The organism is Pyrococcus woesei (assembly GCF_050496105.1).
GTDB lineage: Archaea > Methanobacteriota_B > Thermococci > Thermococcales > Thermococcaceae > Pyrococcus > Pyrococcus furiosus.
In genome coordinates this window covers 222,326-274,339 of record NZ_CP179867.1, presented here as the reverse complement: position 1 = coordinate 274,339, position 52,014 = coordinate 222,326, and the positions used below count along the sequence as shown (strand labels likewise).

Annotated in this window: 69 protein-coding genes, 1 tRNA gene and 1 other RNA gene (2 of these 71 only partly in view); 38 read left to right on the top strand and 33 right to left on the bottom strand. The window is 40.6% G+C overall.

What is annotated here, in order from left to right; translation table 11 throughout:
• The 17 genes from ACMFNG_RS01665 to ACMFNG_RS01585 all read left to right on the top strand — a co-directional run.
• Window positions 1-67, top strand: partial view of a 30S ribosomal protein S17 gene (locus ACMFNG_RS01665; protein ID WP_011012956.1) — the final stretch only. It extends 275 nt beyond the left edge of the window; the window shows 67 of its 342 coding nt (coding positions 276-342); its start codon lies off the left edge, out of view; it ends in the stop codon at window positions 65-67.
• A gap of 5 nt (window positions 68-72) precedes the next feature.
• The gene (locus tag ACMFNG_RS01660) at window positions 73-498 is read left to right on the top strand and encodes a 50S ribosomal protein L14 (RefSeq protein ID WP_011012955.1); all 426 of its coding nucleotides are present in this window, start codon (window positions 73-75) and stop codon (window positions 496-498) included.
• A gap of 10 nt (window positions 499-508) precedes the next feature.
• Entirely contained in the window at window positions 509-874 is a 366-nt protein-coding gene (gene rplX / locus ACMFNG_RS01655; protein ID WP_014835567.1) for a 50S ribosomal protein L24, read from the top strand.
• Window positions 874-1,605 carry a 30S ribosomal protein S4e gene (locus ACMFNG_RS01650; protein ID WP_011012953.1) on the top strand — a complete coding sequence of 244 codons (732 nt, stop codon included), beginning with the start codon at window positions 874-876 and terminating at the stop codon, window positions 1,603-1,605. Before rplX ends, ACMFNG_RS01650 begins: the two co-directional genes overlap by 1 nt.
• Before the next feature lie 10 nt (window positions 1,606-1,615).
• Entirely contained in the window at window positions 1,616-2,176 is a 561-nt protein-coding gene (locus tag ACMFNG_RS01645) for a 50S ribosomal protein L5 (protein WP_011012952.1), read from the top strand.
• A gap of 4 nt (window positions 2,177-2,180) precedes the next feature.
• Window positions 2,181-2,351, top strand: a complete 171-nt coding sequence (locus tag ACMFNG_RS01640) for a 30S ribosomal protein S14 (RefSeq protein ID WP_011012951.1) — start codon at window positions 2,181-2,183, stop codon at window positions 2,349-2,351.
• 15 nt (window positions 2,352-2,366) lie between these two features.
• Window positions 2,367-2,759, top strand: coding sequence for a 30S ribosomal protein S8 (locus tag ACMFNG_RS01635; RefSeq protein WP_011012950.1), 393 nt, complete (start codon window positions 2,367-2,369; stop codon window positions 2,757-2,759).
• A gap of 19 nt (window positions 2,760-2,778) precedes the next feature.
• Window positions 2,779-3,333 (top strand): 50S ribosomal protein L6, encoded by a 555-nt coding sequence (locus ACMFNG_RS01630; RefSeq protein WP_011012949.1) that lies wholly within the window; start codon window positions 2,779-2,781, stop codon window positions 3,331-3,333.
• 10 nt (window positions 3,334-3,343) lie between these two features.
• Complete coding sequence (locus ACMFNG_RS01625) at window positions 3,344-3,736, top strand: 50S ribosomal protein L32e (RefSeq protein WP_011012948.1); 393 nt, start codon at window positions 3,344-3,346, stop codon at window positions 3,734-3,736.
• A gap of 11 nt (window positions 3,737-3,747) precedes the next feature.
• Window positions 3,748-4,200 (top strand): 50S ribosomal protein L19e, encoded by a 453-nt coding sequence (locus ACMFNG_RS01620; RefSeq protein WP_011012947.1) that lies wholly within the window; start codon window positions 3,748-3,750, stop codon window positions 4,198-4,200.
• Between the two features lie 11 nt (window positions 4,201-4,211).
• Window positions 4,212-4,823 (top strand): 50S ribosomal protein L18, encoded by a 612-nt coding sequence (locus ACMFNG_RS01615; RefSeq protein WP_011012946.1) that lies wholly within the window; start codon window positions 4,212-4,214, stop codon window positions 4,821-4,823.
• Window positions 4,820-5,530, top strand: a complete 711-nt coding sequence (rpsE, locus tag ACMFNG_RS01610; protein ID WP_011012945.1) for a 30S ribosomal protein S5 — start codon at window positions 4,820-4,822, stop codon at window positions 5,528-5,530. Before ACMFNG_RS01615 ends, rpsE begins: the two co-directional genes overlap by 4 nt.
• A gap of 11 nt (window positions 5,531-5,541) precedes the next feature.
• Window positions 5,542-6,009 carry a 50S ribosomal protein L30 gene (locus ACMFNG_RS01605; protein WP_011012944.1) on the top strand — a complete coding sequence of 156 codons (468 nt, stop codon included), beginning with the start codon at window positions 5,542-5,544 and terminating at the stop codon, window positions 6,007-6,009.
• A 10-nt stretch (window positions 6,010-6,019) separates the two neighbouring features.
• Window positions 6,020-6,463 (top strand): uL15m family ribosomal protein, encoded by a 444-nt coding sequence (locus ACMFNG_RS01600; protein WP_011012943.1) that lies wholly within the window; start codon window positions 6,020-6,022, stop codon window positions 6,461-6,463.
• Between the two features lie 51 nt (window positions 6,464-6,514).
• The gene (gene secY / locus ACMFNG_RS01595; RefSeq protein WP_011012942.1) at window positions 6,515-7,921 is read left to right on the top strand and encodes a preprotein translocase subunit SecY; all 1,407 of its coding nucleotides are present in this window, start codon (window positions 6,515-6,517) and stop codon (window positions 7,919-7,921) included.
• A 74-nt stretch (window positions 7,922-7,995) separates the two neighbouring features.
• Window positions 7,996-8,586, top strand: a complete 591-nt coding sequence (locus ACMFNG_RS01590) for an adenylate kinase (RefSeq protein WP_011012941.1) — start codon at window positions 7,996-7,998, stop codon at window positions 8,584-8,586.
• Window positions 8,579-9,106: an EMC3/TMCO1 family protein gene (locus ACMFNG_RS01585; protein ID WP_011012940.1), complete on the top strand. Its 528-nt coding sequence runs from the start codon at window positions 8,579-8,581 to the stop codon at window positions 9,104-9,106. The genes ACMFNG_RS01590 and ACMFNG_RS01585 overlap by 8 nt, the downstream gene beginning before the upstream one ends.
• Here ACMFNG_RS01585 and ACMFNG_RS01580 read toward each other — a convergent pair.
• The 5 genes from ACMFNG_RS01580 to ACMFNG_RS01560 form a co-directional block, all read right to left on the bottom strand.
• Complete coding sequence (locus ACMFNG_RS01580; protein ID WP_011012939.1) at window positions 9,103-10,239, bottom strand: NAD(P)/FAD-dependent oxidoreductase; 1,137 nt, start codon at window positions 10,237-10,239, stop codon at window positions 9,103-9,105. The genes ACMFNG_RS01585 and ACMFNG_RS01580 overlap by 4 nt on opposite strands.
• Window positions 10,236-10,496: a (2Fe-2S)-binding protein gene (locus ACMFNG_RS01575; RefSeq protein WP_011012938.1), complete on the bottom strand. Its 261-nt coding sequence runs from the start codon at window positions 10,494-10,496 to the stop codon at window positions 10,236-10,238. Before ACMFNG_RS01575 ends, ACMFNG_RS01580 begins: the two co-directional genes overlap by 4 nt.
• Entirely contained in the window at window positions 10,493-10,999 is a 507-nt protein-coding gene (locus tag ACMFNG_RS01570; RefSeq protein ID WP_048059065.1) for a 4Fe-4S binding protein, read from the bottom strand. Before ACMFNG_RS01570 ends, ACMFNG_RS01575 begins: the two co-directional genes overlap by 4 nt.
• Window positions 10,996-12,420 carry an FAD-dependent oxidoreductase gene (locus tag ACMFNG_RS01565; RefSeq protein WP_011012936.1) on the bottom strand — a complete coding sequence of 475 codons (1,425 nt, stop codon included), beginning with the start codon at window positions 12,418-12,420 and terminating at the stop codon, window positions 10,996-10,998. The genes ACMFNG_RS01570 and ACMFNG_RS01565 overlap by 4 nt, the downstream gene beginning before the upstream one ends.
• A 66-nt stretch (window positions 12,421-12,486) precedes the next feature.
• The gene (locus tag ACMFNG_RS01560) at window positions 12,487-13,050 is read right to left on the bottom strand and encodes a CBS domain-containing protein (RefSeq protein WP_011012935.1); all 564 of its coding nucleotides are present in this window, start codon (window positions 13,048-13,050) and stop codon (window positions 12,487-12,489) included.
• Between the two features lie 256 nt (window positions 13,051-13,306).
• Here ACMFNG_RS01560 and ACMFNG_RS01555 point away from each other — a divergent pair.
• Together ACMFNG_RS01555 and cas4 are read left to right on the top strand one after the other, a co-directional pair.
• Window positions 13,307-13,362: C/D box small nucleolar RNA (locus ACMFNG_RS01555), an RNA gene on the top strand.
• Between the two features lie 18 nt (window positions 13,363-13,380).
• Window positions 13,381-14,010, top strand: coding sequence for a CRISPR-associated protein Cas4 (gene cas4 / locus ACMFNG_RS01550; RefSeq protein ID WP_011012934.1), 630 nt, complete (start codon window positions 13,381-13,383; stop codon window positions 14,008-14,010).
• Here cas4 and ACMFNG_RS01545 read toward each other — a convergent pair.
• From ACMFNG_RS01545 to ACMFNG_RS01530, 4 genes are all read right to left on the bottom strand, one after another.
• Complete coding sequence (locus ACMFNG_RS01545) at window positions 13,989-14,483, bottom strand: metallophosphoesterase (RefSeq protein WP_011012933.1); 495 nt, start codon at window positions 14,481-14,483, stop codon at window positions 13,989-13,991. The genes cas4 and ACMFNG_RS01545 overlap by 22 nt on opposite strands.
• Window positions 14,484-14,501: 18 nt before the next feature.
• Complete coding sequence (locus tag ACMFNG_RS01540; RefSeq protein WP_014835568.1) at window positions 14,502-14,795, bottom strand: Gar1/Naf1 family protein; 294 nt, start codon at window positions 14,793-14,795, stop codon at window positions 14,502-14,504.
• A 34-nt stretch (window positions 14,796-14,829) separates the two neighbouring features.
• Window positions 14,830-15,438: an ArsR/SmtB family transcription factor gene (locus ACMFNG_RS01535; RefSeq protein WP_011012931.1), complete on the bottom strand. Its 609-nt coding sequence runs from the start codon at window positions 15,436-15,438 to the stop codon at window positions 14,830-14,832.
• Window positions 15,439-15,521: 83 nt separating this feature from the next.
• Window positions 15,522-16,178: an HAD family hydrolase gene (locus ACMFNG_RS01530; protein WP_011012930.1), complete on the bottom strand. Its 657-nt coding sequence runs from the start codon at window positions 16,176-16,178 to the stop codon at window positions 15,522-15,524.
• 56 nt (window positions 16,179-16,234) lie between these two features.
• Here ACMFNG_RS01530 and ACMFNG_RS01525 point away from each other — a divergent pair, with 56 nt between their 5' ends.
• The 3 genes from ACMFNG_RS01525 to ACMFNG_RS01515 all read left to right on the top strand — a co-directional run bounded on the left by ACMFNG_RS01525 (window position 16,235) and on the right by ACMFNG_RS01515 (window position 18,340).
• On the top strand, window positions 16,235-17,158 hold the full coding sequence (locus ACMFNG_RS01525; protein ID WP_011012929.1) for an SDR family oxidoreductase: 924 nt from the start codon (window positions 16,235-16,237) through the stop codon (window positions 17,156-17,158).
• Between the two features lie 46 nt (window positions 17,159-17,204).
• Complete coding sequence (gene acdBI, locus ACMFNG_RS01520; protein ID WP_011012928.1) at window positions 17,205-17,903, top strand: acetate--CoA ligase II subunit beta; 699 nt, start codon at window positions 17,205-17,207, stop codon at window positions 17,901-17,903.
• Window positions 17,904-18,007: 104 nt separating this feature from the next.
• Entirely contained in the window at window positions 18,008-18,340 is a 333-nt protein-coding gene (locus ACMFNG_RS01515) for a hypothetical protein (protein ID WP_011012927.1), read from the top strand.
• Window positions 18,341-18,342: 2 nt separating this feature from the next.
• On the opposite strand, the gene ACMFNG_RS01510 is transcribed toward ACMFNG_RS01515, so the two are convergent.
• Window positions 18,343-19,365: an RNA-guided pseudouridylation complex pseudouridine synthase subunit Cbf5 gene (locus ACMFNG_RS01510; protein WP_011012926.1), complete on the bottom strand. Its 1,023-nt coding sequence runs from the start codon at window positions 19,363-19,365 to the stop codon at window positions 18,343-18,345.
• Window positions 19,366-19,477: 112 nt separating this feature from the next.
• Here ACMFNG_RS01510 and pfkC point away from each other — a divergent pair, with 112 nt between their 5' ends.
• From pfkC to ACMFNG_RS01495, 3 genes are read left to right on the top strand one after another with little or no spacing between them, the layout of a single operon-like run.
• Window positions 19,478-20,842 carry an ADP-specific phosphofructokinase gene (gene pfkC / locus ACMFNG_RS01505; RefSeq protein WP_011012925.1) on the top strand — a complete coding sequence of 455 codons (1,365 nt, stop codon included), beginning with the start codon at window positions 19,478-19,480 and terminating at the stop codon, window positions 20,840-20,842.
• A gap of 40 nt (window positions 20,843-20,882) precedes the next feature.
• Window positions 20,883-22,070 carry a molybdopterin molybdotransferase MoeA gene (locus tag ACMFNG_RS01500; RefSeq protein ID WP_011012924.1) on the top strand — a complete coding sequence of 396 codons (1,188 nt, stop codon included), beginning with the start codon at window positions 20,883-20,885 and terminating at the stop codon, window positions 22,068-22,070.
• Window positions 22,052-23,593: a hypothetical protein gene (locus ACMFNG_RS01495; protein WP_011012923.1), complete on the top strand. Its 1,542-nt coding sequence runs from the start codon at window positions 22,052-22,054 to the stop codon at window positions 23,591-23,593. The genes ACMFNG_RS01500 and ACMFNG_RS01495 overlap by 19 nt, the downstream gene beginning before the upstream one ends.
• Here the strand turns inward: ACMFNG_RS01495 and rnhB are convergent.
• From rnhB to ACMFNG_RS01480, 3 genes are read right to left on the bottom strand one after another with little or no spacing between them, the layout of a single operon-like run.
• Window positions 23,561-24,235: a ribonuclease HII gene (gene rnhB, locus ACMFNG_RS01490; RefSeq protein WP_011012922.1), complete on the bottom strand. Its 675-nt coding sequence runs from the start codon at window positions 24,233-24,235 to the stop codon at window positions 23,561-23,563. The two genes, ACMFNG_RS01495 and rnhB, sit on opposite strands and share 33 nt — an antisense overlap.
• Window positions 24,235-25,062, bottom strand: a complete 828-nt coding sequence (locus tag ACMFNG_RS01485; protein WP_011012921.1) for a metal ABC transporter permease — start codon at window positions 25,060-25,062, stop codon at window positions 24,235-24,237. Before ACMFNG_RS01485 ends, rnhB begins: the two co-directional genes overlap by 1 nt.
• A complete protein-coding gene (locus ACMFNG_RS01480) occupies window positions 25,059-25,847 on the bottom strand; it encodes a metal ABC transporter ATP-binding protein (RefSeq protein ID WP_011012920.1) in 789 nt (262 codons plus the stop codon). The genes ACMFNG_RS01485 and ACMFNG_RS01480 overlap by 4 nt, the downstream gene beginning before the upstream one ends.
• Window positions 25,848-26,018: 171 nt before the next feature.
• On the opposite strand from ACMFNG_RS01480, the gene glyA reads away from it, so the two are divergent.
• Genes glyA through ACMFNG_RS01460 form a run of 4 tightly spaced genes read left to right on the top strand, consistent with a single transcriptional unit; the run spans window position 26,019 to window position 29,072 of the window.
• Entirely contained in the window at window positions 26,019-27,302 is a 1,284-nt protein-coding gene (glyA, locus tag ACMFNG_RS01475) for a serine hydroxymethyltransferase (RefSeq protein ID WP_011012919.1), read from the top strand.
• 42 nt (window positions 27,303-27,344) lie between these two features.
• Window positions 27,345-28,067 (top strand): TIGR02253 family HAD-type hydrolase, encoded by a 723-nt coding sequence (locus ACMFNG_RS01470; protein WP_288073401.1) that lies wholly within the window; start codon window positions 27,345-27,347, stop codon window positions 28,065-28,067.
• Complete coding sequence (locus ACMFNG_RS01465) at window positions 28,027-28,602, top strand: ASCH domain-containing protein (protein ID WP_011012917.1); 576 nt, start codon at window positions 28,027-28,029, stop codon at window positions 28,600-28,602. The genes ACMFNG_RS01470 and ACMFNG_RS01465 overlap by 41 nt, the downstream gene beginning before the upstream one ends.
• Before the next feature lie 14 nt (window positions 28,603-28,616).
• Window positions 28,617-29,072: a COG2426 family protein gene (locus tag ACMFNG_RS01460; RefSeq protein WP_011012916.1), complete on the top strand. Its 456-nt coding sequence runs from the start codon at window positions 28,617-28,619 to the stop codon at window positions 29,070-29,072.
• Between the two features lie 15 nt (window positions 29,073-29,087).
• On the opposite strand, the gene ACMFNG_RS01455 is transcribed toward ACMFNG_RS01460, so the two are convergent.
• From ACMFNG_RS01455 to ACMFNG_RS01420, 8 genes are all read right to left on the bottom strand, one after another.
• Complete coding sequence (locus ACMFNG_RS01455) at window positions 29,088-30,128, bottom strand: ABC transporter substrate-binding protein (RefSeq protein WP_014835570.1); 1,041 nt, start codon at window positions 30,126-30,128, stop codon at window positions 29,088-29,090.
• 79 nt (window positions 30,129-30,207) lie between these two features.
• Window positions 30,208-30,750, bottom strand: coding sequence for a 2-oxoacid:ferredoxin oxidoreductase subunit gamma (locus ACMFNG_RS01450; protein ID WP_011012914.1), 543 nt, complete (start codon window positions 30,748-30,750; stop codon window positions 30,208-30,210).
• Window positions 30,747-31,592 (bottom strand): 2-oxoacid:ferredoxin oxidoreductase subunit beta, encoded by an 846-nt coding sequence (locus tag ACMFNG_RS01445; protein WP_011012913.1) that lies wholly within the window; start codon window positions 31,590-31,592, stop codon window positions 30,747-30,749. Before ACMFNG_RS01445 ends, ACMFNG_RS01450 begins: the two co-directional genes overlap by 4 nt.
• A complete protein-coding gene (locus tag ACMFNG_RS01440; RefSeq protein WP_011012912.1) occupies window positions 31,589-32,752 on the bottom strand; it encodes a 2-oxoacid:acceptor oxidoreductase subunit alpha in 1,164 nt (387 codons plus the stop codon). Before ACMFNG_RS01440 ends, ACMFNG_RS01445 begins: the two co-directional genes overlap by 4 nt.
• On the bottom strand, window positions 32,745-33,260 hold the full coding sequence (locus ACMFNG_RS01435; RefSeq protein ID WP_011012911.1) for a 2-oxoacid:ferredoxin oxidoreductase subunit gamma: 516 nt from the start codon (window positions 33,258-33,260) through the stop codon (window positions 32,745-32,747). The genes ACMFNG_RS01440 and ACMFNG_RS01435 overlap by 8 nt, the downstream gene beginning before the upstream one ends.
• A 3-nt stretch (window positions 33,261-33,263) precedes the next feature.
• Window positions 33,264-34,112 (bottom strand): 2-oxoacid:ferredoxin oxidoreductase subunit beta, encoded by an 849-nt coding sequence (locus tag ACMFNG_RS01430; protein WP_011012910.1) that lies wholly within the window; start codon window positions 34,110-34,112, stop codon window positions 33,264-33,266.
• Window positions 34,112-35,302 carry a 2-oxoacid:acceptor oxidoreductase subunit alpha gene (locus ACMFNG_RS01425; RefSeq protein ID WP_011012909.1) on the bottom strand — a complete coding sequence of 397 codons (1,191 nt, stop codon included), beginning with the start codon at window positions 35,300-35,302 and terminating at the stop codon, window positions 34,112-34,114. Before ACMFNG_RS01425 ends, ACMFNG_RS01430 begins: the two co-directional genes overlap by 1 nt.
• 2 nt (window positions 35,303-35,304) lie before the next feature.
• Window positions 35,305-35,565, bottom strand: coding sequence for a 2-oxoglutarate ferredoxin oxidoreductase subunit delta (locus ACMFNG_RS01420; RefSeq protein WP_011012908.1), 261 nt, complete (start codon window positions 35,563-35,565; stop codon window positions 35,305-35,307).
• Window positions 35,566-35,733: 168 nt separating this feature from the next.
• Here ACMFNG_RS01420 and ftsY point away from each other — a divergent pair, with 168 nt between their 5' ends.
• On the top strand, window positions 35,734-36,702 hold the full coding sequence (ftsY, locus tag ACMFNG_RS01415) for a signal recognition particle-docking protein FtsY (protein WP_011012907.1): 969 nt from the start codon (window positions 35,734-35,736) through the stop codon (window positions 36,700-36,702).
• The gene (locus tag ACMFNG_RS01410; RefSeq protein WP_011012906.1) at window positions 36,695-36,973 is read left to right on the top strand and encodes a DUF167 domain-containing protein; all 279 of its coding nucleotides are present in this window, start codon (window positions 36,695-36,697) and stop codon (window positions 36,971-36,973) included. The genes ftsY and ACMFNG_RS01410 overlap by 8 nt, the downstream gene beginning before the upstream one ends.
• Here the strand turns inward: ACMFNG_RS01410 and ACMFNG_RS01405 are convergent.
• Window positions 36,962-37,639 carry a metal-dependent hydrolase gene (locus ACMFNG_RS01405; protein ID WP_011012905.1) on the bottom strand — a complete coding sequence of 226 codons (678 nt, stop codon included), beginning with the start codon at window positions 37,637-37,639 and terminating at the stop codon, window positions 36,962-36,964. The two genes, ACMFNG_RS01410 and ACMFNG_RS01405, sit on opposite strands and share 12 nt — an antisense overlap.
• Window positions 37,640-37,747: 108 nt before the next feature.
• Between ACMFNG_RS01405 and ACMFNG_RS01400 the strand changes: the two genes are divergently transcribed.
• Window positions 37,748-38,911, top strand: coding sequence for an OBG GTPase family GTP-binding protein (locus tag ACMFNG_RS01400; protein ID WP_011012904.1), 1,164 nt, complete (start codon window positions 37,748-37,750; stop codon window positions 38,909-38,911).
• Here the strand turns inward: ACMFNG_RS01400 and ACMFNG_RS01395 are convergent, their stop codons facing one another.
• From ACMFNG_RS01395 to ACMFNG_RS01380, 4 genes are all read right to left on the bottom strand, one after another.
• A complete protein-coding gene (locus tag ACMFNG_RS01395) occupies window positions 38,912-39,985 on the bottom strand; it encodes a cell wall-binding repeat-containing protein (RefSeq protein ID WP_011012903.1) in 1,074 nt (357 codons plus the stop codon).
• Window positions 39,982-41,142, bottom strand: coding sequence for a cell wall-binding repeat-containing protein (locus tag ACMFNG_RS01390; protein ID WP_149586331.1), 1,161 nt, complete (start codon window positions 41,140-41,142; stop codon window positions 39,982-39,984). Before ACMFNG_RS01390 ends, ACMFNG_RS01395 begins: the two co-directional genes overlap by 4 nt.
• A 103-nt stretch (window positions 41,143-41,245) precedes the next feature.
• The gene (locus ACMFNG_RS01385; RefSeq protein WP_011012901.1) at window positions 41,246-42,373 is read right to left on the bottom strand and encodes an ATP-NAD kinase family protein; all 1,128 of its coding nucleotides are present in this window, start codon (window positions 42,371-42,373) and stop codon (window positions 41,246-41,248) included.
• Between the two features lie 5 nt (window positions 42,374-42,378).
• Window positions 42,379-43,824: a potassium channel family protein gene (locus ACMFNG_RS01380; RefSeq protein ID WP_011012900.1), complete on the bottom strand. Its 1,446-nt coding sequence runs from the start codon at window positions 43,822-43,824 to the stop codon at window positions 42,379-42,381.
• Between the two features lie 183 nt (window positions 43,825-44,007).
• On the opposite strand from ACMFNG_RS01380, the gene ACMFNG_RS01375 reads away from it, so the two are divergent.
• Window positions 44,008-44,967, top strand: coding sequence for a TIGR00269 family protein (locus ACMFNG_RS01375; RefSeq protein WP_011012899.1), 960 nt, complete (start codon window positions 44,008-44,010; stop codon window positions 44,965-44,967).
• On the opposite strand, the gene ACMFNG_RS01370 is transcribed toward ACMFNG_RS01375, so the two are convergent.
• Window positions 44,957-45,667 carry a YhfC family glutamic-type intramembrane protease gene (locus ACMFNG_RS01370; protein WP_011012898.1) on the bottom strand — a complete coding sequence of 237 codons (711 nt, stop codon included), beginning with the start codon at window positions 45,665-45,667 and terminating at the stop codon, window positions 44,957-44,959. The genes ACMFNG_RS01375 and ACMFNG_RS01370 overlap by 11 nt on opposite strands.
• Window positions 45,667-46,011 (bottom strand): YbjQ family protein, encoded by a 345-nt coding sequence (locus ACMFNG_RS01365; protein WP_011012897.1) that lies wholly within the window; start codon window positions 46,009-46,011, stop codon window positions 45,667-45,669. The genes ACMFNG_RS01370 and ACMFNG_RS01365 overlap by 1 nt, the downstream gene beginning before the upstream one ends.
• A gap of 48 nt (window positions 46,012-46,059) precedes the next feature.
• Here ACMFNG_RS01365 and ACMFNG_RS01360 point away from each other — a divergent pair, with 48 nt between their 5' ends.
• Genes ACMFNG_RS01360 through ACMFNG_RS01350 form a run of 3 tightly spaced genes read left to right on the top strand, consistent with a single transcriptional unit; the run spans window position 46,060 to window position 47,568 of the window.
• On the top strand, window positions 46,060-46,245 hold the full coding sequence (locus ACMFNG_RS01360) for a TIGR04140 family protein (RefSeq protein WP_011012896.1): 186 nt from the start codon (window positions 46,060-46,062) through the stop codon (window positions 46,243-46,245).
• 4 nt (window positions 46,246-46,249) lie between these two features.
• Window positions 46,250-47,077, top strand: coding sequence for a fumarate hydratase (locus ACMFNG_RS01355; protein ID WP_014835572.1), 828 nt, complete (start codon window positions 46,250-46,252; stop codon window positions 47,075-47,077).
• Window positions 47,068-47,568, top strand: coding sequence for a FumA C-terminus/TtdB family hydratase beta subunit (locus tag ACMFNG_RS01350; protein WP_011012894.1), 501 nt, complete (start codon window positions 47,068-47,070; stop codon window positions 47,566-47,568). The genes ACMFNG_RS01355 and ACMFNG_RS01350 overlap by 10 nt, the downstream gene beginning before the upstream one ends.
• Window positions 47,569-47,579: 11 nt before the next feature.
• Here ACMFNG_RS01350 and ACMFNG_RS01345 read toward each other — a convergent pair whose 3' ends face one another.
• Window positions 47,580-49,298, bottom strand: a complete 1,719-nt coding sequence (locus ACMFNG_RS01345) for a glutamate--tRNA ligase (protein WP_014835573.1) — start codon at window positions 49,296-49,298, stop codon at window positions 47,580-47,582.
• Between the two features lie 164 nt (window positions 49,299-49,462).
• Between ACMFNG_RS01345 and ACMFNG_RS01340 the strand changes: the two genes are divergently transcribed.
• Window positions 49,463-49,867 (top strand): hypothetical protein, encoded by a 405-nt coding sequence (locus ACMFNG_RS01340; RefSeq protein WP_014835576.1) that lies wholly within the window; start codon window positions 49,463-49,465, stop codon window positions 49,865-49,867.
• Between the two features lie 64 nt (window positions 49,868-49,931).
• On the opposite strand, the gene ACMFNG_RS01335 is transcribed toward ACMFNG_RS01340, so the two are convergent.
• Window positions 49,932-50,009, bottom strand: a tRNA-Val gene (locus tag ACMFNG_RS01335).
• Between the two features lie 124 nt (window positions 50,010-50,133).
• Here ACMFNG_RS01335 and ACMFNG_RS01330 point away from each other — a divergent pair.
• Entirely contained in the window at window positions 50,134-50,847 is a 714-nt protein-coding gene (locus ACMFNG_RS01330; protein ID WP_011012881.1) for a phosphoribosyltransferase family protein, read from the top strand.
• On the opposite strand, the gene ACMFNG_RS01325 is transcribed toward ACMFNG_RS01330, so the two are convergent.
• The 3 genes in view from ACMFNG_RS01325 to ACMFNG_RS01315 are tightly spaced (at most 9 nt apart) and all read right to left on the bottom strand, a layout consistent with a single transcriptional unit that may run on beyond the window.
• Complete coding sequence (locus ACMFNG_RS01325; RefSeq protein WP_011012880.1) at window positions 50,844-51,290, bottom strand: Lrp/AsnC family transcriptional regulator; 447 nt, start codon at window positions 51,288-51,290, stop codon at window positions 50,844-50,846. The two genes, ACMFNG_RS01330 and ACMFNG_RS01325, sit on opposite strands and share 4 nt — an antisense overlap.
• Complete coding sequence (locus tag ACMFNG_RS01320) at window positions 51,223-51,774, bottom strand: YkgJ family cysteine cluster protein (protein WP_430515189.1); 552 nt, start codon at window positions 51,772-51,774, stop codon at window positions 51,223-51,225. The genes ACMFNG_RS01325 and ACMFNG_RS01320 overlap by 68 nt, the downstream gene beginning before the upstream one ends.
• A 9-nt stretch (window positions 51,775-51,783) precedes the next feature.
• A protein-coding gene (locus tag ACMFNG_RS01315; protein WP_011012878.1) for an Lrp/AsnC family transcriptional regulator crosses the window boundary here: on the bottom strand, window positions 51,784-52,014 show its 3' portion. Its footprint extends 3 nt past the window's final position; 231 of the gene's 234 nt are visible here — the last part of the coding sequence; its start codon lies off the right edge, out of view — the gene reads right to left on this strand; it ends in the stop codon at window positions 51,784-51,786.

Genomic DNA, 52,014 nt, shown 5'->3' with positions numbered 1-52,014 from the left:
GCCCTTGAGCAAGACCAAGCACTTCGTTGTAGTTGCAGTCCTTGAAAGAGCTGAAGAGAGGAGGTGAAGGAAATGGCAAAGAAAGGTGCAGGTGCAACTAGGGGTGTATCTGCCGTAAGACCAACTAGGGCATTACCTGTAGGTGCTTATCTTACTGTAGCAGATAACAGTGGAGCAAAGGTTATCCAAATAATTGGAGTTGTTGAATACCACGGAACAAGGAGGAGACTTGCCTCAGCTGGCGTTGGAGATATGGTAGTTGCTACAGTCAAGAAGGGAAGACCTGACATGAGGCATCAAGTGGTTAGGGCTGTAATAATAAGGCAGAGAAAAGAATATAGAAGGCTTGATGGGATGAGAGTAAAGTTCGAGGACAACGCAGCTGTCATTGTAACGCCCGAAGGAGTTCCAAGGGGAACTGAAATTAGAGGTCCTGTGGCTAGAGAGGCTGCAGAAAGATGGGTTAGAATAGGAAGTATAGCTAGCATAATTGTGTGAGGTGGTAATAATGAAGATAAGCTCAAAGCAACCCAGGAAGCAGAGAAAGTTCCTATATAATGCTCCCCTTCACGTGAGGCAAAAGTTGATGTCTGCTCCTTTAAGTAGGGAGTTAAGGGAGAAGTACAAGGTAAGAAACCTTCCAGTGAGGGTTGGTGATAAGGTTAGGATAATGAGGGGAGACTACAAGGGTCATGAAGGGAAAGTAGTCGAAGTTGACCTAAAGAGATATAGGATATATGTTGAAGGAGCTACTCTAAGAAAGACAAACGGGACAGAGGTCTTCTATCCAATTCACCCTTCAAACGTGATGATTATTGAGCTAAATTTAGAGGATGAGAAGAGAAAGAAAATAATTGAGAGGAGGGCTGGATAATGGCGAGAAAGGGTCCTAAGAGGCACCTTAAGAGACTTGCTGCTCCAACTTCATGGTATATTGAGAGGAAGGCCTACAAATGGGCTGTTAGGCCCAGACCTGGACCTCACAACATGAGAACATCAATACCTCTCCTATACATAGTAAGAGACTACTTGGGGTACGCAAAGACTGCTAGAGAAGCAAGAAAAATACTAAACGAGGGCAAGTTCCTAGTTGATGGAAGGGTTAGAAAGGACTACAAGTTCCCTGTCGGTATAATGGATGTTGTCTCAATTCCAGAAACAGGAGAGCACTACAGAGTCTTGCCAAATAGAATAGGCAAGCTAATCCTTCACCCAATATCTGAAGATGAGGCATTCATAAAGCCTCTGAGAATTAGAAACAAGAGAATGATAAAGGGAGCTAGGGTTCAGCTTAACTTCCACGATGGGACTAACCACATAGTCTCAATAGCCGAAAAGGACAACTACTTCACCTCATACACAGTGTTGATGAAGGTTCCCGAGAGGGAAATCCTTGAAGTGCTACCATTCGAGAAGGGTGCTTACGTCTTCGTAACCCAAGGTAAGAACGTTGCTAGGAAAGGTAGAATAGTGGAAATAAAGAGATTCCCAATGGGTTGGCCAGATGTAGTCACAATTGAAGATGAAGAAGGAGAGCTCTTCGACACGTTAAAAGAGTATGCATTTGTAGTTGGCACAGATAAGCCAAAGATTTCTCTTCCGTGAGGTGGGCTAGATGGCAGTAGAGATACCAAACAAGGAGCAAATTTTAGCTGATTGGGAAGCTCATCCAATGAGAAGGCCTAGAATAGAGAAGGTTACCATAAACATAGGTGTTGGAGAGAGCGGTGAGAGACTAACTAAGGCGGAGATAATGCTTCAACAATTGACAGGTCAGAAGCCAATTAGGAGGAAGGCAAAGAAGACAAACAGAGACTTTGGTATCAGAAGGGGAGAGCCAATTGCTGTAAAGGTGACTCTAAGAGGGCCAAAGGCTTACGAGCTACTGAAGAGATTACTTGCTGCAGTGGACAACAGACTAAAGGCTTCAAGCTTTGACGAGCACGGAAATGTATGTTTCGGAATTGAAGAGCACATAAACATACCGGGAGTGGAGTATGACCCCGAGATTGGAATATTTGGTATGGACGTTTGTGTCACCCTCGAGAGACCTGGGTTTAGAGTGGCTAGAAGAAAGAGGAAGAGGGCTAAGATCCCCACAAGGCACAAGCTTACGAAGGAAGAGGGAATGGTTTACATGATGGAGGAGTTTGGGGTTGAAATAGTGGAGGGATGAGGGAATGGCGAAGGCTGATTATAACAAGAGGAAGCCTAGAAAGTTTGGGAAGGGAGCGAGAAGATGTATAAGATGTGGACAATATGGGCCAATAATAAGGATACAGGGCTTAATGCTTTGTAGGCACTGCTTTAGAGAAGTCGCTCCAAAGCTTGGATTTAGAAAATATGAGTGAGCGAGGTGAAATGAAATGACTCTATTGGATCCATTGGCAAATGCTCTCTCTCACATAACAAATAGCGAGAGGGTTGGAAAGAGAGAGGTTTACATTAAGCCAGCCTCAAAGTTAATTGGAGAAGTTTTGAGGGTTATGCAGAAGTATGGATACATTGGAGAGTTCGAGTTCATCGACGACGGAAGAGCAGGAGTTTACAGAGTTCAGTTGTTGGGTAGAATAAACAAGGCAGGAGCAATAAAGCCTAGGTTCCCAGTGAAAGTTTCAGAGTTCGAAAAGTGGGAGAAGAGATTCCTTCCAGCATTCGAGTTTGGAATATTGATCGTCTCAACGTCCCAGGGAGTCATGAGTCACAAAGAGGCCATCGAGAAGGGAATTGGAGGAAGGTTAATAGCGTATGTATATTGATTGATTGGAGGGAGAAAGAATGCCAGTAGATGCCTGGATTCGTGAGGAAGTTGAAATTCCAGAAGGTGTTGAAGTTACAGTTGAAGGGTACAAGGTTAAAGTTAAGGGTCCAAAGGGCGAGCTAGAGAGAGAATTCTTCTGGCCAGGAATTCAGATATTCACTGAAGATGGAAATGTAGTGATATACAAGGACTTTCCAAGAAGAAAAGATGTTGCAATAGCTCGTACATTTGCAGCTCACATAAGGAACATGATAAAGGGCGTTACTGAGGGCTTTACTTACAAGTTGAAGGTCGTGTACAGCCACTTCCCAATTTCAGTGAAAGTTCAGGGAGATGAGGTAATTATTGAGAACTTCCTTGGTGAAAAAGCGCCAAGAAAAGCAAAGATACTCCCAGGAGTTACTGTAAAAGTTAGAGGACAGGAAATTATTGTAGAAGGAATAGATAAGGAGGCTGTTGGTCAAACTGCGGCCAATATAGAACAAGCTACAAGGATAACTAAGTGGGATAGAAGAATATTCCAGGATGGAATATACATTGTTGAGAAGGCTGGAAAGCCCATAACATTCTGAGGTGAGATAAATGGATGAGAAGGAGTTTAAGAGGCTCCTCCGTGTTAGAGCGAGACTCAAGAGAAAGAAGCCAAGGTTCCTAAGACAAGAATGGTGGAGGTATCCAAAGTTCAAGAATGATCCCAAATGGAGAAGACCAAAGGGTATTGATAGCAAGATGAGGCTCAAGTTAAAAGGAAAGCCAAGATCACCAAGCATCGGTTGGAGCTCTCCAAAGCTCGTTAGAGGTTTACACCCAAGTGGATACGAGGAAGTGCTCGTTCACAATGTAAAGGAACTTGAGGCTCTTGATCCAAAGAGGCAGGCCGCGAGAATTGCACACACCGTAGGAAAGAAGAAGAGAATCGAGATTATAAAGAGAGCTGAGGAACTTGGAATTAAAGTCTTGAACCCCAGGGTGTGAGGTGAAAAAGTATGAACACTCTCAAGATGCAAAGAAGAATAGCTGCTGAAATCCTCAAATGTGGTGAGAATAGAATATGGATTGACCCTGAGAGAATTGATGATGTTGCTTCTGCTATAACAAGGGAAGATATCAAGAGGCTCATAAAAGAGGGGGTCATCAAAAAGAAACCCATTAAGGGGCAGAGCAGATATAGGGCTAAAATTAGGCACGAACAAAAGAAGAAGGGAAGACACAGAGGCCCAGGAAGTAGAAAGGGTAAAAAGACAGCAAGAATGGGTAAGAAGGAGCTCTGGATTAAGACAATTAGAGCCCTAAGAAAGGAACTTAGGAAGCTTAAGGCCCAGAAGAAGATTGATAGGAAGACTTACAGAATGCTCTACATTAGGGCTAAGGGTGGACAATTCAAGAACAAGCACCAGCTATACCTCTTCCTTGAAGAGCATGGTTTGTTGAAGAAGTGAGGTGAAAGAAAATGGCTCACGGTCCTAGGTATAGAGTTCCATTCAGAAGAAGGAGAGAAGGAAAGACAAACTATAGAAAGAGACTCAAGCTCCTCAAGTCAGGCAAGCCAAGGTTAGTTGTTAGAAAGTCCCTTAACCACCACATTGCTCAGATAATAGTCTATGATCCAAAAGGTGATAGAACTCTAGTTTCAGCTCACACAAGAGAGCTCATTAGAGACTTCGGATGGAAGGGCCACTGTGGAAATACTCCTTCAGCATATCTCCTGGGACTCCTCATTGGGTATAAGGCAAAGCAAGCTGGAATTGAAGAGGCTATACTCGATATAGGCCTTCACCCTCCAGTTAGGGGTAGCTCAGTATTTGCCGTGCTAAAAGGTGCCGTTGATGCTGGACTTAACGTTCCGCACAGTCCAGAGATATTCCCAGATGAGTACAGAATTAGAGGAGAGCACATAGCTGAATATGCAAAGATGCTTAAGGAGCAAGATGAGGAGAAGTTTAGAAGGCAGTTTGGTGGTTATCTTGTCAAAGGGTTAGACCCTGAAAAGCTTCCCGAGCACTTTGAAGAAGTCAAAGCGAGAATAATTGAAAAGTTTGAAGGTGAGGGGGCGAGAGAATGAGCCAGGAGTGGAAGGAATACGCTAAAAGGGTTTTAGATGAGTGGGAACCAAAGACTAAGCTCGGAATGATGGTTAAGGAAGGGCAGATAACTGACATTCATGAAATATTCAGAAGAGGTTATCAGATCAAGGAGCCTGAAATAATAGATGTCCTCTTGCCAGAAGTTAATGCAAGAGAGAACCAGGAAGTTCTCGATATAGCTTTGACGGTTAGAATGACTGACAGTGGAAGAAGAGTTAGGTTCAGGGTTTTAGCTGCTGTTGGTAATAGAGATGGTTACGTTGGACTTGGAATTGGGCATGGAAAAGAAGTTGGTATTGCAATAAGAAAAGCAATAAACTATGCAAAGCTGAACATCATCGAGATAAAGAGGGGCTGTGGATCCTGGGAGTGCAGGTGTAGGAGACCTCACTCAGTTCCATTTGCAGTTGAGGGGAAGGAAGGAAGCGTGAGAGTTAGACTAATCCCAGGACCAAGAGGACTTGGACTCGTTATAGGTGACGTAGGAAAGAAGATTCTAAGGCTTGCTGGAGTGCAGGATGTGTGGTCTCAGACATTTGGTGAAACTAGAACAACTGTGAACTTCGCAAAGGCAGTGTTCAATGCCCTATACAACACCAACAGGGTAGCTATTAGCCCTGAGATGATTGAGAGATACGGTATCGTTGTTGGAAGAGCTATGCCAACAACGTTCACATTAGAATGAGGTGACTGAGAATGGCAAAATTAGCTGTAATTAGGATCAGGGGTAGAGTGAATGTTAAGAGGCCCGTGAGAGATACACTTGCAATGTTAAGACTTCATAGGGTAAATCACTGTGTTATAGTTGATGACACTCCCAGCTACCTGGGAATGCTCCAAAAGGCAAAGGATTACATAACTTGGGGAGAGATTAATGCAGAAACCCTAGCAAAGCTAATTAGAAAGAGAGGCAGGCTCATAGGGAACAAGCCAGTAACTGATGAGTATGTGAAAGAAAAGCTAGGAATGACAATCGAAGAATTTGCCCAAAAGGTCGTCAATGGCGAGATGAGCTTGAAGGATCTTCCAAACCTTAAGCCAGTCTTCAGACTTCACCCACCAAGAGGTGGATTCAGGGGAAGCAAGAAGCGTTCCTTCAAAGAAGGAGGGGCCCTGGGTTATCGTGGCGAGAAAATTAATGAACTAATTGAGAGAATGCTGTGAGGTGAAAGCGATGATAAGGAGAAGGAAGAAGGTCAGAAAGTTGAGAGGCAGTCACACTCACGGATGGGGATGTAAGAAGAAGCACAGGGGAGGAGGTAGCAAGGGCGGTAGAGGTATGGCAGGAACTGGAAAGAGAAACAAGAGCAAGTGGACTTGGACAATAAAATATGCCCCCGACCACCTGGGTAAGAGAGGATTTTCAAGACCCCCAGAAGTCCAGAGGGAAGTTAGAGTTGTAAACCTAAAGTTTATCGATGAACACCTCGATGAGCTAATGCAAATGGGCATAGCATATGAAGAAGGAGGAAAAATAATCGTCGATGTAACGCAATTTGCTGATAAAGTCTTAGGTACTGGAAAGCTCACTAGACCTCTAGTAATTAAGGCAAGGGCATTTTCTCCAAAGGCAGAAGAGAAAATTAAGGCTGCTGGAGGAGAAGCTGTTCTCGTTTAATCTCCCTTATTTTTTTGCTTCATGAGAATAAACGAGCAAAGGTGTTGAAACATGGGAGCTAGGGACATAATTTATGCTCTAGAAAGATGGTTTCCCGAGGTTGAAAGGCCAAAGAGACGTGTTCCATTAAGAGAAAGATTTATGTGGACTGGAGTTGCACTAATTCTCTACTATGTTCTCGCTGAAATTCCCGTCTATGGAATCCCTGAAAGAATTCAGGACTACTTCCAGTTTTTAAGAGTGGTATTGGCTGGAAGAAATGGATCAATATTAACTTTAGGAATTGGGCCCATTGTTACCGCGGGAATTATTCTCCAGCTTCTTGTAGGTTCTGAGATAATAAAGCTTGACCTGGCAAATCCCGAAGATAGAAGATTTTACCAAGCACTGCAGAGAGTCTTCTCAGTGTTTATGTGTTTCTTTGAGGCTGCAGTGTGGATACTAGGCGGGGCATTTGGTAGGGTTGGAGTTGATGTTACGTATGCTATAGCAGTGTTGATGATACTTCAACTTGCAATGGGTGGTATAGTCCTAATAATCCTTGACGAGCTCGTTAGTAAGTGGGGAATAGGAAGCGGTATAAGTCTCTTCATAGCTGCTGGAGTGTCTCAAACTATACTCACAAGAAGCCTTAATCCATTAACTGATCCCAACATAATTGACCCCTTAACAGGACAACCTGCAATAGTAGGTGCAATCCCATACTTCATCCAGCACATCCTTAAAGGAGATCTATGGGGGGCTATATATAGAGGAGGGTCAGCTCCAGATATGTTAAGCGTCGTTGCAACAATAGTGGTGTTCTTTATAGTGGTTTACTTTGAGAGCATGCGTGTTGAAATTCCATTGGGATATAGAGGGGTAACAGTGAGGGGAAGTTATCCAATAAGATTCCTTTATGTAAGTAACATTCCGATAATCCTAACGTTTGCCCTTTACGCTAACATTCAGCTTTGGGCCAGAGTGCTTGATAGGCTTGGCCATCCATGGCTTGGAAGATTTGATCCCACTACAGGTTCTCCAATCTCGGGCTTTGTACTCTACGTAATACCTCCAAGAAACATATTCAGCGTTATAGATAACCCCGTTAGGGCGATAGTATATCTCATCCTGACGGTAATTTTCAGTTTGCTATTTGGATACCTGTGGGTAGAACTGACGGGACTCGATGCAAGGTCAATAGCAAGGCAGCTCCAGAGGGCTGGACTTCAAATTCCAGGATTTAGAAGGGATCCAAGAACTTTGGAGAAGGTCTTGCAAAGATATATTCCATATGTGACCTTCTGGGGTTCACTGACAGTAGCTTTAATAGCTGTGTTGGCAGACTTCCTTGGAGCTCTTGGAACGGGAACTGGTATATTACTTACGGTCGGTATCCTCTACAGGTTCTACGAGGAAATTGCAAGAGAACAGATAACAGAGATGTTCCCAGCTTTGAGGAAATTGTTTGGCGCTTAGTCTTTTTGCCTTTTCTTAACTTTCTCCATAATAGTTTTAAATACTTTCAGAATTGTAAAATTTTGGGGTGAGAAATGCCTTTTGTGGTCATCATTACGGGTATTCCTGGGGTTGGAAAAAGCACTATCACGAGACTCGCACTCCAGCGAACGAAAGCTAAATTTAGATTAATAAATTTTGGAGATTTAATGTTTGAGGAAGCTGTCAAGGCAGGGTTGGTTAAGCATAGAGATGAGATGAGGAAGCTTCCCCTTAAAATACAGAGAGAGCTTCAAATGAAGGCTGCAAAGAAAATAACGGAAATGGCAAAAGAGCATCCAATACTCGTTGATACTCATGCAACAATAAAGACTCCTCACGGCTATATGCTGGGCCTGCCTTATGAGGTAGTTAAAACATTAAATCCGAACTTCATTGTAATAATTGAGGCTACTCCTTCGGAGATTCTGGGAAGGCGCCTAAGGGACTTAAAGAGGGACAGGGATGTTGAGACTGAAGAGCAGATTCAGAGGCATCAAGACTTAAATAGGGCTGCCGCGATAGCTTATGCAATGCACTCAAATGCTCTCATCAAGATTATAGAAAATCATGAGGATAAAGGTTTAGAGGAAGCTGTTAATGAGCTGGTCAAGATATTAGATTTGGCGGTGAATGAATATGCTTGAGGGAATTTATTTAGCACTTGACAAGCTATTTGGTCCATTAATAGTCGAAACTCACCCAATATGGGTTGTTACTGTAGCAGGAATAATACTTGGAGCGTTCTTCGTTTTACTAAACTACATTTTTGTTGATCAAGAAAAACTCAAGAAACTTCAGAAGATGGCCAAGGAAATACAGCAAGAATATAGAAAAGCCATGGAAGCTAAAGACGAGAAGAAGCTTAGAAAAATCCAACAAAAGCAATTAGAACTCCTAAAAATGCAGAATGAATTAATGGTAAATGCATTCTTTAAGCCAATGCTCATCAGCTGGCCAATAATTATAATATTCTGGGGATGGCTCAGGAGATGGTATGTTGAGGTGGCTATAGTAAAGTATCCTTTCAGCTTCTTCCTCTTCGACATCTTCCACAAAATGTATCACTCTGCTCTTAAACCAGATGAGCTGGGATTCATAGGATGGTACTTCCTAACCAGTTATGTGGTTGGATCAATACTAAGAAAAATATTAGATATGGCCTAGCCTATCTGGAAGGCAGAAGCTCTCAGTTCACCCCTCTCAAACCTCCATGGATCGAACCACTCCCAGTCTAGTGGAACTTTTGTTTTTCCCTCAACTATCTTTTCTGCCAACGCTTGAGCAACTGCAGGAGCCATCATGAATCCATGGCCCGAGAATCCCACTGCAACGTAAAAGTTCTCTTCAATCATTCCAATTGCTGGGTTCTTATCTGGAGTTTTTGCATAATGGCCGGCCCATTGTCTGACCACGTGAACGTGCTTAAGGGCTGGTATTATCTTGACTGCCCACTTTAGCACTTCTTTAACGAATTCATATGTTGGAGTTACATCATCGGGAGAAGATTCGTATTCTAAAGCCGTTCCGCAGATTACCCCTCCATCCTCTCCATCTTGAATCACATAGCTATCATTCCATGCTGGGGGGCAGACAAGGGGTTCAATTTGCCCTCTTTCTATAGGCTCAGTCTTTACCAGTTGGTGCTTGTATGGTGTTACGGGAATTATATCTTTACCAATCATCTTGTTAATTTCTCTTGCCCAAGCATTTGTGGCGTTAATAATGATGTCTACCTTGAACTCTCCTCTTGTAGTCTTTATTTTCCACTTACTTCCATCCTTTTCTATCCCAACTACTTTCGTGTACTCATAGAACTTCACTCCAAGCCTTTCACCTGCTTTCTTATAAGCATAGAGAGTATGGAATGGACTTGCCTTGCCATCTTCTGGGTTCCATGCTCCAGCAAGGAATGCATCAGCATTTAAAGGAGGAACTATTTCTTTTGCTTCCTCTGGTGTTATTAGTCTTGTTGGAACGCCAAATTTATTCTGGAGCTTTATGTTCTTTTTAAATGCCTCTACTTCCTCCTCAGTGGTGGCTAAGAATAAGTATCCAGTTTGTTGGAACATAATGTTATGACCGAGTTCCTCGCTTAATGTTTTCCATCTCTCTATTGAATACTTCATCAGCTTTATGTTAGCTTCATCTGTAAATTGTGCCCTTATACCACTGGCACATCTGAAGGTTGAACCAGAACCAAAATACCTCTTTTCAAATACGACTACTTCCTCTCCAAGCTTCGCTAATTCATAGGCTGTAGCCACTCCTATAATACCTCCACCAATGATACCAATCATTTTTCTCCCTCCACAAATGCCTCTATTTTTACAGGTCTCACTGGAAATCTAGCATTTGGAAGGGGGATCTCTTCTATCTTTTTCCCAGTTTTTCTTGCGAGAATTGAGATAACTAACGGAATGCAAGTTCTTCCCTGGCAAGGTCCCATTCCCAATCTTAGTAGTCTTCTAAGCTCTTCTAACTCCGTTACCCCTTCATCTATCAGCCTTTCAATTTCTTCAAGTGTGACATCATTACATCGGCAAATTATCTTCATTTTCTCACCACCTTAATTGCCCTAACTTCCCACGCGAGCTCTATTGGAACTTCAACAGTTATAATAGGAGTATCTCCTTTTGACTTCTCCCTGGGAACAATTGCAAGTACTTTTCCTTTCCCAACTTCTTCCCCAACTCTGTTAAGAAGAATGACTTCTTCTCCTTTTTCTGGAAGGGGTAATAGCTCATAGGGCATTGTTATTCTAGCTTTGTCTCCCACATAGTGAATCATGAAGAATGCAAGCCCAGGGCAAACTTGAACGCATAGAGAACATCCTATGCACTTCTCATAGTCCACTTTAGGTATATCGTTTGGATGATCCATCATTACTGCATTAACTGGACATATCTCCTTACATGGAGTACATGGAATTTGCTGAGGGCACTCTGGTATTGCTACGGGTCTTTTTCTGAGTCTTTCTTCGCTCGGCCTTGGGATGATCGAAAAGAGTTCATCGGGGGTTATATAACCTCTCCTTAAATAATTGGGAATTTCCATCATGATCCCTCCAGAAGCTTTTTAATGCCTTCAACTATATGCTTCCCAAAAGGTCCAGAGCGGAATTCTTCGAGCTCCTTTTGTGTTTTAGTTATTTCCCTAACCCAAGATTCGTCTGCAATCCCAAGCCTAAGAGCTGCTGCAACCCCCGCTATTCTTCCCTCCAGCATTGCAGTTGTTGCTTCTTCAATCCCCGCTGTATCTCCTGCCACAAAAATTCCCCTTACTGTTGTCTCCATCCATTCGTCTCTTACTGCAACATGTCCTCCAAGTTCCCTAATATATCTAATTTGACACCCTGCTTGTTGGAGTAACTCTATGCTTGGTCTTAGTCCTACGGCTATTGCAATTAGGTCAACGTCAAGAACCTTTTCTGTTCCTGGAATAGGATTCCAGTTTTCATCTATCTCCACAATTACCGCTCTCTCAACTTTTCCATTTCCTTCAGCTCTAAGAATTGTGTGTCTAGTAAGAATTGGCACTCCTAATCTCCTCACTTTTGCTGCATGAACAAAGTATCCTCCTATTTTTGGCATTGCTTCTACAATCGCTTCAACTTTAACTCCCGCCTGAAGAAGTTGGTAAGCTAGGATTAATCCAACGTTCCCAGCTCCCACTATTAGTGCCTTTTCTCCTGGCTTAATTCCGTAAGTGTTCATTAGAGTTTGAATTGCTCCTGCCCCATATATCCCTGGGAGATCGTTGTTCTCAAAGGGTATTGCTCTCTCCATAGCGCCAGTGGCAACAATTATCGCTTTACCTCTAAATTCTATGAGTTCTTTCTCTTTTCTAACTCCAACCACAATCTTCTCATTTCCCTCTTGGAAAATTCCAACGGCTGAAGTTTCGAGGAATGTTTCAATGTTTCTCTTTCTTATTTCTTCTTCTAGGATCTGAGCTATCTTTATTCCTCTTATTCCAGCGAACTGTTCCCTTTTTCCAAAAAATTTGTGGGTTTGTTTAACCAGCTGACCTCCTAGGATTGGATTTTCGTCAATGAGAACTACCTTAGCCCCAGCATCGTGGGCACTTATTGCAGCCATTAAACCAGCAGGCCCTCCTCCAATGACTATTATATCTCCTTTCACGGTTTTTGCCTTGCTCCCGTTGGAGTTAGCTGGGGGGAGAACTGGTTTGTTCTCCTCAATTTTCATACCGTCTTCAACTAGCGTTATGCACGTTCTGACATTTGGAATTCCGTTTACCGTCATTAAACAAGAGGAGCACTTTCCTATTGCACAGAATAAGCCCCTAGCCCTTTTCTTTATTCTGGAATAGTTGAGTGTCCTTACACCCGCTGCATGGAGAGCTGCTGCTATTGTCTCTCCTTCGTAAGCTTCGATGGGCTTTCCATTGTAATATATCGTTACTTTTCTCGTTCTCTTTTTCTTGAAATCAAGAATAGGATGATCTGTTATTCTCATAATTTCACCTAGATAAAATATCAAAAAATTTATTATGAGCATTTTTTAATACAAACGTTTTTCACTTTAGGTTCTCAACTTAAATATGTCTGAACGAGTTATTATCCCAATAGGCCTTCCATCTTTACCTTGAACTATAACTGCAGGGTGCTCTTCGAGCAAATACTTTATAACTTCCAAATCTTCGTCTTCAGAGACTAAAGGAAATGGTTCTTCCATTATTTCTTTTACAGATTTTGAATATATGTCCTCCTCTTCTAGACTTCTTCTTACTAAAATTCTCTCAGTTATGGAGCCAACAACCCTATCTTTTTCTATTACAGGCACCTGGGAAATGTTATACTTCTTCATTAACTTCACGACTTTCTCGACTTTGTCAGTGGGGGTTACGTAGATTATTGGAGATGACATTATTGCTTTTGCTGTGATTTTTGCTTTTTGGCATTCTATCAAAGCTCTCAGAATTTTGTTGAATGTTGAAAGCCTAGGGTCAACTTTTCCAGCCTCTAACTTTGCAATATATGCTTGAGTAACTCCTGCTTTTCTAGCTAGTTCTTCCTGGGTTATTCCTAACTCCTTTCTTATCCTTCTAATATCCCTTGGATCTATTGGTCTTGGGATGATAACCATGTTTCAATAACCTCCAGTTATCGATAAGAGTGTGTATTTAAAATACTTTTGTGGGCCGGCAACAGAGACCCAGCGGTCATTGATCCCGCGGGCGGATGCACCGGCCCTGTAGGCTCGGCGTGAGCACACCCCGCTCATCGAACCCGAAACCTTGCGGGGGCGGGTTGACCGAGCCCTTGCGAGGGTATTGTACCCTCGCTGTCGGCATAAAATTATTCAATAAAATTCTTAAAAACACTTACGGTATAGAGGATTAGCGGATGATGTGCCTTGCCCAGCCTGAAAGGTGATGATGTCGGTATTAGCTGACGCTTTTCCGGAGGGAAATAAATGATAGAATTTTATGCGAGTGAAGCTTTAATATGTCCAAGAAGGGTTTGGTTTAGAATTAAAGGTTTTCCAGAAAAATGGCCCGAGATAGCTATTCCCAGGTTGAACAAAGGGGTAAAGACCCATGAAGTTATGGGTAAAATTCTGAGGGACGAATTTGGTTTTGAATTGGAAAAGCACATGATACTAAGGTTTCCTAGGTTGGGATTTGAGATTCATGGGAGAATGGATGCATACAAGGAATTTCCTATTGAGATTAAAGGGAAGTCCATTCTTCCTAGATTTCCTCTTGAATATCACTTGGCTCAGCTTAACATATATTTGAGGTGGGCCGAAGCTGAGCGTGGATTCATTTATTATGTAAAACTTCACGATAATCCAGAGAGGATTGTAGAAAGCATTGATTTTAGAGGGTTTCCAAGAATTAAGGGAAAACACCTTAGGGTATTCGAAGTTCCCTACGATGGAACGCTATTTAAGGAGACTGTGAAATTCTTCTATGAACTTAAATTGTATATAAAAGAGGATTCTCTCCCACCAGCTTGGAAAGGGCCTTCATGTAAGTTTTGTCCATATAATTACCTTTGCTCACAGTCTTTCTTGTCTTTCTATAGTGAAAAGACGTTATAAAAATGGACATCAATGTCCTCATTGCTCACTTCTAATATAGCGAATGTAGGCTCGCTCATCCTGGGAAGGGTTGGTGAGCCGGGATTTAACAAAATTATTTCACGACCATAGCTTCTAACTACGTTATAGTAAGGCCTATGAGTGTGTCCAAAAACGAGTATATCAACCTCTTCTTCTAAGGCTTTGTAAGTTAAATTATCTAAGTTTAGCGAGAGAAACTGGTGTCCATGTAAAATTAGTATTGAGAAATTTCCAATTTCGATTTTTTCTTCTTCTGGTAAATCAATTCTATCCATATTCCCCTTAACTGCGATCACTGGAGCTACTTCCTCTAACTTTTCTAAAAACTCTTTACTCGTTATATCTCCTGCATGAATAATGTACTGAACGTTTCTCTTCTTTAAAAATTCAAATATTTGAGGAGGAAAATATGCTTTAGGAATGTGGGTGTCACTAAGCACTCCAACTTTCATCAGAGAGGTCCCCTCTCATCATCTATTCAGCCTTTTCTTCTTTTTCATCCTCTTCTCCTTATTCTTTTTAGGAGATTCTTTTCTCTTTCTCTCATCTACATACAATACTTCTCCCACGTATATTTCTGGATTACTAACTTTTGGTTTTATTGCTACGTATGGCATCTTTACAGGGCCAAAAACGTCCTTTACAATTCCCACAAATTGCAGTCTTTTATCTACCACTCTATCATTTAGAGATGGTACCCAATTAGTCCTAACTATTAGGAAGCCCTGCTTTGCATAGTGTAAAACTTTTCCCAACCTCTTCATTTTTTCACCCTGTTTTTCCATTTTTAAACTAATTTTAAATGTTAATGTTTAGGAATTTTTCCTTTAAACTTCTCGCATACCCAGGGGGAAGTATTTTCTCAATATCTCTAAATATCTCTTCGATAATCTGCCTATTCTCTTCTGCAAGTCTTCTCATAGTGTTTTCTATGTACGTCTCTATTAGTATTCTGGCCTCTTCAAGCTCTCTCTTTTCTTCGATTATTTCTCTTATCCTTTCATTCAGTTCATGGAGGAATTCGGCCAGCTCTCTCATTTTTACATTAATGGGTTCTTGAGATTTTATTAACTCCTTTGCCTGCTCATACTCTGGGCTCTTTCTTACTCCTTTTGCCTCGTACATCTCTGAACCAAATAGGGTTGGTGTGAGAAGTATCTCTAGCCTTAGGCCTTTCTTTATCATGTAATACTTTCTTGGTCTCCCCCTGGGAATTTTCTCAACTCTACTCTCGATTAACCCTGCCTCTTCTAGTATCCTTAGATGCTCTAAGACTGCTTTTTGTCCTACTCCTAATTCTCTACTTAGCTCGCTGACAAAGTAAGGTCTTTTAGTAAGCAGGAATAGTATTCTTCTCCTTGTTTCATTCCCCAATACATCTAATAACCTGTTTAGCTCCTCTCCCATCTCACCTCACCCTATTCTCGCTTTTCTAACATATTGTAAGTAAAACTTAATTTTAAGCTTTTTCGTTTCCTGTGAGAGAGTCTTTAACATCGTGATCTTTTGATTAGATCCACCAATTCCCACAAATTTTGAATATAATAGTCTGCTCCTTCGTATTTCTTCTCCCTTACTATTTGAACAACGGTAACTCCAGCCCTTTTCCCTGCAATTATATCCAGATCACTATCTCCTACCAGAATAGCTTCATCTGGCCTGAGGCCAAGGGTATTTAGGGCCTTATTTATTAGGTATGGGTTCGGTTTCACACCATCTAAATAGGTGTAATCTTTTCCATAAACTACGTCAAAATAGTCGAGAAGATTAAAAGCCTTGAGGACAAGTTCTGTGTTATCTTGAGAAGCGTTGCTTACTGCGGCAAGCTTCAATCCCAACTTCTTTAGTTCTTTTATTGCTTCGACGTCATCATATGTGCGAATTTTTCCCTCATTTAATAGTTCTTCCCTGTATCTTCTATTCGCTTTATCCAAAGCTTTCCAGAAGGTCACGTGATCTATCCCGAATTCTTCAACGTAACTCCTTGGAAGCTCTCCTTTGGCCATCTTTCTAAAAGTTTCCCAGTCAATTAAAATCCCCAGCTTTTTCATTGTGGGCTTTGCTATCTTTTCATACCATTCCTTGAGTGAGTAGCCCTCGTAATAAACTAGTGTTTCATCTACATCGAATATAACCCCTTTGATCATTTCAAACCCCAAAATCCTTTTATCTCAGAAACTTAAATCAGTTCCGGGTTCGAAAAATGAAGAATAAGTTAGTTGTTGTAACGGGAGGAGCGGGGTTCATAGGATCCCACATAGCTGAGGCCTTGGTTGAAGAGAATGAAGTTATTGTTATTGATAACCTGTACTCTGGAAAAATTGAAAACATCCCCCAGGGTGCAAAATTCATTGAGGCTGATATAAGGGATTACTCTTCAATAGCTGAGATAATAAGGGAAGCCGACTATGTTTTCCATGAGGCTGCTCAAATAAGCGTTGAGGAGAGTGTTAGGGATCCTATCTTTACGGATGAAGTCAACGTTATTGGAACTTTGAATATTTTGAAAGCCCTAAGTGAGGGGTCAGGAAAGATAATTTTTGCATCTTCTGCTGCTGTTTATGGAGAGAATAAGAACCTTCCACTTAAGGAGGATTATCTACCGAAGCCGATATCTCCATATGGAGTTAGCAAATTGGCAGGAGAGCATTATGTTAGGGTATTTTACGAGCTCTATGGAGTCCCTGGTGTTATTCTTCGTTATTTTAACGTTTATGGTCCAAGGCAGAGTTCAGCATATGCTGGAGTGATAAGCATTTTCATGAAGAATGCCCTTAAAAATGAACCTTTAGTTATCTTTGGAGACGGAAAGCAAACGAGGGACTTTATATATGTAAAAGACGTCGTTCAGGCCAATTTATTAGTTGCTGAGAAAGAGAGAGCCAATGGAAAGATTTTCAACGTTGCCACTGGAAAGGAAACATCGATACTTGAGCTGGCCTTAAAGATTATAGACCTCACAAGCTCCTCTTCTCAAATTTTATTTGCTCCTGAACGGCCTGGGGATATAAAGAGAAGTGTTGCAGATATAAATGAAATTAGAAAGCTTGGATTCGAGCCTTCTTATTCTCTAGAGGAGGGGTTAAAGGAAACACTTGAATGGTTTAAAAAATGGAAATACTTTTAACTACATGAAATTATTTGGAATTGTCAAGATTATGAGGTGAATTGAGATGGACAGGGTTGCTAAGGCTAGGGAAATTATCGAAAAGGCAAAAGCTGAAAATAGACCACTAGTTGAACCAGAGGCCAAGGAGATTCTGAAGCTTTATGGAATTCCAGTACCTGAGTTTAAAGTTGCTAGAAACGAGGAAGAGGCTGTAAAATTTTCAGGAGAGATTGGATATCCAGTTGTCATGAAGATAGTTTCACCTCAGATAATCCACAAGAGCGATGCTGGTGGAGTGAAGATAAACATCAAGAATGACGAGGAAGCTAGAGAAGCTTTTAGAACTATAATGCAAAACGCAAGAAATTACAAGCCCGATGCAGATCTCTGGGGTGTTATAATCTACAGAATGCTCCCCCTGGGAAGAGAAGTTATAGTAGGTATGATAAGAGATCCACAGTTTGGACCTGCAGTGATGTTTGGTCTTGGTGGAATATTTGTGGAAATTCTTAAAGATGTTAGCTTCAGAGTGGCGCCAATAACAAAAGAAGATGCTCTTGAAATGATTAGGGAAATTAAAGCATATCCAATTCTTGCTGGAGCTAGAGGAGAGAAACCCGTTAACATTGAAGCTCTTGCTGACATAATTGTAAAGGTTGGAGAGCTAGCTTTAGAGTTGCCAGAAATCAAGGAAATTGACATAAATCCAATCTTCGCATATGAGGATTCAGCAATTGCCGTAGATGCTAGGATGATTCTTTAGCTCTTTTCGTAATTTTTTATTTCTATATTGAGAAAACCTTAAAAAGAGTGTTGTCCTCAATAAAAATTGGAAAGTATACAATTTCCGGGGGGTATTGAACGGCAATGGAGGAGGAAGAGTCGAGTAGTTTTTTGAGCAGGCTTTTTAGGAAATCCAGTGAGGAAGTTCTTGAACAGGAAATAACTGACGATGCCTATGCTGAACTTAGGCAGTTGCTCATGAGAGCAAAGCCAGAGATTATGGGGGATAAGATTCTTTTACATCTCCCAAGAGCGGAAGTTATCTTAAGGCCAGGGAAGCTAATAATAAAAGCCAAAACAAGAAAAGATGCAGAAAAAATTTTAAGGAACCTCCATCACTATTCTCAGCCCCCTGGGTTATGGCCAGCTTATGGACTCACATATTCATTGAGAAAAGAAAAAACAAGAGTATCATGAATTTAGCTTCTATCTCTTTTTTCCCATAACTTTGGATACCAATCCCTAGGCATGAATACCTTTTCTACATCAACGGCTATTCCTTTTGTTTTTTCTAACATCTCTTGACTCGTCATCATGGCCTTTCCTAAAGCTACTAACTCATCTTTTAATGTCATAATTGCCACTAAATCACCTCTTTTTATCCCTGCATGAAGCTTAGCTATCCCAGGAACTGCCAGATCAGCTCCGTGAGTTACAGCTGCAACTGCTGAGTCTTTTATCCAGACCTTTGGTAGGTGTTCAACCGCCTTTTCCATCGGCTGTATTGCTTTTCTAAAATACTCTTCAATTCCATCTTCTTTCCAGAAGTAATAATAGTCCACAAGATCGTGAAGGGTTATTAAAGTTTCATCTTCTTTGAATGGTCCGCTTCTTGTTCTTCTCAGCTCAGACATATGGGCGCCAACTCCAAGGGCCAGGCCAATGTGGTGAATAAGTGATCTTATGTACGTTCCTGCCTCAACTCCTACTCTAAAGAGAACATCTCTTCCCTCTATTTCAAGAACCTCAATATAGTAAACTTTTCTAGTTCTAAGTCTTCTTTTCACAGCGCTTCTAAGTGGGGGTCTCTGAATTATTTCTCCCTCAAACTCTTTCATTACCTGAATTATCTTGTCCTCTGGTACATCCCCATGAAGATGCATTAATGCTACGTATTCCTTTCCTGCAGGAAGTAGGGCCTGGACTACTCTTGTGGCTTTTTCAAGTGCCACAGGAAGCACGCCACTAACTTTGGGATCTAAAGTTCCTCCGTGTCCTGCTTTTTCGAGATTTAGTATCTTCTTAATCCAGGCAACTACTTCATGACTTGTTGGTCCTGGAGGTTTGTCTAAGTTTATGACTCCAAATTGAATGTGCATTTCTATTGGCCTTTTTTCTGGAGGAAATCCCCAATCAGGATTAGTTTCCGCGTTTTCATCTTTAATTAGAACTTCTCTTTTTATATCTGCTGGAAGTATCCTTCTTACCTCGTCTCTCGCCACTTCCACCACCTACTTTGGATCTCTTTTATCTCCCTAGGCATCTAAATTGAAAAAGTTTTTTAAATAATCTCATTATTATATCCCTGGTCAAATAACACTGAGGGTGGTATTCATGATAGATGAAGTCAGAGAGCTCGGAATATATACTGCCTATAATGCAAATGTTGATGCTATCGTAAACCTGAATGCTGAAATAATTCAAAGGTTAATAGAGGAATTTGGTCCCGATAAAATAAAGAGAAGGCTAGAAGAATATCCCAGAGAAATTAATGAACCGTTAGATTTTGTCGCAAGACTTGTGCATGCACTCAAGACAGGAAAGCCCATGGCAGTTCCCCTCGTTAACGAGGAGTTACATCAATGGTTTGACAAGACTTTCAAATATGATACAGAGAGAATAGGTGGGCAGGCGGGAATTATTGCGAATATACTTGTAGGGTTGAAAGTTAAAAAGGTAATAGCCTACACCCCCTTTCTTCCGAAGAGACTTGCAGAACTCTTCAAGGAAGGGATACTGTATCCAGTAGTCGAGGAAGACAAACTAGTTCTGAAGCCTATTCAAAGTGCTTATAGAGAAGGTGATCCCCTGAAGGTTAATAGGATATTTGAATTTAGGAAGGGGACAAGGTTTAAGCTCGGAGACGAGGTTATCGAAGTTCCCCATTCGGGAAGATTTATTGTCTCTTCAAGATTTGAATCAATTAGTAGGATAGAAACTAAGGATGAATTGAGAAAGTTTTTGCCAGAAATTGGTGAAATGGTTGATGGTGCAATTCTCTCTGGATATCAGGGAATAAGGCTTCAATATTCGGATGGTAAAGATGCAAACTACTATCTTAGAAGAGCAAAAGAGGACATCAGACTGCTTAAGAAGAACAAAGATATTAAGATCCACGTTGAATTTGCGTCAATTCAAGACAGAAGACTGAGGAAGAAGGTCGTGAACAATATCTTTCCAATGGTGGATAGCGTTGGAATGGATGAGGCAGAAATTGCTTACATCCTAAGTGTCCTAGGGTATTCAGATTTAGCTGATAGGATATTTATGTACAACAGGATTGAGGATGCGATACTTGGCGGAATGATAATACTTGATGAGCTAAACTTTGAGATCTTGCAAGTTCACACGATATATTACCTCATGTACATAACTCACAGGGACAATCCATTAAGCGAAGAAGAATTAATGAGGAGTCTTGACTTTGGAACTATACTTGCAGCTACTAGGGCTTCTCTAGGAGATATAAATGACCCAAGAGATGTGAAAGTTGGAATGAGTGTTCCCTATAATGAAAGGAGTGAATACATAAAACTGAGATTTGAAGAGGCAAAAAGAAAATTGAGACTAAAAGAATACAAAGTTGTCATAGTGCCAACGAGACTCGTTCCAAATCCAGTATCTACGGTTGGCCTTGGTGATACTATCTCAACTGGGACATTTCTCAGTTATCTCTCCCTCCTAAGAAGGCATCAGTAAACTCTTTATCTTCATATTACTTTTATGTTTTGGTGGTAAAATGGAGTTCAAGAGGCTTACTCCCTATGAAGAGGCATTGTCCATTGTTCTCAACGACTTGAAAGAGATAGAAGAAGTTGAATATGTTCCGCTTAAAGATGCTCTAGGAAGAGTTCTGGCAGAAGATATTGTTGCTTCATATGACTTGCCTCCCTTTGACAGAGCTGCAGTCGATGGGTATGCAGTAAGAGCTGAGGATACGTTTGAGGCGAGGGAATACTCTCCAGTAGAGTTAGAGGTTATAGAGGAAGTCCCAATTGGAGAGAACCCAAACAAAGAAGTAATAGCTGGAAAGGCAATTAAAGTTTTAACAGGAGGTAAAATTCCCAGGGGTGCTAATGCTGTTATAATGCAGGAGATGGTCAAGAGAGAAGGTAGCAAAATTTACGTTCTAAGACCAGTAGCTCCTGGGCAGAACATATCTTTTGCTGGGGAAGATGTAAAGAAGGGAGATATTGCTCTCAAAAAGGGGACAATACTAAGGCCTCAAGACTTGGCTTTGCTGAAGGCTTTGGGTATTAGAAAGGTTCCAGTAAAGGTGAAACCTAAAGTTGGGATAATTATTACTGGAAGCGAGCTTGTGCAAGAGCCAAGTTTAGAAGAATTTGAGAAAGGCAAAATCGTTGATACAAATTCAATAATGCTATCAGCATTAGTCGAGAGATACTTTGGGGAACCCATTCTATACGGAGTGGTACCAGACAATGAAGACCTGATTAGATCTGCCCTAGAGAAAGCTAAGAGGGAATGCGACCTTGTGCTAATAACAGGAGGTTCTGCCTTTGGAGACATGGATTATGCCCATAAGTTTGTTAATCTTCTCTTCCATGGAACTACAATAAGGCCTGGAAGGCCCATAGGGTATGGAGAAAGAGTTTTCGTAATGAGTGGCTATCCAGTAGCTGTTTTTACTCAGTTTCACTTGTTCGTTAAACATGCCTTGGCGAAGCTTGTTGGAGCTAAGGATTACGAAGTGAAGGTTAGGGCCGTGCTTGAAGATGACGTCCCAAGTCAGCTGGGCAGATATGAGTTTGTAAGGGTAATGTATAGGGATGGAAAGGCAAAAGTGATAAAGAAGAAAGGTAGCGGAATTATAAGTTCCCTTGTCCAAAGCAATGCCTACCTTGTTGTTCCGGAGGATGTGGAGGGATACCGTAGAGGTGAAGAAGTATGGGTGACTCTATATTAAAGAAAAAGTGGAGAGAAATACTGTTTTTCTCCTACCTATCTCTTCTTCTTATTGGTTCCACTTATTATATGGTTGAGTGGGCTAAAGTCGATGACTATATGGGGGATGAAGTGTGGTATGTTTCTGCAACAAGGAACATGCTTGCCCTCCTGGGTATTAAAGTTAGCTACGTGGAAAACGATACTTCGGGTGTAAATATCATATTTAAAGAACCGTTATATTCGGGAAAAGTTATAGTCAATTTCCATGGTTTAAAATTTGAAGGGCTGTATAGGAATTATCCCGAGATCCCAGAATTCGCAAAGAAGCTTGGGGTTAAAGTTGAGATAATTCCTTTCAATTATACTCGTAACGAAAGCAGATGGGAAGATTTGAAGCTCAAAGTGTGGGAAGTAGCTTATAAGCATGTCTTTGTTGAGTATCAATACTATAGTGAGTTTCCCGCGGTATACTACAAAATTCCAGAGAGAAATTTTGAAGCATTTCTGAGGGATGTGGAGAAGATAGAGGGAATAATTGTAATTCCCGGGTATAGGTATCCAGATAAGGAGAACATTCACAAGTATCTAAATACTGAGCATCCATTCCTGGGAAAAGATTTAATCGCTCTGGGAATGCTGATTGAGGATAAGCCTTTCTATTGGAGGGTTCCAGGTATAATAGAGCATTTCATATTGGTAATTATTGTTGCTTACGTTACATATAGACTTACAAAGAGTTACCTTGCAACTTCGATATCCTCCCTCTTTATAGCTGCAGATCCGTTGTTATTCTCAACGGGCATAGTTGCCATGCTTGATATTCATGTAGCGTTCTTTGTTGGGTTGTTTTTGTTCTTCATTGTTCTAAATCGACTTAGACTTGCGGGCTTTACCCTTGGGTTAGCTGCAGCAAGTAAATTGAGCGGGGCCTTTGTCTTTCCAGTTCTCTGGGTAAAAATTATTAGGGAGAAAGGGCTAAAGGAACTTCTCATATCTGGGATAATACTCCCAATAATTGGCTTTTTAATACCAGAGTTGCCAATTATAAAGGCAATTGGGTTTATTCCATGGCTACAAGAATTTTTATCAAGCTTTGCTTGGCATTTAAGTTATAAGGGGGAGCATCCAGCAGAAGCTCCATTTTGGATGTGGTTCTTCTCTGCAAAACCCTTCCCATTCCATTACAATCCAGATGTATACGCAGTTACAGATCCAATTCTTATGGTCTCAATGATTGCATTTCTATTTGCAGTTCCTTATGTTTCTAGAAAAGTAAAAGGACTTGCAGAAATCTTCTGGATGTTCTGGTCAATAGTGGGATTCTTTGCACTTCAGTATCTTTTGGGAGGAAAAACGCAATTTATATTCTATGCAACGCCACTAATTCCGCCTGCAGCTGTTGCCATGGGAGTCATTAGCTATGAAATAATAAAGTGGGAGTACTTCGAAAAATCTTTGAAGATCTACTGGGAGTGGATCAAAGAATATGGAAGGTTGTGGATAGACTTTCTAAGGTTTCTTAAAGAATTTATCAAGCGTTAGCTGGGATTTTTTGGCTTTAATGCTTTCCTCTATTTTTCTTACAGTTTCCCAGGTTCGTCTGACTATTGGAGGGAAAGAGTTGTGTTTTTTGTAGTACTCTTCAAGCCATTTCTTGGTTTTTGGATCACTTGGATACCCAGAGCCAAAGTCTCCATATTGCTTTTTTAATTTTTCAATTTCCTCATCCCTAACAACCTTTGCAAGTATTGAAGCTGCTGAAACTACTGGATACTTTGCATCGGCCTTGTGTTCGGCAATAATCTTCGCCTTATAATTGAGTCTTCTCTCTATCAAGCTTGCAAATCTATTGGCATCTACATCCGCTGCATCAGCGTATATAAGAGCTGGTTTTATCTGAAGCGAATTTAGGGCGAGAGCAAACTTCTCTACCTCTAACTCGTTCATTGTTCCTGATCTATTGTCGATTTCTTCTGGGGATACTATCACTATTTTGTAATCATCCGCTATTGAGGTTATCTGGGAAAATAAATTCTTCCTTTCATGGGGTGTTAGTTGTTTGGAGTCTTTTACTCCAATGTTTCTGAGCTTCTCAATGTTTTTCTCATCAACGACGACAGTAGCTACTACTAATGGCCCTATCGCTGGTCCTCTTCCTGCTTCGTCAATTCCCCCTATTTTCATTATTCTCTCCTCCTGGATATTATTCCTCCATAGATTATACCCAAGATTATTGTGGCAACTCCACTGGGAGGAATGTTAGAGTAATAGCCAAAAATTACCGAGAAAAGTTGGATTATTAATGTTAAGGAGAGACTTATGAAAACAAGCTCTCTGATGTTTTTTGCGATCCTTATCCCTATGGCCCCAGGCAAGACTGAAAGTACTTGGAGTGTTATTAAACCGACTGTCTTTACAATCAACCCCGCGATTGCTCCAACTAAAAGATATAGAATCACAAGATATAACCCCGGCTTTCCTCCATGACTCTCGAGACCTTCGGGATCAAAGCTTAGGTAAACAAAATCCCTATAAAAGGCAAGCATTAGCATTAATGCTATTCCGCCCCCAATTGTCAATATCCAGAGATCTCTGAAAGTAGTTAAGAATATTTCACCAGTAAGGTAACTCACAATGCTCTCTGATAGACCGAAGTATGGCTTGGAAGCCATAACTTTATATAACACTCCAAAACCGAGAAGAGTTAGCCCTGCAACAATCCCAGTCATAGTTCCGACTGAAGTATCTGGGGAATAGCCCGCCAATTCGAGTTTGGCAATGATTAAGGTGGTAATAACAACAACTACTAGGGAAATAGGAAAAATTAGCTCTAAGTTGTTAGTTACTAACCCCACTATCATTCCCAAGATGGCTCCTAATAAAAGGGAATGAAATGTTGCATGGGTTAAAAAGGCTATTCTTTTCATATTTATCAAGGGACTAAGAAAACCGAGCAAAACTCCTGTAATTAGGCTTGCAAATATTGCCCTAACTAGATACTCGTCGATCATATTTTCCCACCTCCTAAATGAACGTCACCAATTATGCAGTACACCCTTTCTCCAACTTTGACGGTTTTAGATGAGGGGCCATAAATTGTGCTGATAACTTCATCTCTCAGAACCTCTTCTGGACTTCCAAAGGCCACCAACTTTTTATTTATCAGCATAACTTTGTCTCCAATTTCTATGAGGGGATTAACATCGTGAGTAGTTATTATCATCGTTAGGTTTAATTCCTCCTTTATCTTGGAGAGCGTTGAAGTAACTGTGGCCTTTGCCTTTGGATCTAATGCGGAGATAGGTTCATCTAGCAACAATATTTTTGGATCAGACATTAGGGCTCTTGCTATTATAACTCGCTGTTTTTGTCCTCCACTTAATTCTCTAAATGGTTTATTTGCCAGGTTTTTAATTCCTAAAAATCCAAGAACTTCCAAGCTTTTCTTAACTATTTCACTTGGAACGTTAAAGTGGACGATTCCTTCTTTATACAATCCTCCCATGGTCACGACTTCTAGCACTGTTAGGGGAATTTCCGAATTCAAGGTTATGGTTTGGGGAACATATGCCACATACCCTCTACTTTCCCTTGGGGATTTCCCTAAAACAGTTATTTTTCCAGTATATTCCGAATGAATTCCGGCTATAACTTTTAATAGTGTAGTTTTGCCAGCTCCGTTTGGCCCAAGCAATAACAGTGTTTCTCCCTCTTTTAATTTGAATGTTAAATTTTTCACCGCAACTTTTCCATTGTAAGTTATCGTGAGATCCTCTGCTTCAATAACATTTTCCATTGTTTCTCCCCCCATAGTTTTTGTCTTGGCATCAGTTTTTAAAAGACATTTTGTCAAGTTTTCTTCTTAGTAAAGATTGTGAAAAAGATAGTAAACTCAACAATTATCGAATTTCCTGGGCAAACCTTTAAATTATATGATCATGAAATAGTGTATCGAGGTGAATTTTCGATGACATATAAGGAGTATAGAGACAAGGTTCTAAACTTTATAGAGGAGCATGAAAAATGGAGAAGCCACACTATAAACCTCATTGCAAGTGAAAACATAACATCCCCGAGTGTAAACAGAGCCGTTGCTTCAGGCTTCATGCACAAGTATGCTGAGGGCTGGCCGAAGCAGAGGTACTATCAGGGATGTAAATACGTTGATGAGGTTGAGCTCATTGGAGTAGAGCTATTCACAAAGTTATTTAAGAGTGATTACGCTGATTTAAGACCAATTTCTGGAACTAATGCAAATCAGGCGGTATTCTTTGGTCTTGGACAACCAGGTGACAAGGTTATAGTTCTTCACACTAGCCACGGAGGTCACATAAGCCACATGCCCTTCGGAGCTGCTGGAATGAGAGGACTAGAAGTACACACTTGGCCATTTGACTTTGAGAGCTTTAACATCGATGTTGATAAGGCAGAGAAAATGATAAGGGAGTTAGAACCAAAGATAGTGATGTTTGGTGGCTCACTATTCCCATTTCCACACCCAGTAAAGGAACTAGCTCCAGTGGCTAAGGAGGTTGGTGCCTTTGTTGTCTATGATGCCGCTCACGTACTAGGTCTCATAGCTGGAGGAGAGTTCCAGGATCCACTTAGGGAAGGAGCAGACATAATGACAGCTTCAACACACAAGACATTCCCAGGTCCTCAGGGTGGAGTTATACTCTACAAAAAGTTTGCAGACGATGAAACAATAGCAAAGTTACAATGGGCAATATTCCCAGGAGTAGTGAGCAATCACCACCTTCACCACATGGCTGGTAAGGTTATTACAGCAGCAGAAATGTTGGAGTATGGTGAAGCGTATGCAAAGCAGATAGTTAAGAATGCTAAGGCTCTTGCTGAAGCTTTGGCTGAAGAGGGGTTCAAGGTTATCGGTGAAGATCAAGGCTATACAAAGAGCCACCAAGTTATAGTGGACGTAAGTGACCTACACCCAGCCGGTGGAGGATGGGCTGCTCCACTTCTTGAAGAAGCTGGAATAATCCTCAACAAGAACCTACTTCCATGGGATCCACTTGAAAAAGTCAACGAGCCCAGTGGATTAAGAATTGGAGTTCAAGAGATGACAAGAGTTGGAATGATGGAAGATGAAATGAGAGAAATCGCCCACTTCATCAAGAGAGTTCTAATAGATAAGGAAGATCCAAAGAAGGTCAGAAAGGATGTCTACTACTTCAGGCTAGAGTACCAGAAGGTTTACTACTCCTTCGACTATGGCCTACCAATGAAGGAGTGAAGTTTTTAATTTCTTTTTTCTCACTTATTTTTGTGAGTTGTCATGAGGAGAATCAAGGTGATATTTTTTGATTTGGATGATACTTTGGTTGATACTAGCAAATTAGCTGAAGTAGCTAGAAAGAATGCTATTGAAAACATGATCAGGCATGGAATGCCTGTTGATTTTGATACCGCATATAACGAGCTTTTGGAACTAATAAAAGAGTATGGAAGTAATTTCCCTTATCACTTTGATTATCTTCTCAGGAGGTTAGATTTGGAATACAATCCGAAGTGGGTTGCGGCTGGAGTTATAGCCTATCACAATACAAAGTTCACTTATCTTAGAGAAGTTCCTGGGGCTAGGAAAACTCTATTGAGACTCAAGAAAGAAGGTTACATGACTGGGATCATAACAGATGGAAATCCAATAAAACAGTGGGAAAAAATTCTGAGATTGGAGCTTGATGATTTCTTTGAGCACGTTATAATTTCAGACTTTGAGGGAGTTAAGAAACCTCATCCAAAAATATTTAAGAAGGCCTTAAAGGCCTTCAATGTGAAACCAGAGGAGGCTATTATGGTTGGAGATAGGCTATATTCCGATATATATGGAGCTAAAAACGTGGGCATGAAGACGGTCTGGTTTAAGTATGGAAAGTATGCTGAATTAGATCTGGAGTACAAGGAATACGCTGATTATGTAATTACAGAACTTCCTCAGCTTCTGGAGGTGCTAGAACGTGAAAACGGTTCAGATAAGGAAGTTCATTCTTCTGGATAATAAATACAAAGGGAAAATCCTGAGGGGTGATAAGGTAACAACAATCAGATACGGGAAGTATGAGGCGAAACCTGGGAGTGAAGTGTACATAGTGATAACCCCAAGTGACACTGCAATAGCTAAGGCCAGAATAAAAGATGTCAGGGTAAAGAAGGTTAAGGAGCTAACAACCCAGGACGCCCAGTTAGATGGGTTTTCGGATGTGAAAGAGTTAGTTAGGGAGTTATCGAGAATATACGGAGAGCTTTACGGAGAAGATGAAGTTACAATAATTGAGTTTGAGGACATAAGACCTTTAAAGGAAGGAATACCTCTCAAACTTCTCAAAGGGTTAAACTATAGGGATCCCTATGAAATTACGAGATTAACTTTAGAGAATTTTGATAGGCTGAACTTGGGTGAAGACATTAGAATAATCCTTACTAGAATTTTAGAAAAGGGGTTGAGAGAAGCGGCAAAGAATTTTGGTCCTAAGAGGCTCCAACAAGCTCTTTTAAAAGCATATCATTCTCTCTACGAGGCTGGACTAATTTAGAGGGGGTGATACATATGAGCTTTTTAGAAGTTTTTGTGATGTCACTCATTCCAACTTTTGAAGGGAGGTATGCTGTTGTTTATGGAATCCAACGCGGATATGGAATTTTTGAAAGTATAATGGCTGCTATCTTAGGGGTTATAATCTTATCCTTGGTACTTCCCTATGCCCTTCCCTACATCGATAAAATCATGGAGCTTTTGATGTCTACCCCCCTGGGAAAAATATCTAAGCTTTACATCTATTATTTAGAAAGGACTAGGAAAAAAGCCAGTCCATATGTAAAAAAATGGGGCTTTTTGGGTTTAGTAGTCTTTGTTGCAATACCTCTCCCTGGGACAGGCATTTGGACTGGTTCATTAGCTGCCTATGTCCTGGGAATAGATAAAAAATCTACAATTCCCGCACTCTTAATTGGTGGTCTCTTAAGCTTAGCTATAACCACTCTACCCACAATAAGTCTTCATTAAAAAATAAAGAAAAAGTCATGAAGAAGCAACGGCACAAGCCTTGGGTTGGTAAGCGTAGTTAAATGCTTCGGGATGAATGAAATATGCTATCTCTTGAAGTGCTAGAACAATTCTTGGCCCAGGTCTGGATATTATGTTGTCATCACTAATTACATAAACTCTCCCATTCTTCACAGCGTCTGTATTTGCTAGAGGTGTGTTGCATAGATCTCCTGGATTAACGCCTGCGTGGTATGAAATTATGATCACTTCAGGGTTTCTCGCCACTATGTCTTCTGCGCTGACTTTCTTCCATCCCTCGATATCGCTAAAGATGTTTTCTCCCCCAGCCATTGTTATTAAGCTATCTATGAATGTTCCTTTTCCTGTCGTCCAGTATCCATCCCAGTAACCTAAAAGGTAGAAGACTTTTGGCCTGGAGGCATTTGAGACCTTACTCTCTACATCCTCCACTATAGCCTTCATATAGTTTACAACTCCGACAGCTTCCTCCTCCCTGTTAACAACTTTTCCTAACTTGATTATCCACTCGTAGATTTCGTCAATGTTCTTTGGATCAACGATTATTACTGGAGCGATTTCTTGTAACTTGTCAAGATACTGCATGTGCATACTAGTTCCTATTATGAGGTCAGGATTTAAGGATGCAATTACCTCTATGTTTGGATCAGAAAATCCTCCAATTATTGTCCTTCCTTCCTTTACATCTGGTGGGAAATCGTCGAACTTTGTAACTCCCACCACCTTATCAAGTGCTCCTATAAAGTACAGAGTCTCGGTAATGCTGGGGGCAAGAGAAACTATCCTCTCTGGCTCCTTTTCTATTTTAACTTCTCTTCCAAGTGAATCGACTATTGTAATTGGATACTTCTGGGGAGTCATTGTTTGGGTTACCGTTACTGTTTGTGTAACTGTTTCCACTACTTTTTCTGTTTTTGTTATTGTTGTTGTTTCTGGTGCTGATGGAGTTGTTGGAATTGTTGAGGTACCTCCTCCTATACATCCACTAATCCACACAAGCACTATGAGCAGAAATACAGGTATGGCTCTTTTCATGTGATTCCCTCCTTGGATTAATCATCCAACAGTAAAGAGAATAGTTTAAAAAGTTTTGGATAAAAAATCCAAGAAGAAACTACTTCTCAGAAAGCTCGAAACCCTTGTGTAGAGCTTTTAAATTTATTTTTTCGGTGCCTTTAGGGACGGAGTCTAAAACGGCTTTTTCTATGCTCTCCTTTTTCACAATTTTAGTAATCCCTACAAAATATCCTAGGGTGAGGATATTCATTGTTAGACTGAGACCAGTTGTTTCTTCTGCTATTTTTGTTAGGGGAAGGGCATGCACTTCTTTGTCCTTTTCTAGTTCTGGATCTCTGTGGGGGATTAAGTCTTCTTCTAGAATTACAATACCTCCTTTTTTAACTAAGGGCAAATACTTATTGTACGCCTGTTGACTTAGCAAAATTGCATAATCTGGACTAACTGTTTTTGGGTAATCTATAGGCTCATCACTTATCACAACTTCAGCTCTACTCGCGCCTCCTCTTGACTCGGGGCCATAAGCTTGAGTCTGAACAGCATATAGTCCTTCATAGACAGCTGCAGCCCTTCCAAGAATTACACTCGCCAATATTATACCCTGGCCTCCAAATCCTCCCAAAAGAATTTCCTTCCTCATTCTTCCCACCCCATGATCTTCTTTGCTCTCTTAATGTACTCCATGTATTCTCTAACGAGCCCTGGCCTATCTCTATCGACGAACTCCCCAATAACTATCTTTCCTTCCAACTCCTCAGGTTTCATGTTCTTTGCTTTGCTTATAGGAACTGTTATCTCTTGATACCATCTAATAATTTCTGGAGCACTCTTCATTCTGTTTCTCCTTCCGAAACTAATTGGACAGGGGCTGAGGAACTCCACGAGAGTAAATCCTTCCTTGCTGAGTGCTTTCTTTATGCTGTTTATTCCTTGAATATAGTTGAAAACTGTCCATCTTGCCACGTAATTTGCGCCAGCAGCGACTGCAAGTTGTGCTATGTCAAATGGATTTTCAAACTGTCCATAGGGGGCTGTAGTTCCCCTAAGTCCCTTTGGAGTTGTTGGTGCGACTTGTCCTCCAGTCATCCCGTAGGTGAAGTTGTTGATTAGTATAACAGTCACATCTAGGTTCCTTCTAATTGCATGAATTAAGTGATTTCCTCCTATAGCAGCCGCATCCCCGTCTCCCATAAAAGCTATTATCTTTAGCTCTGGGTTCGCTAGCTTAATTCCAGTAGCAAAGGCCAACGCTCTACCGTGGGTAGTGTGGAGGCCATCAAAGTTCACGAATCCAGGAACTCTCGAAGAACATCCTATCCCACTTACCCAAACTATTTTATCTGGATCAAGTCCCAGGTCATCAATTGCCCTAAGTGTAAATTGTAGAACTGAACCAATTCCACAGCCTGGGCAAAAGATTGTGGGGAGCATGTCTTTTCTTAGGTATTTGTCTCTAATTTCATAAGCAGAAACAAGTTTCATTTAAACTCCCTCCTTATGAACTCGAAAATTTCCATTGGAGTGTGAACTTCCCCACCAATCTTGCTAATGAGCTTAACCTCAGCTTTTCCATTTGCTCCTTCTTTGATTAAATGATATAGTTGCCCTAAATTCATTTCTGGAACGTAAAGCTTGTCAACCCTTTCGGCTATTCTCTCTATTAATTCGAAATCGAAAGGCCATATTGTTTCTATTTTTAAAAGTCCTGCCTTTATTCCTTCTTCTCTGAGCATTTTTACAGCCCTAAGAGCTGATCTTGCCACTATTCCGGTGGCCACAACTCCTATCTCTGCATCTTCGAGTTCGTAAGTTTCATAGGTAAAGATATCTTTCTTGTTTTTCTCTATCTTCTCCACTATTCTCTTAATTAGCCTTTCATGGACTTCTCTATCAACTGTTCTGGGTCTACCCTTCTCGTCATGAGTTAATCCTGTAACATATGTCCTGTATCCTTTTCCGAAGATTGGCATTGGTGGTACTCCATCTCCGTGAGGATCTCCAAATGGCAGCTTAGCCTCCTCCTCATTCCTGGGAAGCTTTCTATTTATTATCTCTATCTCGTCTGGATTTGGAATGTATACTCTTTCTCTCATATGCCCAACTTCGGCATCTGTTAGAAGAATAACGGGAGTTCTGTATTTTTCCGATAGATTGAAGGCCCTTATCGTGAAGTCAAAGGCCTCTTGAACTGTGGAGGGGCTTAGGACAATTAAGCTATGATCCCCATGTGTTCCCCATATAGCTTGCATAATATCCCCCTGTGCTGGCAGAGTGGGTTGTCCCGTTGATGGTCCGCTCCTTTGCACGTCTACTATTACTACTGGTGTTTCGGTCATTACCGCATAACCAATGTTCTCCTGCATTAAGCTAAACCCAGGACCAGAAGTAGCAGTCATGGCCTTAGCTCCTGCCCAAGAGGCTCCTATTGCTGCCGCAATGCTTGCGATCTCATCCTCCATCTGTATAACTACTCCATCTACAAGGGGCATATAAAGGGCCATAGCCTCAAATATCTCGCTTGCGGGTGTAATTGGGTAGCCTGCATAAAATCTACATCCAGCTAAGATTGCGGCTCTTGCTATGGCCTCGTCTCCCTGAATGAAATCAGGTTCTCCCACAGGAAAGGGAAATCTTTTATTCATTCATGCTCACCTCTAAACCCTTTCTAAATGCTTTAATGTTTATCTCCTCAGTTCCTTTTGGAACTCTCCTTCTTATCGCTTCTTCAACACTTTCGGGCTTTACAATCTGAGTTTTTCCTATTAAATACCCCAAAGCTACCATGTTGACTGTTAGGGCTAGGCCTGTTGTCTCTTCTGCTATTCTTGTAAAAGGGGCGCCAATGTACTCTCTATCGGGTTTTACAAGGTCAGTATCTATTATTAGGATTCCATCTTTTTTTAACTTGGACTTCGCTGTTTCATAACCCAGCTGATGCAATGCCACAAGAACATCAGCTTCAGTTACCATTACATCGTAAATTTCCTCATTAGAGATTATTACATCAGCTATTGAGTGCCCTCCTCTGGAAGCTGAGCTATAATCTTGAGTCTGAAGTACTCTCAATCCTTCTATTGCAGCGGCCTCCCCTAATATTACCCCTGCCAAAACGACACCTTGTCCTCCAATACCTGCAAACCTTATTTGCATCTCTCACTCCTCCTTAAACTTACTTTGAACTTCCCTAATGAGCTTGTTCAATTCCCCTACAAACTCAGGTTTTCTTCTGTTGACGAATTCTCCAACTATAAACTTTCCTTCAAGCTCTTCTTCACTCATATTCTTTGCTTTGCTTATGGGGACAGAGTTCTTTAAGAACCATCTCAGCATTTCTGCTGGCTGCTTCATTTTATTTCTCCTTCCAAACTGAACTGGACACTGAGAAATAACTTCAACTAGGGAGAATCCTTTGGTTGTAATAGCTTTCTTTATGCTTTCAATCAATTGATAGACGTGAGCTGTAGTCCACCTAGCCACATAAGAAGCTCCAGCCGCAGCAACTGTCTCGGCTATATTTAGAGGGTGTTCAATGTTCCTATATGGGGTTGTGGTCGTTATTGCACCGAAAGGCGTTGTCGGAGCTACCTGTCCTCCAGTCATTCCATAAATGAAGTTGTTAACAAGGATTACAGTAATGTCTATGTTCCTTCTTGCAGCGTGAATTAAGTGATTTCCCCCAATGCTTGCCAGGTCCCCATCTCCACTTATTACCACAACATACTTATCTGGAAGTCCTACCTTAACTCCAGTGGCAAATGCAATCGCTCTCCCGTGAGTTGTATGAAGAGTGTCTGCAAGGAAGTAAGGTGAGGCTATCCAAGCGGAACATCCAATTCCACTTACAACAACTAAGTCCCGCGGATCGATCTTTAGCTGGTCAATTGCATTTGCAAAAGCATTTAATACAGTTCCTCCTCCACACCCTGGGCAAAGAGCTGTTGGGAGGGCCTCTTTTCTGAGATACTTAACCATCGGATACTTAGAATAAATCTCTTTGGCCATCAAGCAACACCCCTAATCTCTCTCAAAATTTCTTCAACGGTTATGGGAACTCCACCAATTTTGTTTACGCCCTTTAGAATAACGTCATCATTTACAAATCTCTGAACTTCTAAGATCAGTTGCCCCAAATTCATTTCTGGAACGAGAATTGCTCTCACTTTCTTACCGAGCTCTCTCATTTTTTCTCCTGGGAAGGGATGAACGGTCTTTGGCACGAAAAGACCAGCCTTTATTCCCTCTTCTCTCGCCTTTTTTACAGCTCCTAGGGAGGGTCTAGCAGAAACTCCCCAGCTTACAACTAAAATCTCTGCGTCGTCAGTGAAATACTCGTTGTATTTCTCATAAATATGCCTGTTTTTCTCAATTTTCTTGTGTAATCTTCTAACCAATCTGTCATGAACTTCAGGAGTGTAAACATCTCTGAGCCCGTTCTCTTTGTGGGTTGAGCCAGTTACGTGGGTAAAGTATCCTTTTCCGAAGATTGGCATTGGTGGTACTCCATCTCCGTGAGGATCTCCAAATGGCAGCTTAGCCTCCTCCTCATTCCTGGGAAGCTTTCTATATGATATCTCAACTTCATCGGGATCGGGAATTCTTATCTGCTCTCTTGTATGTCCTAGAATTCCATCAAAAAGAACTATCACCGGGGTTCTTAATTGTTCAGCTATATTAAATGCTCTTATAGTTTCCCAAAATGCATCTTCAACGCTTATGGGAGAGACAGCTATTATAGGATGATCCCCATGGGTTCCCCATCTCGCTTGGAAGAAGTCTCCTTGGGCTCCCTTAGTGGCTTGACCTGTAGATGGCCCACTTCTCTGCACGTCTACTATTACTACTGGTGTTTCGGTCATTACCGCATAACCAATGTTCTCCTGCATTAAGCTAAACCCAGGACCAGAAGTAGCAGTCATGGCCTTTAATCCAGTCCATGAAGCTCCAATAATTGCTGCTATGCTTGCGATCTCATCCTCCATCTGCAGATAATATCCTCCTACCTTTGGAAGTTCCCTCGCCATTGTTTCGGCAATCTCGCTTGAGGGGGTTATTGGGTAGCCTGCATAAAATCTACATCCAGCAAAAATGGCTCCATAAGCTATGGCCTCATCTCCCATCATGAAATAATTGCCCGCTCTATACAATTTTCTAAGAAGGGCTTTTTGTTCAGGTTCATCTCCCCTTATTATCATTTCTACCACCTAACTGCAATGGCGAAGTCTGGACACAATAATTCACAGAGCTTACACCTTACGCATTTATCTGCATGAACTGGGATTGGATAGTGGACACCCTTTTCACTGAGCTCTTTGCTCCATTCAAAAACCTTCCTGGGACACATTTCTACACATATTCCGCATCCTTTGCAGAGAAAAGTATCAATACTGATCTCAACGGCGTTTGTTTTTCCAATAACGAGATAGCCATCTTTATTAATTTGGACATTTTCCCCCACTTGTAATCCCCTTCAGAGTTTACATTTGTAAACATTTAAAGCTTTCGTAAATGGGCATTGATGTTCAAAAAAGGGACAATGATCATGAGTATTAATAATGGAAAGGTGTAGTATGGAAAAAGTAAAAGTTAAAGCGACTTTCATACTACCAAAGACGGGGGAAGTACAATGTTTGGAAAGCTTAGAGAGAAGCTAAAGTCATTCGTGAAAAGAGTTGAAGAAGAAGTCGAAAAGGAAGAGGAGGAAGTTGAGAAAAAGGGGTTATTGGATAGAATACTGACTGTTGAAATTAAGGAAAAGGACGTTGACAAAGCCTTGGATGAGCTTGAAATTGATCTTCTTGAAGCTGACGTCGCTCTTGAGGTTGTCGATGCATTAAGAGAAAAGATAAAACAAAAGCTTGTAGGTAAAAAAGTTAGAATTGGAACTGATAAAGGAAAAATAATAGAAGAGGCCGTTAAGGAGGCAGTTTCCGAAATCTTGGAGACTTCTAGGAGAATAGACCTAATTGAGGAAATTAGAAAAGCGGAAAAGCCCTACGTTATTATGTTTGTGGGATTCAACGGTTCGGGAAAAACAACCACGATAGCAAAGCTGGCTAATTGGCTTAAAAATCACGGATTTAGTGTCGTTATAGCTGCAAGTGACACTTTTAGGGCAGGGGCAATAGAGCAATTGGAGGAGCATGCTAAAAGAATTGGTGTAAAAGTAATAAAACACTCCTATGGAGCTGATCCTGCGGCTGTTGCATATGATGCAATACAACATGCCAAAGCTAGGGGAATAGATGTCGTTCTTATCGATACAGCGGGGAGAAGCGAGACAAACAGGAATTTAATGGATGAAATGAAGAAAATTGCAAGAGTTACAAAGCCAAATCTTGTCATATTTGTTGGGGATGCATTGGCTGGAAATGCCATCGTTGAACAGGCTCGCCAGTTTAACGAAGCAGTTAAGATCGATGGGATCATATTAACAAAGCTTGATGCAGATGCTAGGGGAGGAGCAGCTTTAAGCATCAGCTATGTAATAGATGCTCCAATCCTCTTTGTAGGAGTAGGACAAGGATACGATGATCTAAGACCATTTGAAAAGGAATGGTTCTTAGAGAGAATATTTGGTGAGGAAAATGCTTAGAGAAACTTCAGAAGGAGTAATTTTATCAGTCATAGTAGCTCCCAACGCTAGAGAAACAAAAATTGTTGGTATAGATGGAACTAGGGGTAGAGTGAAAGTAAATGTAGCGGCACCACCAGTAAAAGGAAAAGCAAACAAGGAGTTAATGAAGTTCTTCAAAAAACTTTTCGGGGCAGAAGTTGTTATAGTAAGAGGTGAAACCTCTAGAGAGAAAGATCTCCTTATAAAAGGAATTACGAAGAAAGAAGTGATAGAGAAATTAGAGCTCTAAAGATTCCCCTGGTTTTAGAATGACAACCTTTGCTTTTTCTCCTACCAACTTCTTGAACTCTTCTGGATCAGCAGCAATAGGTGGCCAGGTGTTGTAATGCATTGGGATGACATGTCTTGGCTTTAGGAGTTCAACAGCTTTTGCTGCTTCTCTAACACCCATTGTGAAGTGACCACCTATTGGAAGTAGAGCAACGTCAATTGGGCCATATAGCTCTGCAAATAACTCCATGTCTTTGAATACGTAGGTATCTCCAGCGTGGTATATTGTTACTCCGTCGAGCTTCACTATGTACCCACAGGCGTTTCCTATGCTGTACTTTCCATCGCTACTTGAATGCCAAGCAGGAACTTGAACTATCTCCACTTCATCGACCTTAGTGGGTCCATAGTTCATCCCTATTGTCTCAACTCCCTTGTACTTCTCTGCTATGTAGTTTGCCAGATCATACATTGCAACAACCTTTGCTCCTGTTCTCTTAGCTATAGTTCCGACATCTCCGAGGTGGTCTCCATGGGCGTGGGTGACTAAAATTAGGTCTACACTCTTAAAGTCGTCTGGCTTAGCGCTTGCGACTGGATTTCCGCTTAGGAATGGGTCTATTAGGATTTTTTTGCTTCCCTCTATGTAGAAAGCTGCGTGTCCGAGAAATGTTACTTTCACCATCTCCACCACCCAGGAATATAATAACAAAAGCTTACTATAAACTTTTCGTGGTTAGCTTTATAAAAGTTCTAATTTTCTATCTTTTAGAAGTTCTGAGGGTGTTCAGCAATGCCAACGAACGTTACTGCTGAATATCTAGCAGCGGAAGAGGAATATAGGAATGCCAAGACTATTCCAGAGAAGATTCGGGCACTTGAGAAAATGTATGCCTTAGTTCCAAAGCATAAAGGAACAGAAAAGCTTAGATTACAAATTAAACGAAAACTTGCAGAGCTTAGGAAAGAGCTAGAAAAGCAGAGACAGCAGAGAAAGGGTGGAGGTTATTCTTTAGCTGTAAAAAAGGAGGGAGCGGCTCAAATAGTGTTGGTTGGATTGCCGAATGTAGGCAAGTCTGAACTTTTAAAGGCCCTAACGGGAGTCGATGTTGAGAGTGCTGATTATCCCTTCACAACAACTGAGCCTGTTCCAGCAATGTTGAATTATAAAGATGTTCAAATTCAGTTGGTAGAAGTCCCTGGGCTAATTGAGGGGGCTGCCCTTGGTAAAGGAATGGGGCCTCAGCTTCTTGCAGTTGTTAGAAATGCCGATGCTATCGCCATTGTTGTGGATTTGAGCGAAGATCCAGTTCGTCAGATGAATATTCTCCTTCAAGAATTTGAAAGGGCGGGAATTAAGGTCAACAAAAAGAAGCCAAAAGTTGAAATAAGGAAAACTCCAAGCGGTGGAATTGTGATTAATGGAATTGAGAACATTAAGGGAGATATTGATGAAGTCATGAAGATGTTAAGAGAGGAAAAGATACACTCTGCGGAGATAACAGTTATGGAACCAGTTACTCTTGAGGAGTTTGCTGATGCCTTAGATGATAGTCTTGTGTGGAAGAAGGCGATTATAATAGCAAACAAGGGAGATGCCCCTGGGAGCAGAGCAAATTACGAAAAATTAGTGAAAGCATTTGGAGAAAGGTTTAAAATAATTCCAGTTTCCGCCAAGAAGAGAATAAACTTGGAGGCGGTGAAGGAGGCCATATATGAAATTGCAGATATAATTAGGGTGTTCACAAAAAGCCCAGGGGAAGAGCCAGCTTATCCACCCATTGCTTTGAGAAAAGGTGCAACAGTCCAGGATGTTGCTGAGAGGATTCATAAAGATTTAGTGAAAAACTTCAAATACGCGAGAGTGTGGGGGAAGAGTGTAAAGTTCCCAGGGCAGAGGGTTGGATTAGACCATGTTTTGGAAGATGGGGATATAGTGGAAATTCACGCGAGATAACTATCTTCCTCTCCATTGTTTTGTTCTAATTTCCCTTAGCTTTTTCTTAGCTTTGTTTATGTATTGGATTGCCTCAGCTATTCTACCAGCTTTTAGGGCTTCTTGAGCTTTGTTAAGGAGGTCTTTTACTTCACTAACGTCGTATCCAAGCTTTTCTAATCTAGATGTTACAATTTGCAGCATTCTTAGTTCCACCTGGATTTCAATTCCGGGAGATTTTGGAGATATGTTGGCTAGCAAAATCACCTTCTCTGCTAACAGTTTGGCCTGAAGAGAGAGAATGTACGCTTTTTGATAGTTGCCTCTTTCAAACTGTATTTTTGCCATTCCTAGCAGTCTTTTTGCTTGATCGAGAAGATTCACGGGAGACGGAAGTTCTGGGTTTGGTTCTCCTAATATCTTTTCCGCTCTTATTATTGTTATTTCTGCTCTCTTTATTGCCTCATTTGCAATGGCTGGAGTTATCTCTACTTCAATATACGTGGCATTTTGTAGATATTTTCTAAATCTCGCCATAATCGCCATTGAATATGGGCTTTCAATGATTGTAATTTTACTGGAGGGAATCTTGGGTATCTCAGTTGTATTTTGTGATACAAATATTGGAATAGAGTATTTCATTTTTTTGGCCTTTACTATTCCAGGCAGGTCCCACCCATGGATTATAACTATATTAACTCTCTTGAATATGTCTGGATAATCTTTTAAAAGATATTGAACTACTGCCTTTGAAGTTTCAACTCTTGTTTCACCCCAAATTCTGGTCCTTGGAACCCCTAAACTTTCAAGTACTTTTTCATATTCTGGAACAACGGCCTTTGGTCCTCCAATTATCATAACAAAGGAAGGATTTTTTTCTAAAATATCCTCCACAACGCTTTCATTGTATAATCCCCAAGGCGTTACAACTAATTCCGCATTTAAAACCTCTGCAACTTTTTCTGCAAGAGTTAAGTCTGCTTCATTGTCGCTAACTAGGATAACTATCCCATGAACTTGAGAAGCGACTTCTCCTGGAATTGTTGACGTTATAATGAAAGATAAAAGGAGGAGAGTTAAAGGCTTAAACTTCATTCTTCTTCACCTTTTTTCTCAGCTTTTTTGTGTACAATCATTTCCCTAATCTTCATTCTTAACTCTTTTTCTATTTCTGCTATAAGTTGTCTGGCTGTATCGATGTCCTTGTTCTTCAGTGCCTCTTTTGCCTGTTCGATCTTATCTAATATCTCTGTAACGTTGGCTCCTTTGGCTTGTAGTCTTAGGGCTACCATTTCGAGCACTCTTACCCTAACTCTAAGTTTGAATGCTATGTCCTTTGCAAACTTTTCATCAAACTTTTCGCTAACTCTCCTTATGACTACTTCAGCTATGTTCTTTGATGCAACTGCAAGTCCATAAGCTCTTCCGTAGTAGCCTTCTTCATATGCCTTCTTGGCTTCTTCTAAGTGTCTCTTAGCGTTCTCTAGTAGTGGAATGACTCCAGGAATTGTTACGTTTTGTTGTGTCATATTGTTTACTAATTCTTCAGCTAAGTTTACCCTTTCTTCTGCAAGGTTTATTGCTCTCTCAGCAATATTTTGGGTTATGTTCTCAATAACTTCTTCTGTTACATTTTTCACTCTCTCGCGGATTTTTTCTTTAATTTTTTCCATTATTTTCTCGTGTTGTCTGTTCTTTATTATCTCAACACCGTTGAATTTGTTAATTATTGTTATGCTGACATTTGAGTCCTTTATGAATATTGGAATCATGAACTTCTTTCCTCTAAGGTGGATTATCCCTGCTAAGTCCCATCCATGCACTATTGCCACTCTTACCTTCTTTTCAAACCCTGGGAACATTTGTGAAATCTTGTTTACTGCATCAACTGCAGTTTCGACTCTAGTGTTGCCCCAGGCTCTTATGTATGTTATTCCCAAAGCTTCAAGGTCTTCCTCGTAAGCCTTCACTACAGCTCTTGGACCTCCTATTATTATTACTAGATCTGGATCTAGTGATGTTATCTCTGCTGTAACGTTCTCCTCATAGACCCCCCACTTGGTAACAACTACAGATGCATTAAGTACCTCGGCTATCTTTTCGGCTAATGTTACATCTGCCTCGTTGTCACTTACAAGTATTACTACTGAACTGTATTCTGCAGTTGTTGATGTAGCTGCTGTAACTCCTGGCACTACACCCATACTTAAAACCAACATTGCTACTACCAACAGACTTAGCACACCTCTCATGGCCATCACCATTTTAATGTAAGGCCAAGAACTAAAAAAGGAATTTCGTGTTTCTAAAAAGTTTCAAAGTGTTTCTTGGCATTCCATTTTTTCTTCTGCCGTTTCATAACACTCTAATTAACTTTTCCATCCATGGAGATACTCTGATTTTTATGAAACCCTTGAATTTTTTGTCAACATCTTTGTCTCCAGTGTATACCCTAACGAAACCTTCGCTTATTTTTGAAGGTGTTGCCACAACTATGATGTTTTCCTTCGGGATCTTCTTCAATACGTTAGGGGAGAACTGCTGATTACCCCTTCCAAATAAAAAGTTTAGACCACCTACAACTGTTACAACAACTTTGGGATTTCTGTCTATAAACTTTAGCAAATCTTTCTCACTTGCATCCTTAACTAATAACTTGGCCTTTCCATCTTTAACTTCAACGATATCAACACCCAGTAATGTCCCATCAATTCCTAACTTATCTTTTATCCTCATTATAGTGGAACCTGCACCAAGGAAGTATATTCCATCTTCTGAGAGTATATCCTCTGCTACAGCCTCTGCTAATGCTTCTAACTCCTCTTTTTCGTCAACTTTTGTTGCTTCTTTGCTTCCTTGTACGAGTGTTTCTACGACTGGAACTACGGCATATCCATAGAGCTTCACTTTCAGTTCGTCCCTTCTATATGCTTCTTCATCAAGATCAAGTACTTCTCTCTCCTCCAATTTTGCACTATTCTTTAGGAACTCAACTAATACCTTCGCAGCATCCTCAGGAGATGTTGCAAACACACTTGAATACATCTTTACTCCACTCGGTATTCCTAAAATCGGAATCGATTTTCCTACTACTTCAACAATATCTCTAGCGGTTCCATCTCCCCCAGCAAAAACAATAATTTTGACCTTACTAATCATCTGTTTCGCTAGATATTTTGTATCTTCTCTCGTAGTATCCGGAATTTTGACTCCTTCTATTTCCCTCCATGAGATCTCTCTGTGCTTAATTACTTCATATGGAAAATTAAATTCTTTTAGGAAATCTTCTCCCAGGGGGCCTGGGCCAGTTAGAAATTTCACTTTTATATCATAGTTGGCAAGCTCTTGAAGGAATAACCTAACAAGATTAGGAGTGACGGGTGTAGCACCTCTTTTGATTGCTTCCTCAACAACTCCATCAGTTCCTTTTAAAGCAACTCTACCCCCCATTCCTGCAATGGGATTGACTATTAGCCCTATCATTATTCTCACCTCATGTATTTTCTTGCAAATACTGTAAGGAACACTGCCCACATGAACATGCCAAATATTGCCTCAGCAGATGCAATTGCCTTTCCAACTCCTGTGGGATGAATATCCCCATAGCCAAGTGTTGTTGCAGTAACTATGCTAAAGTATACATAATCAAGAGGGGAATTCAAAGGTTCTATGCTCTGTGTTACCGCATAAAGTATGGGAAAGCCAAAGATAACTAGCCCTAACCACAAAAATACGGGTCTTTTCCAGTCTGTTCCATATTTACAAGTTAAGTCCGCAAACATCCATTCGAAGAAAACTTCCGTGAGTCTGAAAATCTTCTTCACTGTTTTTGGACCTCTCTTATAGTGGGAGAGGACTCTGTTTCTCCTTGCAAGCATCTCTAGGTAATAGTACTCATCCGCCTTCTCCTTATCTCCGCTGGCTTCCCAGGTAGTTCTTGCTATTCTGTAGAAGACCTCTGCTAGATAGGGATTGTTAAATTCCGAGTTTTCAATTACTATAAATCCTAAAACCTGGAGTTCGGCTAATAAATTAGGGAGATAACTTAGATTCCAATTCTCATCGCTGTAAAACTTTGAGTTCCTCATGATTAAGTTGTTTAAAACTGTTGTATGGACGAATTCTGGATATTTAACTCTACTGTTGACTATTGATACATGGCCAGGAACTGTAGAGTTTTCTATAAGTAGTTGTCCAGAGAACCTGTTAATATACACTCTAATTTGTCTTTTGAACCTGGGATTTTCATCAAACCCTATGTTTCTTATGTTCAAGATACTAGCTCTCACATATTCCTTCTTTTTTGTATCAAACTTAACTCCTAGCTCTTTTTCAATAATTTCTAGTAGAGGGTATCTTGAGTTAATGGCTATTCTCCTCACCCCTTTTATGTTTGAAATTTCTATCCTTCCTGCGATTCTCCCAGCTTCTCCAAAGGTTTCTTCTGCTGTTACCTCCTTTCTTTCATATCTCGTTGAGTTTATGAGGATGTATTTAATTTCAGAATTCCTAATCAGTATTGCTGACGTAAATTCTGCTGAGCAGATACTCACTCCATACCCGTCAACCTTGTTTATGTATAGGGAGCTAATCTTGGAATTTGCCAAAATTATCGAGTCTACTTTGGAGTTTATTATTGTTAAGCTTGAAAGCTGTGAATTCCCAATTATAAGCCGTTTTATTTCTGAATTTTTGAAAATTATGGGGTTTTCAATCTTCTTGCTTAAGATTACAACATCGTATAGTTTTACCCCTTCAAACGTTTTAACTCCCCTTTCAAGGGTTCTCTCAAAGGCTCTCTTTTTTATCTCTCTAATTTTATCTCCATAGAGAAGCTCTCCCTCTTCGAAAGGTATGTGGAGAGAGCAATATTTTGAACCTTTTAGAGGTTTTCTTTTGCATTTTTGCCCATTTGGATAAGTATATTCACACACTCTCCCATCCTCCCATTGTAAAGGAGGTAATTCGTTTTAACTTCATTAGCAAGGTTTTTAATCTTAACCTTGAAGTTAGAGCATAAGGGATGATGAAGGAGATTTCGGCAGAGGTGTGAAGAGACTCGCATGGGCTGACCACCACCTTTAAAAATTTTTGCTCTCCTTTACTTTCGAGTTAAAATGAAGTGTTCAAAGTGTGGAAGAGAGGCCATATATTTTGCCCGATACGAGGGTAGATACTACTGCCACAAGCACTTCAATGAGCTAGTGGAGGGAAAGGTAAAGAGAACTATAAGAAAGTACAGGATGATAAAAAGAGGGGAAAAAGTTGGAGTTGCGGTGAGCGGAGGAAAGGACAGCGTAGTTCTTATGCACATTTTGGCAAAGCTAAGGAAAAAGTTTCCCTTTGAGCTGGTTGCAATAACAATTGATGAGGGGATTAAAGGGTATAGAGATAAAAGTGTTGAAGTTGCTCGAAAAAATGCAGAACTTTTAGGAGTGGAGCATCACATTTACAGGTTTAAGGATTTTATTGGCTTCACATTAGATGAAACTGTGGAAATTATGGGGCCTAGAGAAGAGAGAGTGGGCGCCTGTTCTTATTGTGGAGTATGGAGACGATGGTTGCTCAACAAGGCAGCTGAGGAATTGGGAGTTGATAAGCTTGCCTTAGGACTTAACTTGGACGATGAAGTTCAAGTATTTTTAATGAATTTGATGAGGGGAGATGTGGCAAGATTAGGAAGAACTGGTCCTTACTATGAGGTAATTCATGAAGGGTTAGTTCCTAGAATAAAACCTCTCAGGGAGGTTCCCGAGAAAGAAATCGTTCTCTATGCAGTTTTAAACAACATTGAAGTGGATTTAAGTGAGTGTCCTTATGCAACTGAAGCATTTAGGGCTGAAATTAGAGATTGGCTCAATGAAATGGAGGAGAAGCATCCTGGGACTAAATATCAGCTGTTGAGGAGCTACGACAAAATATTCCCCCTCTTAGCAAAAACATATGCCAAGGAAGTAAAACTAAATCGCTGTAAGATTTGTGGCCAGCCCACAAGTGGAGAAATATGTAAAGCTTGCCAGTTCAGGCTTCAAGTAAAAGAGAAATCAGAGAACCTAAAATTCAGCCTTACCAAATGACTTCTTCTTTTTCTTCCTTTACTTGAGATATTTTTGGAAGTGAAGCTATTAAGACAATAACTGTTATTACGGCTAGAACTATTTCCGTCAGAAGAAGAATCCTTGGGATCATGTAAATTTTGTTTGTTTTAATGTATACTGCGGACATTAATTGGTAATAGGCGGCCATTGAATCAATTAGGGCATGCAATCCAATGACTTCAATTAAGACTTTTCTTGTGCCCTGGGTTAACATAATTGCTGTTCCTACGTGGAAAAGAACGACAAGATATCTTTCCGCTAGGGAAAGGAGATTTGTCGCAAAAGGTTGGGAAGGTGTCCCTCCTTTAGCGGAGAGAGTAACAAGGGCAGTTATGAAGATTACCTCGCTTATCGCAAATCCGAGACCTACGGAAAATGCATAACCAGCACTCTTCCCTCTAACAAATATGTATTTAAAAAGTTCTTGAAAGATTCCCGCTATAAGGCCCATCCATATGCTTATGGCGATTATCTCCGAAGTTCCCAGACTTGTTATATCTGGCCTTATACCCACCCACAAAAGGGGAAGTTGCTGAACTATGTTCTGGAGAGTTATAGATAATGGAAAGATAATTGCTCCTAAGATGAACTCTCCTGCTTTGACTTTTCTTCCTCCCAGGAGATATAAGGTTAGCCAGGCTAATGCTCCCCCGAGGAGAAGAAAAGGTGCTGGATTCATTATTTCTCCCTCTCAACTACAACTGCTGTGCCATATGCATAAACTTCAGCCATTCCTCCGCCAACATTTGAAGTTGCGAATCTAAAGTTAACTACTGCATTTGCTCCCAACTTTTTTGCGTGCTCAATCATTCTTCTTAGAGCTTCCTCTCTAGCTTCTGCCATCATTTGTGTGTACTCTTTTACTTCCCCTCCCTTTATGTTTCTGAGGAGTGCCAATATGTCCCTTCCCAAGTGAGTGGCCATAACAATTCCGCCCCTAGCTATTCCTTTCACTTCGATGATCTTGTATCCTGGGATTGTGGGGGTTGTTACAACAATAATCTCATCCATTATGTTCACCATACAATATAGAGCAATCGTTTTATAAAACGCTTATGTATTCTCTCCTATATGATAATTAAGACAGCTGTTCCTCCTCAAGAACTCTTGGAAATTGCCAAGAAAAGAAACATAAATGTTGGAATAAATGTGATTAACGTAGAGAGGAGAAAAATTTTAGTTCTATATGTTGTGGAAATTGAAGGGGAAGTTGAGAAGTTCTTAGAAGAGTTAAGCAAAGCTAGGGCGGGGGGATAGGTAATTGATCAAAGTGGAGGACATAGTGGAAGCCCTTAAGCTCGCAGTTACAAACCTTCCTGAGGATGTAGCTTTGGCACTAAAGAATGCCTATGAAAGGGAAGACTACGAAATAGCAAAATATAACCTAGAAATAATGCTTAGAGCTGTAAAAACATCGAAAAAAGAAAAGGTTCCTCTCTGTCAAGATACTGGAACTCCGATCTTCTTTGTTGAAACAGATGGAACTTGGAACGTTAAGGAGATCTATGAAACTATAGCTGAAGCTGTAAAAAGGGCGACAGATGAAATACCTCTAAGACCAAATGCAATTTGTCTCCTTTCGGGAAAAGTTGTGGGAAATGTGCCAGAAATTCATATTGAACCTGGGAAAAGAAACAGAATTAGCATACTCATTAAAGGAGGTGGAAGTGAAAATTGCTCTGCACTATTTCCTTTAACCCCCGGGGACTGGTTTGAAGGAGTAAAGAAGAAAATTATTGATCACATTAGATCGTGTGGCGGAAAGCCTTGCCCTCCTATAATTGTTGGCATTGGAATTGCAAGTCCTGCTGAAAGAGCTATAACTTTGGCCAAGAAATCGCTCTTCAGAAAAATTGGCGAGAGGCATGAAAAGTTAGGATGGCTGGAAGAGGAAATTCTGGAGGAGATAAACTTCTTGGATATAGGTCCCATGGGATTGGGAGGGAAGACAACGGCATTAGATGTGAAAATTGAAGTGGGAGAAAGACACCCTGCGAGTTTTATAGTTGGGATTGCCATCCAATGTTGGGCACATAGAAGGGCATTTATTGAAGAGAAAGAAGATGGGGAGGTCGTGATATGGCAGTAAGGCTAAAAACTCCCTTAACCTGGGAAGATATTAGGGATTTGGAAATTGGAGATAGAGTTCTTCTTTCTGGAATCGTTTACACTGCTAGGGATCTAGCTCATAGGAGATTTCTTGAAGAAGGCTTCCCTTTCAACCCTGAAGGTGCCGTGATATATCATTGCGGCCCTTTAATTAAAAATGGCATTGTAGTTTCGGCAGGCCCAACCACAAGTGCTAGGATGGAAAAGTACCTAGATTTCCTATTCAATCGCGGAGTTAGAGGGGTGATAGGGAAAGGGGGCATGAATCATGAGAAATTTAAAGGTAGGGCAGTGTACTTTTCTTACCCAGGAGGAGCTGGTAGCTTAGCTAGGGAATTTATAGTTAAGGTGAGAGACGTCTATTGGGAAGATTTGGGAATGACTGATGCAGTTTGGGAATTAGAAGTGAGAGACATGCCTCTACTAGTCTCTATAGATTCAAAGGGAAGATCCCTATACAGAAAAAATTAAAGGGAGAAAAATCATTTGTGGGCATATATTGCGATAACTTTGTCGTTTTCTATTTTGTCAATCCTTACAAATCCAAATCTTTCAAACTGCACTATTTCTCCTTCTTTTACGTTGGCATTCTTTTCCAGTAGGCCCTTTCTGATTATTAGCTCTTCTCCTTCTGGAATTATTACCTCACACTCTTTACCCTCTGGAACCCAGTGAATCATTCTCCACTTGTTTTTCCTCGCGACTTCATATTCATGGCTGTGGAATCTCGCCTTTATTGTATCCCCTACCTCTAAAATTTCGACGTTAAATAAGTCCTTTAGTCTAATAAATCCTCCTGGCTTTAACAAGCTTAGATCGTCTTTTGAGACATAAATTGGCTTTCCCGGTTCGAATTTTAGCACTCTGTATCCCCTTTCTGGATGATCTGGGTGAAGAGGTATCTTTGCCTCAAACTCTTCGGCCTCCTCTATATACATGGGAATCGGGTCTGCAACAAAGAAGTATCTATTTGCTATTGGATCAACGAGTTTTCTATTTATTGCAGCTAGGTTATCCCAGCTTACGGTTGCGTCGCTCTTTTTAAGTCCAACCTCCAGGATTAGCTCTCTTATTGCTTCCGGCAAGATTCCTCTCCTTCTTAAGGCCCTTATGGTTCCCAACCTGGGATCATCCCATCCTAGATATTTCCCTTCCTCTATCCCCTTTCTAGTCTTTGACTTGCTGAGAATTACTCCTTCAATTGACAGTCTTCCGTGATGAACTGTTACTGGATATTCCCATCCAAAATACTCGTAGATATACCTTTGCCTCGTCTCATTTTCTGAGTGTTCTTGCCCTCTGAAGATGTGAGTAACTCCTAATTCGTGGTCATCTATTGCCGAAGCAAAGTTGTAGAGAGGCCATACCCTATACTTATTTCCAGTCCTTGGGTGATTTGGCTCATCAACAATTCTAAGAGCGGGCCAATCTCTAACCGCTGGATTTGGGTGGTTTAAATCAGTTTTAATTCTAACTACGGCCTCTCCCTCTCTATATTCTCCATTTAGCATTTTTTTCCATCTTTCCAGTTGCACCTCTACGGGTTCATCTCTATGGGGGCAAGCAATTCCTTGATCCCTTAACTTCCTAAACTCATCTGGTGGGCAAGTACATACATATGCCTTTCCCATTTTTATGAGCTCTTCTGCGTATTTGTAATAAATTTCAAGCCTATCACTTGCATAAACAATTTCGTCTGGTTTTATCCCTAACCATTCTAAGTCTTCTATTATCATGTCGTAGAATATTAGCTCTGGCCTCTTTACCTTTGGATCCGTGTCATCGAACCTTAGAATAAACTTTCCATCGTACATTTTGGCATACTCATAGCTTAATATTGCTGCTCTAGCATTCCCCAGGTGAAAAGCACCGTCTGGATTTGGAGCAAATCTTGTTACAACCTTACCCTTTTCTGCTTTAGGTAGTGGGGGGAGTTGCTTTTTCTCCTCTTTTTCTTTTTTAGTGCCTTCCATGAAGTACTCTGGATAAATTTCTTCAAGTTTCTTTTTCTGCTCTTCCAGTGAGAGGGTATTAACTTCCTCTACAATTTTATTAACTATTGGAACAATTTCTCTGGCCTTCTTTCTGAGCTCGGGGTTTTCTCCGAGTATTTTCCCTATGACTGCCTTTGGATTAGCTTTACCGTCGTGCTCTATTGCATTTATTAGAGCGTACTTGAGTGCAAGCTTTTCTACTTCCATCTTTCTCCCCTGGAAAAATGACATTCAAAAAAGATATAAACGTTACCTAATCCTCCTGTAGGTTTTTCTTTGGGTTCTGCATATGAGGTAATTAACTCGTTTAACAATTTGTCAAAAAATTTTCGGAAAAATTTATAGTATAATCGAAAAAATATCCGAAGTTGATGGTTAGTAGGCTGGAGATATTTAACACCCTTGAGGGAATAGTTGTAAAGAAAGAAATCAAGTACAACTCAAAAATAGGAGAGGGTGTATACAGCTTTATCACAGAAAAAATGAAAAGGGAGGTTAATCCTCCAAAAAGAATTGATGTTGTTGGATTTGCATATGGGACGCCTTCTTTATACCTAGGAACACTCAAAGACCTAGACACAGAAGAGAAGTTTTCAGCACTTATAAAGTTCGACAAAAATTCAGAGCTTAAGAGGGAGTTTATAAGTGTGGCTGCAAAGAGGATGGAAAAGAGCAGCGCTTATTTTGTTTTCCATAAGACTTTATCAAACATACTCCATTCCCCTCAGCTGGAGCCAGGTCACAGAGTTGGATTTTGGGGAATTAGAATAGAATGAGAGATCAGCGATAGCTGATGTCCTCATCCATCGGATCCGAAACCGGTCATCATCTCTGCGCTTTTGGTGGGCCCGCGGGGATTTGAACCCCGGACCTCCGCCTTGTGAGGGCGGCGTCATAACCAGTCTAGACCACGGGCCCTTTCCCACTTACGATGATTCCTAATGGGTTTTTAAGGATTTCGAAGACTTCTTTGCTTTCTTTCCAAACCTTTCCGAAACTCATTTATACAAATTTTTGTTAACTTAAGATGGGGTGGCGGAGAATGAATCAACTTGAAGCGGTGAGAGAAAAGCTTAGGGTAATCAGGATGTTAAGGGTTTTAAAGAAAACATACACATATGAAGATTTATCGGAGATTACTGGTCTCCCAGTAACAGTTCTCAATAGATATGTGAAAGGGAAAGTTCTTCCTAGTGTTGAGAGAGCACGAGAGTTGTTTGAAAAGCTATCCCCCTATTTAAACTTGGAGGAAGAAGTGAAAAAGAGACTGAGATTTGATTCGCATGGATTCTTTGATTCTATGAGCGTATTAAGTGATACAAACTTATTGGCTCTAATTTCTGAGGATGTTGCTTTGAAGTACATGAAGGTGGGAGTTGAAAAAATATTAACCGCGGCAACCGATGGCATTCCTTTAGCAGTTCAGATTGCGAATGAATTAGGAGTTGATGTTGTTTATGCAAAGAAGAAGAAAGAGGTTGGAGTTGAAAGATTCTACGAAGTTAACTATATTCCAAGCGCTTCAGGAAGTATCACAACCCTTTATCTTCCCACCTGGGCACTCAAAAAGGGGGAGAGAGTTTTAATAGTTGATGATGTTGTCAGAAGTGGAGAAACTCAAAGAGCTCTAGTAGAGCTTTGCAGGCAGGCAGGAGCAATTCCAGTTGGAATGTTCTTCTTAATAAGTGTTGGTGATATTGTAGAAAGGCTCAAAGAAGAATACAACATTCCAGTAGAGGCACTGGTTAACCTCTAAGGTTCTAGTCTGAAGTCTTCTTTCACTATTTCTAATGCAACATGTGTATTTGTTTTTTCAACTCCATCAACGCTTAGCACGCTCTTTACGAACCTGTTCATATCTTCTCTTGATCTAAACTTTGCAATAACAATTATGTCATATTCTCCTGTCACATCATACACACATGTTACATGCTTATCTCTTGCAATTATTCTCTCTATTTCTCTAATTTTCTTTCCCTGGGCTTTAATTCCAATAATTGCGGTTAACTCGTACCCTAACTTCTCATAGTTCAACTTTACTGTAAATCCTTGAATTACTCCCATATCTTCAAGTTTTTTGATTCTGTTGTATATTGTACCAACTGCAACATTGAGTTTTTTTGCTATTTCTCTATACGACAGTCTCGAGTCTTCTATTAAAAGAGATAAAATCTTCCTGTCGAGATCGTCGATTTCCATTAATTTCACCCTTTAATTCTTCAATAATTGGAATAAAATACTTTTTGATTATCTCCACAATACCTTCTCCATCTGGAGAATTTATTCCAGGGCATCGGGGATCTTCCTTTACATAAATCTCTAGTTTTTTCTCATGTTTAACTAATACAAAAGGATATATTCTGCAAGCAACGGGTCTATGCTCATATATCCTACACTTCTTCGTTTCTGGATCTAGAAATACACAGGCATCATCAAAAGGTCTTTTTTTCATTCCATATCCCAGGAACTTTGGCCCTCTGTAAAACATCTTTGTATAGTCAACAAAATATTCTTCTTCATATCCGAGGGATAAGATTTTCTGGATATATTCTTCCCTGAGAGGGATCTCATTATATATGCAACACTTTCCGCAATCTTCTATGCACTTAAATCTAAACTTGTCGTCAATAATTTCAATCTTATCGCTTTCTAAATCATAAATGGCTATAAATTTCTTCTCCACCCTCTTCACCTATTGGTAAGAGCTTGTAATAAGGGTTTCACTTACCTCAACACCTGTGATTTTTCTTAAAACCTCATCGTGGAATCTATCGAGGTCTTTTAGGTCTTTTACTTCAACTCTAGCTACTATGTCATAATCACCGTAAACTCTGTATATCTCCTTCACTTCTGGCCTAGCCTTTAGTGCCTCATATACCTCTTTTTCCTTTCCAGGATATGTTATTACTAGAATGAATGCTTC

Coding starts and splice junctions, on each gene's coding strand:
- ACMFNG_RS01660 (WP_011012955.1), top strand. CDS start 73: ATGGCAAAGAAAGGTGCAGGTGCAACTAGGGGTGTATCTGCCGTAAGA.
- rplX (WP_014835567.1), top strand. CDS start 509: ATGAAGATAAGCTCAAAGCAACCCAGGAAGCAGAGAAAGTTCCTATAT.
- ACMFNG_RS01650 (WP_011012953.1), top strand. CDS start 874: ATGGCGAGAAAGGGTCCTAAGAGGCACCTTAAGAGACTTGCTGCTCCA.
- ACMFNG_RS01645 (WP_011012952.1), top strand. CDS start 1,616: ATGGCAGTAGAGATACCAAACAAGGAGCAAATTTTAGCTGATTGGGAA.
- ACMFNG_RS01640 (WP_011012951.1), top strand. CDS start 2,181: ATGGCGAAGGCTGATTATAACAAGAGGAAGCCTAGAAAGTTTGGGAAG.
- ACMFNG_RS01635 (WP_011012950.1), top strand. CDS start 2,367: ATGACTCTATTGGATCCATTGGCAAATGCTCTCTCTCACATAACAAAT.
- ACMFNG_RS01630 (WP_011012949.1), top strand. CDS start 2,779: ATGCCAGTAGATGCCTGGATTCGTGAGGAAGTTGAAATTCCAGAAGGT.
- ACMFNG_RS01625 (WP_011012948.1), top strand. CDS start 3,344: ATGGATGAGAAGGAGTTTAAGAGGCTCCTCCGTGTTAGAGCGAGACTC.
- ACMFNG_RS01620 (WP_011012947.1), top strand. CDS start 3,748: ATGAACACTCTCAAGATGCAAAGAAGAATAGCTGCTGAAATCCTCAAA.
- ACMFNG_RS01615 (WP_011012946.1), top strand. CDS start 4,212: ATGGCTCACGGTCCTAGGTATAGAGTTCCATTCAGAAGAAGGAGAGAA.
- rpsE (WP_011012945.1), top strand. CDS start 4,820: ATGAGCCAGGAGTGGAAGGAATACGCTAAAAGGGTTTTAGATGAGTGG.
- ACMFNG_RS01605 (WP_011012944.1), top strand. CDS start 5,542: ATGGCAAAATTAGCTGTAATTAGGATCAGGGGTAGAGTGAATGTTAAG.
- ACMFNG_RS01600 (WP_011012943.1), top strand. CDS start 6,020: ATGATAAGGAGAAGGAAGAAGGTCAGAAAGTTGAGAGGCAGTCACACT.
- secY (WP_011012942.1), top strand. CDS start 6,515: ATGGGAGCTAGGGACATAATTTATGCTCTAGAAAGATGGTTTCCCGAG.
- ACMFNG_RS01590 (WP_011012941.1), top strand. CDS start 7,996: ATGCCTTTTGTGGTCATCATTACGGGTATTCCTGGGGTTGGAAAAAGC.
- ACMFNG_RS01585 (WP_011012940.1), top strand. CDS start 8,579: ATGCTTGAGGGAATTTATTTAGCACTTGACAAGCTATTTGGTCCATTA.
- ACMFNG_RS01580 (WP_011012939.1), bottom strand. CDS start 10,239: ATGATTGGTATCATTGGTGGAGGTATTATAGGAGTGGCTACAGCCTAT.
- ACMFNG_RS01575 (WP_011012938.1), bottom strand. CDS start 10,496: ATGAAGATAATTTGCCGATGTAATGATGTCACACTTGAAGAAATTGAA.
- ACMFNG_RS01570 (WP_048059065.1), bottom strand. CDS start 10,999: ATGATGGAAATTCCCAATTATTTAAGGAGAGGTTATATAACCCCCGAT.
- ACMFNG_RS01565 (WP_011012936.1), bottom strand. CDS start 12,420: ATGAGAATAACAGATCATCCTATTCTTGATTTCAAGAAAAAGAGAACG.
- ACMFNG_RS01560 (WP_011012935.1), bottom strand. CDS start 13,050: ATGGTTATCATCCCAAGACCAATAGATCCAAGGGATATTAGAAGGATA.
- cas4 (WP_011012934.1), top strand. CDS start 13,381: ATGATAGAATTTTATGCGAGTGAAGCTTTAATATGTCCAAGAAGGGTT.
- ACMFNG_RS01545 (WP_011012933.1), bottom strand. CDS start 14,483: ATGAAAGTTGGAGTGCTTAGTGACACCCACATTCCTAAAGCATATTTT.
- ACMFNG_RS01540 (WP_014835568.1), bottom strand. CDS start 14,795: ATGAAGAGGTTGGGAAAAGTTTTACACTATGCAAAGCAGGGCTTCCTA.
- ACMFNG_RS01535 (WP_011012931.1), bottom strand. CDS start 15,438: ATGGGAGAGGAGCTAAACAGGTTATTAGATGTATTGGGGAATGAAACA.
- ACMFNG_RS01530 (WP_011012930.1), bottom strand. CDS start 16,178: ATGATCAAAGGGGTTATATTCGATGTAGATGAAACACTAGTTTATTAC.
- ACMFNG_RS01525 (WP_011012929.1), top strand. CDS start 16,235: ATGAAGAATAAGTTAGTTGTTGTAACGGGAGGAGCGGGGTTCATAGGA.
- acdBI (WP_011012928.1), top strand. CDS start 17,205: ATGGACAGGGTTGCTAAGGCTAGGGAAATTATCGAAAAGGCAAAAGCT.
- ACMFNG_RS01515 (WP_011012927.1), top strand. CDS start 18,008: ATGGAGGAGGAAGAGTCGAGTAGTTTTTTGAGCAGGCTTTTTAGGAAA.
- pfkC (WP_011012925.1), top strand. CDS start 19,478: ATGATAGATGAAGTCAGAGAGCTCGGAATATATACTGCCTATAATGCA.
- ACMFNG_RS01500 (WP_011012924.1), top strand. CDS start 20,883: ATGGAGTTCAAGAGGCTTACTCCCTATGAAGAGGCATTGTCCATTGTT.
- ACMFNG_RS01495 (WP_011012923.1), top strand. CDS start 22,052: ATGGGTGACTCTATATTAAAGAAAAAGTGGAGAGAAATACTGTTTTTC.
- rnhB (WP_011012922.1), bottom strand. CDS start 24,235: ATGAAAATAGGGGGAATTGACGAAGCAGGAAGAGGACCAGCGATAGGG.
- ACMFNG_RS01485 (WP_011012921.1), bottom strand. CDS start 25,062: ATGATCGACGAGTATCTAGTTAGGGCAATATTTGCAAGCCTAATTACA.
- ACMFNG_RS01480 (WP_011012920.1), bottom strand. CDS start 25,847: ATGGAAAATGTTATTGAAGCAGAGGATCTCACGATAACTTACAATGGA.
- glyA (WP_011012919.1), top strand. CDS start 26,019: ATGACATATAAGGAGTATAGAGACAAGGTTCTAAACTTTATAGAGGAG.
- ACMFNG_RS01470 (WP_288073401.1), top strand. CDS start 27,345: ATGAGGAGAATCAAGGTGATATTTTTTGATTTGGATGATACTTTGGTT.
- ACMFNG_RS01460 (WP_011012916.1), top strand. CDS start 28,617: ATGAGCTTTTTAGAAGTTTTTGTGATGTCACTCATTCCAACTTTTGAA.
- ACMFNG_RS01455 (WP_014835570.1), bottom strand. CDS start 30,128: ATGAAAAGAGCCATACCTGTATTTCTGCTCATAGTGCTTGTGTGGATT.
- ACMFNG_RS01450 (WP_011012914.1), bottom strand. CDS start 30,750: ATGAGGAAGGAAATTCTTTTGGGAGGATTTGGAGGCCAGGGTATAATA.
- ACMFNG_RS01445 (WP_011012913.1), bottom strand. CDS start 31,592: ATGAAACTTGTTTCTGCTTATGAAATTAGAGACAAATACCTAAGAAAA.
- ACMFNG_RS01440 (WP_011012912.1), bottom strand. CDS start 32,752: ATGAATAAAAGATTTCCCTTTCCTGTGGGAGAACCTGATTTCATTCAG.
- ACMFNG_RS01435 (WP_011012911.1), bottom strand. CDS start 33,260: ATGCAAATAAGGTTTGCAGGTATTGGAGGACAAGGTGTCGTTTTGGCA.
- ACMFNG_RS01430 (WP_011012910.1), bottom strand. CDS start 34,112: ATGGCCAAAGAGATTTATTCTAAGTATCCGATGGTTAAGTATCTCAGA.
- ACMFNG_RS01425 (WP_011012909.1), bottom strand. CDS start 35,302: ATGATAATAAGGGGAGATGAACCTGAACAAAAAGCCCTTCTTAGAAAA.
- ftsY (WP_011012907.1), top strand. CDS start 35,734: ATGTTTGGAAAGCTTAGAGAGAAGCTAAAGTCATTCGTGAAAAGAGTT.
- ACMFNG_RS01410 (WP_011012906.1), top strand. CDS start 36,695: ATGCTTAGAGAAACTTCAGAAGGAGTAATTTTATCAGTCATAGTAGCT.
- ACMFNG_RS01405 (WP_011012905.1), bottom strand. CDS start 37,639: ATGGTGAAAGTAACATTTCTCGGACACGCAGCTTTCTACATAGAGGGA.
- ACMFNG_RS01400 (WP_011012904.1), top strand. CDS start 37,748: ATGCCAACGAACGTTACTGCTGAATATCTAGCAGCGGAAGAGGAATAT.
- ACMFNG_RS01395 (WP_011012903.1), bottom strand. CDS start 39,985: ATGAAGTTTAAGCCTTTAACTCTCCTCCTTTTATCTTTCATTATAACG.
- ACMFNG_RS01390 (WP_149586331.1), bottom strand. CDS start 41,142: ATGAGAGGTGTGCTAAGTCTGTTGGTAGTAGCAATGTTGGTTTTAAGT.
- ACMFNG_RS01385 (WP_011012901.1), bottom strand. CDS start 42,373: ATGATAGGGCTAATAGTCAATCCCATTGCAGGAATGGGGGGTAGAGTT.
- ACMFNG_RS01375 (WP_011012899.1), top strand. CDS start 44,008: ATGAAGTGTTCAAAGTGTGGAAGAGAGGCCATATATTTTGCCCGATAC.
- ACMFNG_RS01370 (WP_011012898.1), bottom strand. CDS start 45,667: ATGAATCCAGCACCTTTTCTTCTCCTCGGGGGAGCATTAGCCTGGCTA.
- ACMFNG_RS01365 (WP_011012897.1), bottom strand. CDS start 46,011: ATGGTGAACATAATGGATGAGATTATTGTTGTAACAACCCCCACAATC.
- ACMFNG_RS01360 (WP_011012896.1), top strand. CDS start 46,060: ATGATAATTAAGACAGCTGTTCCTCCTCAAGAACTCTTGGAAATTGCC.
- ACMFNG_RS01350 (WP_011012894.1), top strand. CDS start 47,068: ATGGCAGTAAGGCTAAAAACTCCCTTAACCTGGGAAGATATTAGGGAT.
- ACMFNG_RS01345 (WP_014835573.1), bottom strand. CDS start 49,298: ATGGAAGTAGAAAAGCTTGCACTCAAGTACGCTCTAATAAATGCAATA.
- ACMFNG_RS01340 (WP_014835576.1), top strand. CDS start 49,463: ATGGTTAGTAGGCTGGAGATATTTAACACCCTTGAGGGAATAGTTGTA.
- ACMFNG_RS01330 (WP_011012881.1), top strand. CDS start 50,134: ATGAATCAACTTGAAGCGGTGAGAGAAAAGCTTAGGGTAATCAGGATG.
- ACMFNG_RS01325 (WP_011012880.1), bottom strand. CDS start 51,290: ATGGAAATCGACGATCTCGACAGGAAGATTTTATCTCTTTTAATAGAA.